This is a genomic window from Kitasatospora sp. NPDC024654 (assembly GCF_055559155.1).
Genome location: NZ_JBVHLF010000045.1, coordinates 1 through 57,671, shown reverse-complemented (window position 1 = coordinate 57,671; position 57,671 = coordinate 1). Strand labels below are relative to the sequence as shown.

Below are 57,671 nucleotides of genomic sequence, written 5' to 3'. Positions count from 1 at the left end.
GAGGTTGCGCAGGTGGCCGACGCCGGGAGTGTCGGGGTGCCGGCCGAAGTCCAGCATCCGCTGGAGCGTCCGGACCGGCAGCCGGGCGAAGACCTGGTGGTAGCGAGCCATCGACCAGTCGATGTCCCGCGTGGGGTCGGGCAGGGTGGCCAGCTCCTCGGCGAGGTCGTCGCGCACGGCGTCCGGCAGCTCGATCTCGGCGAGGGTGGGTTCCGCGGCAACCGCGGAGGCGTGGGCAGTCACGGGTGTCCTCCTGACAACGGTCGGGTGAGCAGGGGCTCGGGGTGGGCGGGAAGGTTGTCGTGGAGCTTCTGGGCGAGCCGCACCGCCGCGTCCTCGTCGGCGGCGACGTGCGCGGTGCTCCGGCCGCCGCTGACCTCGATGACGGGGATGCCGACCGCGCGGCCGGGGACCAGGCCGTGCCGGCGCTGGCACTCCGCCTGGTCCAGGTAGCCGCCGATCACCGCCACGCGCGGGCCGTCGGCCAGTCGTACGGTGTCCACGCCCTCGGAGCGGAACGCCTCGTGCGCCCGGTCCGCCACGCTCCTGCCGGGGTATTCGAGCACCGTGGAGCGGAGGTTGAGGACCACCGCGTCGGCCGGACCGCCCACCGGGCCGATGACCGTACCCGTCGTGAACGGCGCCCGGTTGTGCCGGCAGACGATCGTGACCCCGTGCTGTTGCGCGAGGGCCACCGCACGCCGGTGCAGCACCTTGGCGCCATGGCTGGACATGGCCGCCGCGGCTGCGTAGGAGACCTGCCGGAGCAGCCGGGTGCCGGTGACCTGGTTCGGGTCGGAGCTGTGGATGCCCTCGACATCGGAGTGGATCTCGCAGCGGTCGGCGCCGAGGGCGACGGCCACCGCGACCGCCGACAGGTCGGAACTGTTCTTGCCCAGCCAGGTGGGCCGGCCGCGGTCGTCGACGGCCTGTCCGCCGGGGACGACGACCACCTCGTGCCCGGCCAGCGCGTGCCGCAGCGGCGCCGGGTCGATGTGCTCCAGTCGGGCCCACATGAAGGTCCCGTCCGTGGTCAGGCCGACCTGGTGCCCGGAGAGCACGGTGACCCGCCGGCCGAGTCGGTGCAGCGCGGCCGCCAGCAGCTGGGCGCTGACCGTGTCGGCGAGCGTCAGCAGACCGGCCACCCGCTCGTCCGCGGGCTGCGGGTCGACCTCGTACAGCCGCTCCCGCAGCCGCTCGGTCTCCCCCGGCATCGCGCTGACCACGACCGCCAGCGGGCGCTCCTCGGCCTCCAGTCGGTCCGCCAGGGCCCGGGCGAGCCCTCCGTAGGCCGCGGGCGAGCCGAAGCTGGAGCCGCCGAACTTGAGCACGGCGGGGCCGGCGGGGGTCACAACACCCCCCGCTCGCCGAGGGCCTCCGCGATCTGGATGGCGTTCAGCGCGGCGCCGATCCGCAGGTTGTCCGCCACCAGCCACAGCCAGAAGCCGCGCGGGTTGTGCGGCGCGACCCGGATCCGGCCGACGTGGACGTGGTCGGGGGCACCGGCGGTGCGCGGCGTGGGGAAGCCGCCGACGACGTCCCGGTCGTGCACGGTGACCTCGGGCAACGCGGCCAGCAGCCGGACGAGTTCGTCCCGGTCGACGACGTCGTGGCACTCGATCCAGGCCGCCTCGGAATGGCTGTTCAGCACGGGGACGCGGACGCAGGTGGTGGTGACGTCGAGGTGGGGAAGCCCGAGGATCTTGCGGGACTCCTGGAGCATCTTCTGCTCCTCCAGGGTGAACCCGGTGTCGAGCAGCTCGTCGATGAAGGGGATGACGTTGAAGGCGAGGGTGGGGGTGAACTCCTCCGCCGGGGGCTGGGCCAGCGGGTCCTCCAGCGTGATCCGGCTCGCCTCCCGGAGCTCGGCGATGCCCGAGTGGCCCCGACCGGAGGCCGCCTGGTAGGTGCTCACCACGGCCTGTCGGACTCCCCACCGGTCCTGGACCGGCCGCAGCAGCCGGACCAGCGGGATGGTCGAGCAGTTGGGGTTGGCGATGACGCCGCTGGTCGGGCGCCGGTCGAGTTCGGCCGCGTTGACCTGCGGGACGACCAGGGGTGTGTCCGGGTCCATCCGGAAGGCGTTGGTGTTGTCGATGACCAGGGCGCCCGCGGCGACCGCGGCGGGGACCCACTTCCGGCTGACGGCGGTGCCGGCGGAGAAGAAGGCGAGGTCGACGGTGGAGAAGTCGAAGGTGTCGAGTGCCTGCACGCGGTACGGGCGGCCGTCCACCGCCAGTTCGCGGCCGGCCGAGCGCGCGGAGGCGACCAGGTGCAGGTCCCGGTAGCGGAAGCCGCGCTCCTCGACGAGCTGGATCATGGTGCTGCCGACCGCTCCGGTGGCGCCGACCAGGGCTGTCCGCGGGGCGGTGTCTGCCGGGGTGAGGGGCATGGTCGTTCCTTCCGATCGTTCGTGGTTCACAGCAGCCGGTCCAGCACGGCGCGCAGGGCGTCGGGCCGGTCGGCGACGGGCAGCGGGTCGACGAAGTGGACGGGTGACCCCAGGGCCGCCGCGCCGCCGTCGGCCGTGCGGTCGTCACCGACCATCGCGACGTCCGCGGGTGCCAGGCCCAGGTGTCGGCAGGCGGTGCGGAACAGGGCCGGATCGGGCTTCTGGATGCCGTGCTCGAAGGAGAGCACATAGGCGTCCACGTACTCGTCCAGGCCGTGATGGCGGAAGACCGGCCGCAGGTCCCAGCCGATGTTGCTGACCACCACCACGCCGACGCCGCGTTCGCGCAGCCGGGCGAGCACCTCCGCGGTGTCCGGGTAGGGGTGCCAGGCGGGCGCCGTCATGTGGCGTTCGTAGAGCGCGTCGACCAGCTCGGGCCAGGGCAGCCCGCTGGCGTGCAGCAGGCCGGTGTACGCCGCGCGGTGCCGCACGACGTCCAGGTCGCGCTCCTGCCACAGCCGCGTCAGCTCGGCACCGGCGTCGCGCGGAGCGGGGCCGCCGGGTACCGCGCCGAAGTCGAGCAGCCGCCGTGCCCACCGGCGTACCTCGTCCGCGCCGACCTCCCGGTCCGTGCCGGCGAGAACGGCGGACAACCAGCTCTCGGCGTCCTCCAGCCGGAAGAGCGTGCTGGAGAAGTCGAACATGCATCCTTTGACCCTCATGGGTGACCTCCTGTCGTGGCCGGCCGGTCGCCGCCGGAAAGCGACGGCAGCCGGTGCTGGAGACTGCGGGCGACCAGGTAACCGAGCACCGCCGCGAGCGCCGCCAGCGCGGCGATCGTGGTCAGGGCGCTCGGCAGACCGAACGCCTGGGCGAGGAACCCGATCGTGGGCGGACCGAGCAGGACGCCGGAGTGGCCCAGGGTCGTCGCGGTCGCGACCCCGTCGGAGCCGCCGACCGTCCCGGCCGTGCCCACCGCGATGGGGAAGACGTTGGCGAGACCCAGGCCGGTCACCGCGTACCCCAGGAACACCAACCACGGCTGGGTGGCCAGGGCCGCCGTGAACATCCCGACGGACGCGGCGAGACCTCCGGTGACCAGGACCGGGGTGCTGCCCAGCCGTTCCAGCAGCCGGGTTCCGGACATCCGGGAGACCGTCATGGTCAGCGCGAACACGGCGTAACCGGCCGCCGCCGTACCCGGCCCGGTGTGCAGGTCGGTGGAGAGGTGCAGCGAGCCCCAGTCGGCGAGTGCGCCCTCGCCGTACGCCGTGCAGAGGGTGATCAGCCCGTACGCCGTGACGAAGAGCCGTACCCGGCGGGCGGTCGCCCCGGCCCGCCGCCGTCCGGCGCCCGGCCGGTCACCGGGCGTCCCGCCGCCGTCGGCCGGCAGCGGTGTGCGCAGCATCTCCCGGCCGGCGAAGGCGGTGACGGCGAGTCCGATCACGGTCAGCAGCAGCAGGTGGCGCTGCGGGCTCAGGTGGGGGGCCAGGAGTCCGCCGAGTCCGGCGCCCACCAGCGCCCCGGCACTGTAGGCCGCGTGGAAGGTCGGGAGGATCGGGCGCCGGATCCGGGTGGCCAGGTCCACCCCCGCGGTGTTGAAGGCGACGTTGAGCCCGCCGTACCCGGATCCGAACAGCAGGAGGACGAGGCCGAGTTGGAGCGCCGAGTGGGTCAGCGGAGGCAGCGTGACGGAGAGCGACAGCACGGTGGCCGTCACCACCGTCACCCGGCTGGTGCCGAAGCGGCGGCAGAGCCGGCCGGTCACCGTCATGGTGCCGACCGAACCCACCGACACCCCCAGCAGGGCGAGCCCGAGTTCTCCGGCCGAGGCGTGCACCTGCTCCTTGATCGCGGGGATGCGGACCACCCAACCGGCGAAGACGAAGCCGTCCAGGGCGAAGAAGAGGCTGATCGCCAGGCGCAGCCGGGCCACCGGCAGGGCGGCGACCGCCGGGCCGGGTCGGCCGCCGTCGACGAGCTGGTCCATGGCGGCCTCAGCTCCGCCCGGTCGCATCGGCGGCGAGTGCCGCGCGAAGCGCCCGGTGCAGGATCCGTCCGGCGATGTCGACCTCCTCGACCGTGCAGTTCAGTGGGGGCAGCAGCCGCAGCACGCCGTCGTCCCGGCCGCCCAGCTCGATGATCAGGCCGCGCAACAGCGCCTCCCGTTGCACCCGCCGGGCGAGCGCGGAGGCGGGCCGACCGGTGCCGGGCTCGGCGAGCTCCACGCCCAGCATCAGACCCAGGCCCCGGACGTCGAAGACCTGGTCGGTCAGCTCCCGAAGGCCTTCCAGGTGACCCAGGAGCTGTTCGGACCGGGCCCGCACGTTGGCCAGCACGCCGTCGCGGCGGACGACCTTGATCGTGGCGACACCGGCGGCGAAGGCGGCCTGGTTGCCCCGGAAGGTACCGGTGTGCGCTCCGGGCTGCCAGACGTCCAGCCGCTCGTCGTAGAGGATGACGGCGGCCGGCAGGCCCAGCCCGCTCAGCGCCTTGGAGGCGACCACGACGTCGGGCTCGATCCCGTACTGCTCGAAGGCGAACCAGGTCCCGGTGCGCCCGCAGCCGGTCTGGACCTCGTCCACGACCAGCGGGATGTCCAGCGCGCGGGTCACCTCGCGCAGGCGCCGGACGAACTCGGCGTCGGCCGGGATCACCCCGCCCTCGCCCTGGACCAGCTCCAACACGACCGCCGCCGGCAGCGGGATCCCACCGTTCGGGTCGGTGAGTGAACTTTCCAGGTACCCGACGCAGTTGACGGCGCAGGACGACCGGGTCAGCCCCAGCGGGCAGTGCCGGCAGGACGAGTAAGGGAAGACGTGGACACCGGGCATCCGGCCGCGGATCGGCGCCTTCTGGTCGACCAGCCCGGTCACGGACAGCGTCGCCAGCGTGCTCCCGTGGAAGCCGCCCTGGAAGGAGATCACCTCCTCGCGTCCGGTCGCCGTCTTGCACAGCTTCAGGGCCGCCTCGACCGCGTTGGCGCCGGTCGGCCCACAGAAGTGGATCTTCGTCCGGTCGCGCATCGCCTCCGGGAGCATGCCGAGCGTCAGGTCGGTGAACTCGTCCTTGACCGGGGTGGGGAAGTCCAGGCCGTGGACCAGTTCGCCGAGTTGCTCACGCGCCGCGGCCACCGGCTCGGGCGGGTTGTGGCCCAGCGCGAGGACACCGGCGCCGCTCAGGAAGTCGAGGAAGACGTTGCCGTCGAGGTCCTCCAGGTAGCTGCCGGCGGCCCGGCGGACGGCGATCGGCAACCGCCGTGGGTAGGTGCGTGCGTTGGACTCGCGCCGGCTCTGCCGAGCCAGCAGTTCGGCGCTGCGGGGACCGGGCAAGCCGCCGCTGACGGAGGGCTCCCGGTAGCCGGGGGCCGGATCGGCGTGGCCCCGGGTTCGCGGGCCTGCCTCGGGAAGGTCGGCGATCGTGGTCACGATCCACTCCACTCGGACGGGGGGACGGGAAGGGCGGCGACGCCTGCTCGGCGGCGGGCCGGCCGAGCGATCGTCACCAGGCCGACGAGGGCCGTGGCGACCAGGCCCTGCACGGCCGCGAGCAGCCAGAAGTGCGCGGGTCCGGCGGAACCGGCGGACGAGTAGAGCCGGCCGCCGACCACTCCGCTGGCGAAGGAGCCGAGACCGAGCGCCAGGCGCTGGCTTCCGACCGCCAGCGTCGGCCGGCCCGGGACGGCCCGGATGGCTTCCAGGTCGTTCTTGAGGAAGATGACGCCCTCGCCCACGCTCATCAGCACCGTGCCGAGGAGGATGAAGGGCACCCCGGGCCGGGTGAAGGCCAGCAACCCGAGCACGAACACCGGGAAGGTGATGAGGACGGCGGTGGAGTAGCGCACCCGGCCGATCCACCGCGCCGCCGGGGGCTGCCCGACGATGACCAGCACGCTGTTGATCACCAGCGCCAGGCTGTAGACCACCGTCGAGTGCCCGGCGGTGATGTAGACGCCCAGGTAGTTCTGGAAGAACCAGAACACGTAGGCGGTCACGAAGGCCACCAGTGCGGGCGGGGTGAGGAAGGCCCTGACCCAGTCGCCGCCCCGGCTCTCCCGGGCGGGCGTGGCCGAGCGGCTGGGCGGCAGGATCGCCGCGTGCAACCCGGTCAGCGCCGCGAACATCAGGCTGACCAGCGCGAAGACCAGCAGCGGCCACCGCGCGATCAGCAGGCCGGAGATCAGGGTGCCCAGGGCCATTCCGGTGCTCAGTGCGGAGTTGTTGACCGAGAGCAGCACCGGCCGGTGCTCGTCGGAGACCTCCCGCACCAGGTACGCCTTGTTGGCCGGCGAGTAGAAGGCGTCGCCGAGAGCGGTGAGCAGCACCGCGACGACCGCCAGCCGCGGCACGGACAGGCCCACCAGGAAGAGGGCGAATCCGCAGGTGCGGACGGTCAGTCCGGTCACCATCGAGGTCTTGAGGCCGATCCGCTCGGCGATCAGTCCCCCGCCGAGGGCACCGGAGAACTGCAGGAAGGACGTCACCCCCAGCAGCAGCCCGACGGTGCCCATCGCCATACCCAGCCGCTCGTGCAGCAGGATCGCCAGGAAGGGCAGCACCATGAAGCTGCCGAGCGGCATGAAGAACGAGGTGGCGAGCAGGAACTTGAGCGTGGTGGGCAGACCGGTCAGGCCGGCCCACAGGTCAGAACGACGGATGCCAGACATCGCCGTCCTCGAACTCGACCCAGTAGGTCCGTGCGATCTCGCGCTTGGTCCGGTCCGCCGCGGCGTGGTCCGGTACCCGCAACCAGATCAGCCCGGGCCGCTTGGTGTTGGCGGCCACCGGAAGCGGCACCTCACCCGGCCGGATGCCGATCTCGAAGTCCGCCACGCCCTCGACGGCGCGCAGCAGTTCGGGGTCGGCGGTCCGGCGGACCCGCTTGCGCGGAGGGATCAGCGACACCACCATGCCGACCGCGCTGGACGGCGGCAGGTGGGGGGAGGTCACCTGCTCGCCACCGGGCAACAGGCTGCGCAGCACGGTGGCGATCTCGTCGACTCCGGTGGCGTGTTCCACCATCCGGAAGATCCGGTAGCCGCCGATCCGGGTCTGCGACTCGATGATCACCGGCCGGCCGTCGGGAGCGACCTTGACCTCGGTGTGGGTGAGACCCCAGGTGTGTCCGATGGCGTCGAGGAAGTCCAGGACCGTACGGCTGATGCGCTCGGTGTGCCGGTCGTAGGGGGCCGGCGGCGGCACCGAGACCTCGGTGATGGCGACGTTCGGGTGGCGGGCGAGGCGGCAGAGCGACATCCCGGCGACCGCGTGCCGACCGTTCAGGGTCACCGTCTCGACGCTGTAGAGCTCGTCCCCCTCGACGAGTTCCTCGGCCAGGTAGGAGCCCTGGAGCCAGAACCGGGAGTCGTCCAGCACGGCGCGAAGCTCGTCGGGGGTGGTGATCTGGCGGACGCCGACGCTGCCCGAACCCGCGACCGGCTTGACGATCAGCGGCAGCCCGTACTGGGCGTGGAACTTCTCCAGGTCGTCGGCGCTCGCGACCGGGGCCCAGCCGAGCGCGAGCTCCGGGTGTCCGGCGAGGATGTCCCGCATCCGGTCCTTGTAGCGGGTGGCCGCCACCGAGGCCAGCGGCAGGCCCCGGATGCCGAGCGCGTCGGCGATGACGGCGCAGCTCTCCAGGCCGAACTCGCCGAACGAGACGGTCGCGTCGAGCGGGTGCTCACGGTGGATCGCGCGGGCGGCCCGCAGGCAGGCCACCACCTGTTGCGCGGGTATCGGGTACACGTGCCGGCAGCGTTCCAGGACGGCCAGCTCGTTCGGTGAGAAGTCGGTGGTGTTCCCGACGAAGCTGACGTCGAAGCCCAGCTCCAGCGCGGTCTCGACCACGCCGGCCCAGCCGCTGAGCACCAGGAGGTGGGGGTTGTGTTCAGTCACGGCGGTCGTCGTCCTTCATCCGGATCCGCAGCTCACCGGCGGCGGACAGCACGTTCTGCAGGGCGAGTTCGGCGGTGGCGCCGGTGGCGAACAGCAGGGCGACGCAGCCGTCCTGGTGCGAGACCGTGCGGACCGTCGTGCCGGCGGCCAGTGCCGGGTAGAGCACGGGGTCGCCCGGGTGCCCGGTCAGAGCGTCCCGGCCCGAGATCCCCAGGAAGACCCCGGGGTGCGGGGCGTAGAGCCGGGCGTGGGCCGCGCCGTGACGCGGGGTCAGCGGCGCGTCCATCAAGGCGGGACGGCGCCGCAGCACCAGGTCGACGAAGGCGGCGTAGGGGTCGGCGTCCAGCGTCCGCGAGATCTCCTCACCGATCAGGGCGCCGCCGAGCCGCGGGTTGATCTCGACGACCTCGAACCCCCCGTCGGTCAGGATGAACTCGGTGTGGGCGAAGCCCTCGGTGTAGCCGACGGCCTTGAGCACCTGCTCGATCCACCGCTCGGCGTCCTCCGCCATCGCGGCGGGCAGCGCGACCGGGAAGCCCAGTGCCTCCTCGCGGAACACCGGTGGTGCGGAGAGGACGCGGCTGCTGACGCCGATCACCCGGGTCCGGCCCTCCCAGGTGAGGGTCTCGATGCTGTACAGCGGGCCGAGGAAGTAGGGCTCGGCCGCCAGTCGCCCGCGCAGGGTCGAGCGCCGGGCCGTGTGCAGCACGGTGGTGAGCTCGTCGAGGGTGCGGGCCAGCCAGACGTGCTTGCTCCCGGTGCCCGCGCTGTCCTTGACGACCAGCGGCAGCCCGACCCGCGCGGCCACGCCGGCGGCGTCGTCCACCGGGCCGATGGAGCAGCCGTCGGCCCGGGACAACCCGTGCTCGTACAGGCGCCGGCGCAGCTGTTCCTTGTCGCGGACCAGGCGGACGCACGCGGGATCCTGTCCGGCGAGCCCCAGCTCCTCACGGACCGCGAGGGAGACCAGGCTCCACGTGTCGGTGGTGCTGACCAGGCCCGCCACGTCGCCGATCTCGCGGACCTTGTCGACCACCTCCGCCACGTCGTGGGTGTTCACGTCGTGGACGACGAGGTGGGCGGTGTCCAGCATGGCGAGTTCGTACAGGTACTCCGACCGGTCGCAGGTCAGGAGGTGGACGGTCAGGTCCTCCGCGGCGGCCGCGGCCACCAGCCGGCCCAGGCCGAACTGCAGCCACTCCAGGGCGATGACGTTCCGACCCGAGGGCGTGTTCACAGGGCGTCCTCCTTGACGTGGGGGTGGAAGGAACGGCGGCTCCAGTCCATGACCGACCAGGGCAGGGCCAACTGGTCCAGCGAGTCGATGCACCTGGGCGCCTGCTCCGGCACGCTCGCGGTGCCCCCGGCGCTCCGGGCGTAGACGTTCCGCGCGTAGCGGTGTCCGGTGTCGGCGGCGATGAGGACACAGGGGCGCTCGGGGTCGCGGGCGGCCTCCCAGCGCGCGGCGAGGTAGTTGCAGCCCGAGGAGAGCCCGGCGTAGACGGCGTGCCGGCGGAACAGGTCGGTCGTGGCGGCCACGGCGCTGTCGAAGTCGATCCAGTGCACCCGGTCGTAGAGCTCGTAGCGCACGTTGCGCATGACGATCGGGCTTCCGATCCCGGAGATGCTGGCCACCGGGTCGGCGACCGGATCGCTGCCGAAGGTGACGCTCTCGAAGGGCTGGACGCCGACGAGTTGGACATCGTCGTTGAGTTCACGCAGGTAGCCGGTCAGGCCGCCGGTCGAGGCGCCGGTACCGACACCGCCGACCAGGGTGAACGGCTCGCCACCGAACTCCTTCTGCAGCAGTTCGGCGCACTCGCGGTAGCCGAGGTAGTGGATGCCGTCGTGGTACTGCTGCATCCAGTGCACGTCGGGCTCGGTCTCGAGGATGCGCGCGACCCGGTCCAGGCGTGCGCGTTGGTCCATCTTGTCGACCAGCGGCCCCGGCGGGATCTCCACCTGGTCGACCTCGGCCCCGAGCATCTCGAACTGCCGACGCACGTCGTCGTCGACCTTGGTCGAGCAGACGATCCGGCATTTCATTCCGTATTTGTGGCAGGCCAGCGCGAGCGAATACCCATACGTTCCGCTGGAGCTGTCCATCAACGTGTCGCCCGGTTTGACGACTCCGGTCGCCAGGAGTTTCCGGACCGCTTCGAGAGCCGAATAGAGCTTCATCATCTCGAAACGCAGGACATGGATATTGCCTTCCAGCCGGACCACATCCGGCTGCTTCATCGCGTCCGCGATGTGATCGAACACGTCCCCATCCTGTTCTGTCGTCAAGGCACGCACGGGAATGTCCCGACCCACCGTCCGTGCGCGAAGGGAAGACGCGGCCGGCGCCGGGGAACGCCGGCCGCGTCTCTTTCCGGGGCGGGGCGGTCAGACGGCCGCGGGAACCGCGGCGCCGGCGGCGATACCGAAGGTGCGGTGCGCGGTGCGGGTGATGAGGAAACGGATGTCCTCGTCGGACAGGCCGCTGGCCTTGGCGTTGGCGATGTGCCGGGCGAGCGGCTGCGAGCCCGCCGCGACCACGCCGTTCTCCTCGTACCACAGCCCGTTGTCGCCGGTGTGGTGCAGCGGGCGGCCACCCAGCCGGGCGGAGTCGCACCGGTCGGTCATGATCATCGCGTTGCGCGGGCCCATCAGCTGGACGGCGCGGGCGGCGAGGGCCAGGTCCACGTGCTCGCCGTCGAAGTTGATGCAGGCGGCGATGCGGCAGTTGACCGCCTGGCGGATGATCGCGCCGGGCACCGGTCCGGCCACCTCGCTGATGTTGTCCAGGGTCCAGTTCGGCACGTCGTACGACTCGATGACGCGGTCACGCTCCCGGCGGGCCCGCTCGGTCCGGAAGGCGTGCCGGATGTTCAGCGGCATGTCGTTGAACAGGTGGTCGGTGGTCACCCGGACGCCGGTGCCGTTCCACTCCGACTGGTACGCCGTCTCCACGATGGCGTCGACGGTGTCCGCGCTGCGTCGCGGGTCGTCGCGGGTGAAGTGGCCGAGCGCCGGACGCACACCGTGGGCCAGGAGCGTCGGCACGATCCAGGAGAAGTCGCTGGTGCGCAGGTTCGGGTCGTCCTGGAGGACGGACTCCGGGGAGAAGGCGTCGGGCGAGACGACCGTGTAGACCAGGCCGTGGTCACCCAGTCCGGCCAGCCGCTCCCACTCCTGCCGGCTCGGCGCCCAGACGGTGGACGTCGGGGTACCGCCGCGGTGCGAGAGCAGCGGGCCTTCGAGCGCCACGCCCGGCACGTGCGGGAGCAGTCCGTCCGCACGCATGCTCGCGTAGTTCCGCATGAACTCCTCGAACTCGCCCAGGCGGTCGCGGTGCAGGTACATCGTCGGCAGGGCGAGGACGCCCTCGGTCGCGCACCACTGGTCGAGCCGGGCCAGGTCCACGCGGGTGAAGTCGGAGAAGTCCACGTCCCCGAATCCGTGACAGTGCACCTCCACCGGGCGCATGCCGTCCTCGTCCGCCTGGAACGGCTCCACACCGGACGCCGCTGCGATCGAACTCATCGTCAAAGCTCCTCTTCGGTCTGGGGGGTCGTCTCGATTCTGCGGCGCCGGAAGGTTCGGTATCCAGCCCGGAACTCGGTCATGATGCTGCATTGCAGCATCATGAGGGAGTGGCGAGCGGCGACTTCAGGGATATTCTCGCTGGGCCGGCCGACGGACCTTCGGCACGACGGCCGAACGAGCCGACCGCCGGCGCTGGTACGGACATTGGCCGCGCGCTCTTGCCGGCCCCTCCCTCTCATTCCACAGGAGTGAACCTCCATGTCCTCACCTACGGTCGTATCCGACCGGGAATTCGTGACACCCCGCCGCCGCACCCTCGTCACCAGCGTTTCTTCCGATTCCCACACCTGGAATCTGGTCTATTTGCAGCTGTTGCTGGAGGAGCTGGGCCATCAAGTGCACAACGTCGGCGCCTGCGTGCCGGACGACCTCCTGATCGAGGAGTGCCGCCGACGCCGCCCCGACCTGGTCGTGGTCAGCAGTGTCAACGGGCACGGCTTCCTGGACGGGCGCCGCCTGATCACCAGGCTGCGACGGGAGCCGGACCTGGCACGGCTGCCCGTCGTGATCGGCGGCCGGCTCGGCACGGAGGGCGCCGCCGAGGGGACGTACGGACCCGAGCTGTTGGCGGCGGGATTCACCGACGTCTTCGAGGGCGACAACGCCGTCCGGGACTTCCGGGCCTACCTGATGTTGACTCAGCTCCCCTCCCTCCCAGCGCGGTTGCCGGCCATGGCGGGGGCCGCCGCGTGAGCGGTTCCGACCGGCGTCCCTTCGTGTCGACCGCACCGCCCTTCGGGGCGGCGATCGCCGCGGCCAGGGCGGCAGGCGAGCTGGTCGTCCAGCCCCGGATGGGCTTCGCCACCGTACCGGCCATGCGCCGCGGCCTGGAGGCGGTCCGGGACGTGCCGGCCCGCACCGTCGGCACCATCACCCTGGACAGCTACACCCGGGTCGGCGACCACGCCTCCGCGCGCCACGCGCTCGACCGTGGAAGCAACCTCAACGGCTACCCCCTCGTCACCCACGGGCCGGACACCACAAGGGAGTTGACCGCCGCGCTGGGCGGACGGCAGTTCGCCGTCCAGGTGCGCCACGGCTCGTCCCTGCCGCTGGACATCTTCCGGGTACTGCTCGACTCCGGGCTCGACGCCACCGAGGGCGGCCCGGTCTCGTACTGCCTGCCCTACAGCCGTACCCCACTGGTGCGTTCGGTGGACGCCTGGGCGCGCTGCTGCGAACTGTTGGCCACCCGCTCGCCGACGGCTCATCTGGAGAGCTTCGGCGGCTGCCTGCTGGGTCAACTCTGCCCGCCCAGCCTGCTGGTGGCGATGACCGTGCTGGAAGGCCTGTTCTTCGAGCAGCACGGGCTGCGCGACATCTCGCTCAGCTACGCCCAGCAGACCGACTTCGAACAGGACCGAGCGGCCGTCGCGGCGTTGCGCCGGTTGGCAGGTGAGATGCTCACCGAGGCCTCCTGGCACATCGTCCTCTACACGTACATGGGCGTCTTCCCGAGGAGCGAGGCCGGCGCGCTGGCCCTGCTGCGGCAGAGCGCGCTGCTCGCCGCCCGCACCGGTGTGGAGCGGCTGATCGTGAAGACCGCCGCGGAGGCGTACCGGATACCCACCGTCGAGGACAACGTCCGGGCGCTGCGGGAGGCAGCCCGGGCGGCGGCCGACGCGGGCCCGCCGGACACCACGGCCGACGACGGGGTGTACGAGGAGGCCAGGACCCTGGTGGAGGCGGTACTCGCCCTCCACCCGGACGTCGGTCGGGCCCTCACCACGGCCTTCGCCCGCGGCTACCTGGACGTCCCGTACTGCCTGCACGCCGACAACGCCCAGCGTTCCCGCAGCTACATCGACGGTGACGGGCGGCTGCGCTGGTTCTCCGTGGGGCTCATGCCGATCAGCGCCCAGGCCCCACGCGGCAGTTCCCGGCTCCGCGCGGACGACCTGCTCGGCATGCTCTCGCACGTCCAGTCCACGTTCGACCGGGCCGCGTAGGCCCGGGCCCGGGTCCGGGCCGGACCGGCGCCGCGCCCGCGTGACCCTCCCCGTTCCCCGACCGCTTCCGCTCCGTGTTCCCCGACCGCTTCCGGTCCACGCGGCCCGCGCCGCGATCCACCCGGCACAAGGAGAATCGCAGTGAACAGCTCCATACCACCGCTCAGTCCCTACACCATCGCCGTCGTCGGCACCGGGCCCCGGGGCATCTCCGTCCTGGAGCGCCTCGCCGTGCTGCTGCGCGAGGGCGCCGCCGAACCTCGTCCGGTCCACATCTACGCGATCGACGCCGTGGAGGTCGGGGCCGGGCGGGTCTGGCGGACCGACCAGAACGACTGGTTCACGATGAACACCGTCATCGGGCAGGTCACCATGTTCTCCGGTGAGCCGGACGGTGGCCGCGCCCGCCCCGGCGCCGGGCCCTCGCTCGGCGAGTGGCTGGCCGAGCACGCGCCGGCCGCCGGCGACCGCCCGGCCCTCGGTCCGGACGACTTCGCCTCCCGGCGGGACTACGGGCGCTACCTGAGGTTCGTCTACCGCACCATCACCGACGAACTGCCCCCGCACGTCCGGCTGATCCCGCTGCAAGCGCGGGTGACCGCCGTCCGACCGGGGCTCGGGGACGGCTACCGGCTGACCCTGGACGAGTCCCGGACGCTCGCGGCGGACAAGGTCGTGCTGGCCACCGGACACCCCAGGAACGAACCGGACGACTTCGACCGGGCCATGATCAGGTTCGCCGGAACCCGGCCCGGGATCGCCTACCTGTGCGGCGACTCGGCCGCGGAGCTGGACCTCGACACCGCGGTCCGCCCCGGAACCACCGTCGCGATCCGCGGCTTGGGGCTGTCCTTCTACGACGTCCTGCTGTCGCTGACGGTGGGCCGCGGCGGCGAGTTCGTCCGTGACCGGCACGGCAGCCTGCGCTACCGGCCCAGCGGACGCGAGCCGCACGTCGTGGCGGCCTCGCGCAGCGGGCTGCCGATCCCGGCGCGTGGACGCAACCAGAAGGCTCCCGGTTACGTCCACCCGGCGCGGTTCCTCACCCAGGAGGCCCTGGCGGCGGCCCGCGCCCGGCGTCGCGCGGCGACCGGCAGCACGCGGCTCGACTTCGACCAGGACCTGCTGCCGCTGCTGCTCAAGGAGATCGAGCACGTCTTCTACACCACCCACGTGCGGGCCGCCGCCGGCGCCGAGCAGGCGGCGGAGTTCGCCCGCCGGCACGCCGAACTGCTCGCCTTGGGCGAGGACACCTCGGTGCTGCTCAAGGAGGCGGGTCTGGAGTCCGTCCCCGCTCCGGACCTGTGGGCGCTGGCCCGCCCCTTCGCGGGCGAGTTCTTCCCGAGCCACCAGGCCTGGCAGCAACGCCTGTCCGCGGTCCTGCGCCACGACCTCGACCAGGCCGCGCTGGGCACCCTGGACGGTCCGCTGAAGGCGGCGCTGGACGCCCTGCGGGACCTCCGTGGCATCGTGCGGCAGGCCGTCGACTACGGCGGCCTGCTGCCCGAGTCCCACCGTGACGCGTTCCTCGGCCGGTACGCGCCGGTCAACGCCCTGCTCTCGGCCGGCCCGCCGATGGTCCGCACCGAGCAGTTGATCGCGCTGATGGAGCAGGGACTGGTCGAGATCGTGGGACCGGCCGCCCGGTTCGGCACGGACCAGGCGGCCGGACGGTTCGTGGTCGGCTCCCCGCAGGTGGCCGGCTCCGAGCGGACCGCCGAGGTACTGATCGACGCGCGCATCCCCACGCCGAACCTGCCCCGGGACAGCTCGCCGCTCACCCGCCAGCTGCTGAGCGCCGGCGTGGTCCGCGAGTTCGTCAACTCCGACACCGCTTCGGGCACCCGGTACGCCACCGGCGGGCTCGACGTCGTCCAGGGGTCCTTCCGGGTGCGGGACGGCGCCGGGCGGGTGCACCCGGGGCTCTACGCCCTGGGCATCCCCACCGAGCACGTGCGCTGGTTCACCCAGATCGGCAACGGCCGCCCCGGGGTGGCCACCGACTTCCTGAAGGTCGCCGACACCGTCGCCAGGGAGCTGCTCGCCCCGCTGACGGAGCGGCCCACCGAACCGGCCGTCCTGGTGGGCCACGAGACCGGCGCCCACCACTGAACCGCAGCAGTCTCCGCACGAAAGGCACTGCCGGCAATGACTCCTCACACGGCAACGACTCCTCACGACCGGGACGCCACCCGGGCGTTCCGAACGGCGCGGGACGTCCTCCTGGAACACCGGGACGATCTCGCCACTGCCCGCCGCCTGTTCCGGTGGCCGAGGCCGGACCGCTTCAACTGGGCACTCGACTGGTTCGACGCGGTGGCCCGCGACAACTCCCGGCCCGCGCTGCGGGTGTTGGGGCCCGACGGCCACACCGACCACTCCTTCGACACCATGGCCCGCCGCTCCGACCAGGTGGCGGCCTGGCTGCAGGGTCTGGGCGTGGCCCGCAAGGACCCGCTGCTGCTGCTCCTCGACAACCGGGTGGAGCTGTGGGAGGTGATGCTCGCCGCCATCAAGCTGGGCGCGGTCATCGTCCCGACCTACACCACGACCACCCCAGCCGAGCTGGCCGACCGGGTCCACCGGGCGGGCATCCGGCACGTCGTGGCCGCCGCCGACCTGGTGGACCGCTTCGCGGACGTCCCCGGCGACTGGACGCGGATCGCGGTGGGCGCCCGACGAGCCGGCTGGCTGGCGTACACCGACTCCGCCACGGCCCCGGCCGACTTCACCCGGCAGGGATGCTCGCTGGCCGACGACCCGCTGTTCTGCTACTTCACCTCGGGCACCACCTCGCGGCCGAAGATGGTCTCGCACACCCACCTCAGCTACCCCGTCGGCCACCTGTCGGGGATGTACTGGAACGGCGTGCGCCCGGGCGACTTCCACCTGAACGTCTCCGCACCGGGCTGGGCCAAGCACGCCTGGAGCTCCTTCTTCGTGCCGTGGAACGCCGAGGCCACCGTGGTCGCCCTGGCCGAGCCGCGCCCCGGCCCGGCCGCGGTCCTCGCCGCGCTCCGGCGGGGCGGGATCACCACGCTCTGCGCTCCCCCGACCGTGTGGCGCGGCATGGTCCGCGAGGGGCTGGGAGAACGGCCCGCGGGGCTTCGGGAGGCCACCGCCGTCGGGGAGTCTCTGGAGCCCGCGCTGTTCCACACCGTGCGGCAGGCGTGGGGCCTGTCGGTCCGGGACGGCTTCGGCCAGACGGAGACGACCGCCCAGATCGGCAATCCCCCGGGCCGTGAGGCCGTTCCGGGACGGATGGGCTGGGCGCTGCCGGGCTACCAGCTGGTGCTGATCGACCGGGAGACCGGCCAGGAGGTGCCCGACGGCACCCCGGGCGAACTCTGCGTCCGGCTGTCGCCACGCCCGGCCGGCATGATGACGGGCTACTCGGGCGATCCCGAGCGCACCGCCCGCGCGTTCGAGGGCGGCCTCTACCACACGGGCGATCTGGTGGTGCGCCACGACGACGGCAGCTACGGCTACGTCAGCCGGACCGACGACATGTTCAAGTCGTTCGACCACCGGATCTCGCCGCTTGAGCTCGAACGCGCCCTGCTGCGGGACCCGTTGGTCGCGGACGTCGCGGTGGTGGCGATCCCGCACCCGGTGGGGCTGTGGGAGCCGAAGGCGTTCGTGGTCCTTGCCCGCGGCCACGCCCCGGGCCCGGAGAGCGCCGACGCCGTCTTCCGCCGCGCGGTCGAGGAGCTGCCGCGCGAGAAGTGGGTCCGGGTGCTGGAGTTCGTCGACCGCCTGCCGCTGACGCCCTCCGGCAAGATCCGCCGTGCCGAGCTGCGGGACCGGCCCGAGGTGCCGGGCCTGGTCCACCGACTGTCGACCACCGAGGAAGGAGAGGCTGATGGAGGAGCACACGGAGCAGTCGAGCCCGCTGTTGTGCCTGTGCGCGCGGGTCACCGAGCGTGAGGTGATCGCCGCCCTGGAGCGCGGCGCGGACGACCTGTCGTCCGTCCGCGAGGCAACCGAGGCGAACACCGGGTGCGGCGACTGCGCCGACGACATCGAGGACCTGATCGCCGAGCACCAGGAGCGGAGCACCCTGCACAGCGCGTCGAGCTGAACCGGCAGCGCCGGTCGGATGTCACCGTGAGGCTGGGGAGCCGGGCCGACTGCCCGGCTCTCCGGCCGTTCAGCGCCGGACACGGTTGGCGAGGAAGGTGCCGGCCGTGGCGAGGACGAGCCCGCCGAGGGTGAGCGGACCGAAGTCCTGACCGAGCAGCAGCGCGCCCAGGCCGGCCGTGCTCATCGGGACCAGATAGAACAGGCTGCTGACCTGGCTCGTCCCGTGCCGTTGCAGCAGGTGGTAGAGGAGGCCGACGCCGACGATGGAGTTGATCAGCGCGGTCCATAGCAGCACGGGCCAGTACGACGCGGAGAAGTGCACGTCCCAGCCCTCCACCAGGAGCGCGGGCACCAGCACCACCAGCGAGGCGGCGAGGAGTTGCACGGCGTTGCCGCTGACCGGCTCCATCCGCCCGCAGAACCGCTTCTGGTAGACCGTGCCGAAGGAGATGCCGAGCAGTCCCAGCACGAGGAAGCCCAGGCCCAGCAGGTAGCCCCCGGACAGCTGGATCCGGTCGGCGACCGCCAGCGCCACCCCGCCGAGCCCCAGCGCCAGGCCCAGGTACTGGCCGGCCGAGACCCGCTCGCCGAGCAGCGGCACCGCGAGCAACGAGGCGGCCAACGGGTAGAGGGCGATGATCAGCGCCGCCAGTCCGGAGGGCACCCCCAGGTTCATCCCCATGTAGATGCTGGAGAACTGCACCGCCTGGACGAGTGTGCCGGCAACGGCCAGGTGCAGCAGTCGGCGCCCCCGGGGCAGCCGTTCGCGACGGACCCCGGCGATGACCAGCAGGACGACGCCCGCGATGGCGAAACGTAATGTCGCGAAGGTGTAGGGCGACGCGTACCGCAGTCCGAGCTTGCCGGAGATGAAACCGGAACTCCAGACCACCACGAGCGCCACCCGGGCCGTCAGGTCGGCCCCGCGGTTGGGCCGTGCGGCCGGTTCCGGGGCACCGCCCGGGGCTGCGGGCTGCGCGGGACTCTCGAGGGACGGGGTCGGCTTCAGCATGTCTGACACTCCCTATTGTTCGATAAAAAGCACTCTAGAGCAGAATATCGTCCGGGTCGAGGGCTTCCACGGCAATCGGCGCGGATCCCGGCCCGAACGCCGACCGCCCCACGGACAGGTGTCCGTGGGGCGGTCGGTCGGTCAGGGGAATGCGCCGGCAGAGGCTTCAGTAGAGGCTGGAGAAGAGGATCCCGATCAGCTGGGCCGATTCGTCGGAGTCGTTGCGGAAGCTGTGCGGATGGCCCGCCGACCACTGGATGGAGTCGCCGGCCCGCAGGACGTGGTCCACTCCGTTGTACCGGGCCACCAGGACGCCCCTGGTGACGGTGATGAAGTCGGAGCCCTCGTGCTGGAGGTCTTCGGCGAGGCCGCTGTGCGGCTCGAAGTCCCCCGTGACGACCTGGTATCCGAGCACCGGGGAACGCAGCACCCGGTAGACCACACCGGGCGCCCGGCTCAGCTCCTCCTGCTTCTCCCTCGGGAAGACCGAGGGAGTGGCCCGCCCACGGGAGAAACCCAGGAACGAGCCGACGTCGTGGCCGAACACCCGGGCGAGGCGGCCGAGCCGCTCCAGCGCGATGTCGGTCTCGCCCCGCTCCAGCGAGGCGAGGAAGGACACCGACAGCCCGCACTCGGCCGCCACCTGGCGCAGCGACATGCCCTGCTGCGTACGGAGGCGGTGCAGCACCTCGCCGGGCCGCGGGAATCCGAGCTCCGGATCCCGCGGCTCAGGGGCGTCGGTGGATGGGTCAGGGTCAGCCATGATCGCATCCTAGAGGCTGCCGCCCGCCCCTCCAACGCCCTGCCACCCGGCCCTACCCCTGCCGCAGCAGGCCCGACTGGGCGATCAGGACCCCCAACTGGCAACGACTGCGCGCGCCGAGCTCCTGGTAGATCTTGGCGACATGACTGCGGCAGGTCCGTACGCTCACCCCGATCCGGCGAGCGATCGCCTCGTCGGTCTCGCCCTCGGCCAGCAACTGGATGATGGACATGCGCACGCCGCTGATCAGCTCGCTCACCTCCGCCGCGCGGTTCTGGCTCTCGAACGGGCTGGCGCTCACCCAGGCACGCTCGAACACCCCGAGGAGGAAGTCCACCACGCCGGCCTGGCGGACGATCACGGCCACGTCCCGGTCGCCGTCCGCCGGGATGACGGCCACGTCCCGATCGAAGATGATCACCTGGTCGAAGGGATCGCCGAGGGTGCGCACCTCCCCGCCGACCGCGACGAGTTGCTCGACGTGCTCCCTCGTGGGCCGGTCGAAGCGTGCCGCGTGCTGGTACAGGATCCGCGATCGAACGCGACGGGCGAGCTTCACCTCGGGCGACTCCCAGGCGACCTGGAGCGCGTCCGCGATGCTGCGGCCGCCTCCGGGGCGTGCGACCAGCACCTCGGAGTCGCAGTCCTCGGCAAGGGCGGCGATCTCGGCGGCGATGGCGTCGGCCCCGGCGACCGTCTGGCACGGCTCCACCAGACGGCTCTCCCGGGTGGCCTGCTCGTGCAGCTCCTGGAAGACCGCCAACTCGGCCCGGATCGCGTCCGACTCCTGTTCCATCCGGGCGATCTGCGTGTGCAGCCGGGCCAACCTGCGAGAGGCCGCGGTGCGGGGCGCGACGGGGACCAGTGCGTCTCCGCGGTCGTCCGCCAGAGGCCGCAGCAACCCCCCTTCCCTCAGAAGTCGCACCGCCCGCGCCACCCGGGTGTCGCCCCAGTCGAGCTCCTCGTTCGCCCGGGACGGGTAGAGGACACGGACTCGAATCGCCAGCTGGTACAGCTGCTCCAGATCCTCGGCCTCGCCTAACGGGTCCGCTTGCCGGATCTTGAGATCTGTCTGCATGAATCCCCCTCATAGCAGCCAACAGCCTTGTCAGCGCAGGCAACAGCCTTCCCACACGGGCAAGGCGCTGCCGCACCGCTCAAGGGGGGAAGGGGCTGCCCGTTCCACTGCCGGGCCAAGCCACAGGCCGTTGCCTATACTGGATGATCGTGTTGAATATCGCACAAGCCGCCCGCGCCTGTCAACCGTGGCGAACGAATGCGCCGCGTTCAGTGGACAGTTGTCCACTATGGCGGATGGCCGACCTGGACCGGTCGAGCGGCGTACAGGTCGGTGGACCTGCCCGACGCCTGGGGCCGATCCGACCCGATCACCGCTGACCGTCGAGGCCACCGGCGGCCGCCGGGTTGACCGCAACCAGCGGACTCCGGCCCGGCCGTCCGCCCGCCGACCGAGCATATGCGCGGGAGCGTTGCCGGCCGGTGCCATCTGTCAACAATGGCGGACGCCACTCGCTTCGAGTAGGGTTGGTCCATGTTGACGGACCGTCAAACAGGCCAATGATCCTTCGGGAGACGACAGATGGAGCCCAGCGGGCCACTTCCCGGTCAGCCGGGCCGGTCCTCGGTGCGTCGGATCGACCAGCGGCTGAACGAGTTGCTCGACGCCCTCTATCCCGACGAGCGCACGCGCCCCGGGTACGCCGCGATCTCCCGCGAGATCCGTCAGACGACCGGCGGGAGGATCTCCGGCACCTACCTGTGGGAGCTCGCCACCGGCAAGAAGCACAACGTGACGCTCGAACAACTCGACGTGCTGGCGACCTTCTTCGGAGTGCCGCTGGAGTACTTCCTCAACGACGCCGTCGCCGAGCGGGTCAGCTCCCAGCTGGCCATGGCGTCCGCGTTGCGCGACACCCGGGTGCGCAACCTGGCCCTGCGTGCCGAAGGGCTCTCCCCGGCCAGCTTGGACGCCCTGCTCACCATGGTGGACGAGGTCCGAAAGCTGCAGAACCTGCCGCGGATCAACGACGCCGCGGACGATCCGGCGGCCGACGGCGGGCCCGCGCGGGTCGGCGAGCCCTGACCAGGACGGGACTCCGCGGCTTCGGGAACGCCGGAGGGGAGAGCTGAGCGAGGCGCCGGAACGCGCCTCGAGCCGTCGTACTGGAGCGGTTCTCGGGGGAAGGCTCTGAAGGACGCCATGTCGCATGAGTACAACCGGCTACGCCGACGCTGCGAGTCAGTGCTGAAGCAGCTCGACGTACCACATCCGTTCTCTCTCGACGCGCTCTGCGCGCGACTGTCGGCACAGCGAGGACGCCCGCTCCACCTCCATGCCCTGCCGCCGCAGGCGGCCTCGGCGGGAGCCTGCGGCCTCTGGCTGGCGACCCACACCGACGACCACATCTTCTTCGAGCGACGAACGGCCCGCGCACACCAGGAGCACATCGTGCTGCACGAGATCGCGCACATGCTGTTCGACCACCACTCCGTCGCGGATGGGGAGTTGGGCACCGTGTCGGCCCTCCTGAGTGATCTCAGTCCCCGGCTGGTCAACCGGCTGCTGGCGCGGACCGACTACACCACGTGGCAGGAGCAGGAGGCCGAGATGCTGGCGAGCCTGATCCGGACCAGTGAGCGGCAGCCGGCGGCGGCCCAGCCGAGCGGGGCGCTCCAGGAGCTGGAGGCGGCCCTGGGAGTCGAGGCATGGCATGTCCACTGACCTCGCATCGCTCAGCACGACCGTGGAGAACGTGAGCGCGGTCTGCCTGTGGGTCGCCGTGGGGGTGCGGGCGCCTTCGGCGCTCCGCTCGCCCCGACAGCACGCGCTCTGGTTCGCGGTCGCCAGCGCGGCCGCAGCCATGACGCTCAGCCTGGACCCGGTCAGCCGTGCCGTCCTCGCCGTCACCGGCCCGACCCAGCTCGTCGGACTCGGCCAGCATCTGCTGGGCGTGCTGTCAGCCGGCACCACCCTCGACTTCGCCACCGCCGCGGTCGACCGACGCCGACACCGGGCGCGCGTCTACCTCGGGACCCTCCTCGTGACGGCCGTCCTTGTCGTGCTCCAGTTGCGCGCCGGCTCCGGCCCTCCGCCGACCGCCTTCTGGCTGGTCCTCACCACGGCCCACCTGTTCGCCAACTACGCCTGCATGCGCATGTGTTGGCACTACAGCCGGCAGAGCGCACCCGGTCAGCTCAGAACGGGCCTGCAGCTGTTCGGTCTCGGTACCACGTGCGCCGGACTCTTCTGGTGCGGCAAGGGGCTCCAGCTCCTCCTCGACGGCCAGGTCTGGGCCGTCCTCCTCCCGTTGCTGATGGCGCTGCACGCGTTCTTCCGGGCGGCCGCCCTGATCGTGCCGGTGGCCGCCGCCGCGCGTCGGGCGGCGGCCGACATCGCCACCATCTGGAAGCTCTGGCCGCTGTGGCGCGACCTGACCGAGACCGTGCCGAACGTGCTGCTCGCCAGGCGTCGACCGCGCCTCGTCGAGATCCTCCGTCCGCACGGGAGTTGGAAGCTGCTCGCGTACCGCAAGGTGGTGGAGATCCGGGACGCCGTCCTCACCCTGCACTACCACAACCCGCCGGGAACGGCCGATCTCGCCCGGGACTACCTGGCAGCCTTCGACGTCTCCGGCCGGTACTCCGAGGCGATGGTGATGGCCTGCGTGGTGCGGGGCGCCCGCGACGCGAAGCTGGCGGAGCACCCGCCCGTGCGCCACCCGGAGAGCATGGCGGACTTCAGCGGTGACGACCTGGCCGCGGACGCCTCCTTCCTGACCGAGGTCGCCAGGGCGTACGGCTCCCCCGCGGTCCAGGCCTTCGGCACCGACACCGCCCGGACCCGGCGCGCCCGGACGGCGGCCTAGCACCGCAACGGCGCCTGCCGTGACGGGGCTGCGGTTCCGGGCTGTGGCCTCGTCGTCCGTGGCGGCGGTTTCGTCCGCAACCGCCCGCAGGAGTGGAAGGCCGCGTGTTCTCCTCCGGCGGGACCATTGAACACTCCGGCTCGCCCCACCGGCCGGGGCCAGCGGCTCCGCGGGCTGGCCCGCGGCCAGTCGGGCGGCTGAACGGATCCGGTTCAATGCCGCGTTGGTGAACGCGGTGACCGTCAGCCGAGCGGCGGGCTCGTCCGTGGCGCCGGTGGGATGTCGAGCACGGTCGCGCAATCCGAGTCGCCGTTGAGCTCGTGGAGGAGGACCTGTCCGGGGGGACAGCTGGTCGGCTGCGGCCGGCTGGCACTGAACGTGGGCCGGGGCGCCGGGATTTGGGCGGCCTGCTGTGGCGTGGACGGCTTCGGTGCCGCCGGCGCGGTGTACCGGCTCGGCGAGGGGGTGGACGGGTGGGACGTCGCCTCCGCCGAGGAGGCACGCACGTGGGATGTCGTCGTCTCCGGCACGGAGCTCGGGGACGCGGAGGGCACGAGCGGGAGGCTGGGGGAAGGGCTGGATGTGGGGCTGGACGAAGGGCTCGAACTGGGCTGGGAACTCGGGCTGGGGCGGGGAGAAGCACTCGGGCTGGCCGATCGCGGCCCTGGCACGGCAGCGGCCGTGGTGTGCGTGCTGAACAGGGCCAACCCGCCGGCACCGGCGAGCGCAAGGCTGACAACGCCGGCCGCCGCGCCGAAGGCGATCTTCCGTCTGGCTGTCGCGTTCATGGGGTACTGCTCATCGTCGCCGCCCTGCACTGGTGGGCTCCCTCACTCGGTCTGCCATCTGACGGCGCGGATCCTAGCGGGTGCGGTGGTCGAGCCGCCGAGGCGGTTCCGGTGGGCCGCCAGGACTCCCTTCCCTCCTGGCGGCCCGTCGGGATGGCGGGCGCTACGCCCGGACGGCGCTTCTGGCCTCGGTCGCCGCCTCGCGCGGAGCGGGCTGCGGTCGACGGGTGGGGAGGAGGAGAGAGACGGGCACGGCGGCGGCGGTGAACGCGAAGGCCCACCAGAAGGCGTCGCCGAAGGCCCCGGCGAGCGCGCCGGGCGTGTGTGCTCCGGCGGCGGTGCGCTGGAGGATCACGGCCAGGACGGCGGTGCCCATGGATCCGCCGATCTGCTGGGTGACGCGGGTGATGATGCTGGCATGGGGGATCTCCTCGCGGCCCAGGCCCACGTAGGCGGCACCGGTGAGCGGGATCACGGCGGCGCCCATGCCGGCGCCACGGAACAGCAGCGTGGCCAGCAGGACGACCTTGTCGGTGTCGGCGGTGACGAACGCGAGCGGCAGCGTGGCCGCGGTCACGATGGCGAATCCGGTGAACGCCACCCAGCGGGGACCGTAGCGGTCGGTGTACCTGCCGGCCAGCGTCCGGGACGCGAGGGTGCCGACGCCCTGGGGGATCATCAGGAGGCCGGCGCCGAGCGCGTCCTCGCCGCGGACCTGCTGGAAGTAGAGCGGCAGCAGCAGCATCGCGCCGTACAGCACCGCGCCGCTGAGGAAGCCCAGGACCGAGGCGGACGCCAGCGGGCGGTGGCGGAACAGGCGCAGGTTGACCACGGCCGCCCCGGCGCGGGGCAGTGCCCAGGCGACGAACGCGCCGATCAGCACGAGGCCGGCGAGCAGGGGGACGAGGACCCTGGCGTCGGCGAAGCCGGCCCGGCCCTCGACCTGGGAGAGGCCGTAGATGACGGCGGCGACGCCGGGTGAGAGGAGCAGCATGCCGACCACGTCGAGGCGGGCGCGGTCGCCGGGTGCGGGCCGGTCGTCGGGCAGGTTGCGGTGGGCGAGCCAGCCGCCGACGGCGCAGAAGGGAACGTTGACCAGGAAGAGCCAGCGCCAGTCACCGAAGTTGAGGATGATCCCGCCCAGGACCGGGCCGAGGATCGGGCCGAGCGCGGTGGGCAGGGTGATGGTCGCCATCACCTTGCCGAGGTTGCGACCCTTGGCGGCCTGCATGATGAGGGTCACCATCAGCGGCATCATCACGCCGCCGCCGATGCCCTGGACCGCCCGGAAGACGATCAGGCTGGTCGCGTCCCAGGAGACCGCGCAGAGCACCGAGCCGAGGAGGAACATGCCCAGGGCGGCGATCCACAGCCGCTTGCCACCGATGACGGACTGCGCCCAGCCGGCGATCGGGATCGTCACGAACATCGCCAGCAGGTATCCGGTGCTCACCCACTGGATCGTCGAGATCGTGGTGTGGAGGTCCCGGGCCAGGTCGTTGAGGGCGACGCTGACGATCGTGGTGTCGAACACGACCGCCATGGCGCCCACGATGATGGTGAAGGCCATGCGCCACACGGCAGGATCGACGCGGTTGGGATCCGCCGGTGCGGGCGGAGCGCCGGCCGTGGGAGAGGTACTCACGAACAGCCACCTAAGATGCGAGAGCGTTTCTTAACGGCCCGAGAGTAGGCTCCGGGCATTAGGATGCGCAACTGTATCTAAAGTGAGGAGTGGGCGATGGCGGAGCGGCGCCGGGGCGCGGTGCTGGAGGAGGCCCTGCTGGACGCGGCCTGGGCGGAGCTCACGGCGAACGGTTACGCGAACTTCACCCTGGACGCCGTGGTCCAGCGCGCGGGCACCAGCCGGCCGGTGCTCTACCGGCGCTGGCCCGATCGGCAGGAACTCGTCCGGGCCGCCCTCGCCCACGTGCTGAACCGCGAACACCTCGACGCCCCGGACACCGGGAGTCTGCGCGGCGACCTCCTGGGCCTCATGCGCGAGATCAACGCCACCCGCGTCCAGCTCGTCACCGTCATGAGCGTCCACCTGGCCGGCTACTACCAGGAGACCGGCACCAGCCCCGCCGACCTGCGCGAACTCCTCACCGCCGGGCGACGGAAGAGCGCAGTCGACGCCCTGTACGAGCGAGCCGTGGCACGGGGCGAGATCGATCCGGAACGCCTCACCGATCGTGTCCGGGCCATCCCCCTCGACCTGCTGCGCCACGAGTTCCTCATGACCCTGGCACCGGTCCCCGACCCCGTCCTGGAGGAGATCGTCGACACGATCTTCCTCCCTCTCGTCCTCCCCCGTCACGGGTGCCCGCCCGAGGCACCGAGGCCGTGACCCGCTCTCGGCCGGTGAGCGGGTGGACGGTGGGCCACGGCCGGCCGAGGACCGGGGCCAGGAAAAGGTCGTCGGCGACCGGCTCGGGGATGCCGAGCCAGGGGTCCGGTCCGCGGGTGACGTCGTTGCGGTTGCAGCCGGTCGGCGACACCACGAGCGGGATGCCCTGAGCGTCGACGAGGACGTGGTGCAGCCGGTCAGCGCCCGGCGGCAGCGGCAACCGATTCGATGACGCCGTGCCAGGTCCTGCGATAGCCCTCGCGAAGAGGCCCGCCGACCAGGTCGCGGATCCCCGATGTCGCGTCGATCATGGGCCCCGGGTCTCCCGACCTGCACAGGTGCAGGTGCGCTTCGAGCAGAGCGCCCCCACGTTCTGCGTCCGCCTCCAGGAGACGCCGCGGCAGCCACTTGCCGCCGCCGGTCCACGCGTCGTGGTAGTCGCAGAGCAGATCGGCCGCGGCGTTGAGAAGGTGCCCCGCCACCGCGAGGCGCTCGATGGGGTCGCCCGCATCGGCGAGAAGTCAGGGTTTCAGGAATCTCGGTCACCGGCCACCGCGTTTCCCACCCCGGCCGCTACGAACCGTGAAGGATCCGGGAAAGAGCGGCGGTGGCTGGGGCCGCCTCTCCGGGAGTCCAACGCCTGGGGTCACCCCGGGGCATACGCCGTCATGCAACCTGACGGAAACCTCGTCATCTAGCGAGCGAACGGGGACGGCCCCGGCATCGCCCTGTGGACTTCCGGAACCTACGGCAACCCCGGAGCCTCCACCATCCTTCAGGACGACGGCAACATGGTGGTCTACAGCGACACCCGCGGCGCTATCTGGAACACGGGCGCCTGGCGGACCGCCAACCAGTAGGCGCACGGCTCCTCGCGAGATCGACCGGATCGAGAACAGCACGGGGCGGCAGCTCCGGTCGCTGCCGCCCCGTCAGCTGCTCGACTTGATCAGGCGTAGGCGCAGATCACGTAGACGCTGATGCCCACGCTGTCGTAGCCGGGCTGGTGGCCGATGCCGACCCAACCGTTGCCATCGCCGGTCGGGAAGGTGCCGTTCAGCACCGAGTCGTTGCCGCGGGCCTCGGCGCCGCCACCGATGGCCTTCTTGCCGTTCGGGCAGTAGACGGTGCGGCGCTGGAAGTTGCCCACGTTGGCGTTGGGCAGCGTGACGATCTGGTAGCCGTCGACGGCCCGGGTGGCGGCCGGCTGGCTCTGCTGCGCGTCGCTGGTGTCCTCGGCGGCGGCCTGCATCGTCCACCCCACGCCGGCGGCCAGCGTCATCGCCATCGCACAGGCGCCCAGCACGAGCTTGTTGCGCGTCATCTGCGTCGTCTCCTCGGAGAGTGTGGCGAGCCTCACGATCGAGCTCTCGCTTTCACCCCGAGCATCGGCAGTCGACAGTGGACGAGTTGAGCTAAACCCCACCTTCGATGGAATGCGAAGCATCGGCGCCATAGACGGGCGCCCGCCCTGCTGAGCGGCACCACCTCGCCGGCGCCGGACCGCGCACCGCCCACGTCGGGCGGCTCGTTGCCACCCTGCAACCCGGCATGGCGATCCCGGGCGGAGACCACCCCGCCGCGGTGGCGCGCGGCGCGCCCCGGCGACGGCGGCGAAGTCCGCCGGCAGGGCATCGCTCCGTCGACGGCCGAGCGCCCGGACCCTCGCTCGCCGCCGTCTCCACTCACCGTCGTCACGGCTCACCATCGTCACGGCTCACCGTCGTTACAGCCCACCGTCGTTACAGCCCACCGGCCAGGATCCGGCGCTCCTTCTCCGGGGCGATACCGATCACCTCGCCCTGCAGGCCCTGCCTGTAGGGCCGATCGAGCGGGCCGCGTTCCCGCAGCCAGGCCCAGGTGTCGCGCACCGTCTCGGCGATCGGACGGCAGCGCAGGCCGGCCCGCGCTGCCGCGCGGGCGTCCGCCCGCCAGATGCCGGTCGGCTGCCCATGCTTGAACTCGGGGTACCAGAGCGGAAGTTCACTCCAAGGCTCGACCTCGGCGGCGAGCACCCGCTGGTCGTCCAGCCAGACCAGCTCGGCATCCGACCCGGTCGCCGCCACGCATGCCGACAGCAGCTCACCGTAGCTGCTCGACCCCGTCAGTGAGGTGGTGACGAACCGGCCGCCCACGCCACGTTCCCCCAGGTCCAGCCCGAAGACCGCGAAGTCCCGGGCGTCGATCAGCTGGATCGGCAGGTCCGGGCGGCCGGGAGCCAGCGTCCGGCCGCCGCGCGCCATCCGCTCCAGCCACCAGGGCAGCCGCCCGATGTTCTCGTGCGGGCCGATCAGCAGACCGCAGTTGAGGATGGTCGAACGCGCGGTCCCGAACTCCGCGAGCACCGCCCGCTCACAGCCCGCCTTGAGCGCGGTGCCGAACGGCAGGTCGGGCGGCGAGTCGGCGGGACACGGGTGCGGCGGCGAGTTCTCGTCGACCGGCCGGTCGGGCCAGTCAGCGAAGGCGTGGATCGACGAGACGAACACGTACCGGCCGGCGTGCTCACGCAACGCGCGGGCCGAGGCGGCGACGGTGTGCGGCTGCTGCCCGCTGGTGTCGATCACCACGTCCCAGCTGCGACCGGGGCCGGGCGCCCGCTCGACCAGCGCGGCCAGGTCCGCCGCGCTCTCGCGGTCACCGTGCACCGTGTCGGTGCCTGGCAGGTCGGGGCCCGAACGGCCGCGGTTGAAGACGGTCACCACGTGACCCCGTACCAGGGCCTCGGTGACGAAGGCGCGGCCGAGGAAGACCGACCCGCCGAGAATGAGGATTCGCATGCGCCGATCGTGCCCCGCAAGCCGGCCCGCGGCCCGAACGTTCGCCTGCGGCAGATCCGCTGACGGCCGATCCGCGGTGCGCGAGCGGCCGGCGAGCTGTCGGGCGGATGGAAGAGCCGCCCGAGGTTCCCCTCGGCCGTCACCTCGATCGATCTCGCCGGCGGACGGACCGTCGCGTCCGTCCCGGTCCACCTCGTCGGCCACCGGCTTCCCCTACAGCTCGACGACGACGGTTCCCAGGTGGCGTCCTTCGATGACCTCGCGCAACGCGTTCGGTGCGTGGTCGATGCCGGGGACGCGCACATGGGGGAAGGTGATGTCGCCGGTGCGCAGCCAGTCGCCGAACCGCTGGTCCCACTCCGCGCGCGCCTCGGGATTGTCATCGGCGCTGTAGCCGCGCAGGGTGATCTTCTTCATCAGGAGCTGGAAGGAGTCCAGCTCCACCGGGGCCGTCCTGCCGGTACCGCGTTCCGCCAGCTGCCCCGACAGGGCTCCGACCAGGACGAACCGCGCCCCCTCACGGGCGGCCGTCACCGCCGCGCGCAGTTGGTCACCGCCGACGTTGTCCAGGAGGACGTCGATGCCGCCGGGTGCGGCCTCGGCCAGCTGCGCGGCCATCGGTTCGTCGGTGCCGCGCACCACGGCCGCGTCGTAGCCGAGTTCCCGGATCAGCCGTCCGGCCTTGGTGCGCGAACCGGTGCTGCCGATCACCCGGCCGGCACCCAGCAGGCGGGCGATCTGCCCGGCCATCGAGCCGATGGCACTGCCACCCGCCGAGACGAACACCGTGTCGCCGGGCCGGATGCACACCCCCCGGGTCAGCGCCGCGTAGGCCGTCCAGCCGTGTCCCAGGTGCGCGACCGGGTCCCGCAACGTCGCCTCCAGACGCGTGCAGGCCGCCGCGGCCACGACCGCGTACTCGCGCCATCCCAGGAAGTGGGAGACCAGGTCGCCGGGTCGCAGCCCGCTGCCGGCCGGTGCCGAGACGACCTCGCCGACCGCCTCCCCGGCCAGCGTGTCGCCCGGGCGCAGCGCGGGAAACGGCACACCTTCCACGGCCTCGGCGCCCTGGCTGATCATCATGCGCAGCGAGGCCGAGACGCGGAAGTAGCGGTTGCGGAGCAGCACCTGGTCGACGCCCGGGGCCGGCACCGGGGTCTCGACGACCTCGAAGTGCTGGGGCCCGGGCAGGCCGTCGGGGCGCGCGGCGAGCCGGACTTCGCGGCAGGTCGGCGGAAGGTCGGACATGGCTTGCTCCTCACGTCGGGCCGAACATCACAGGGCCCGGAAGGCCCCGCGCCCACGATCGAGCACGCCGCCCGGGTATTCCAGGCAGCGCCAGATCCGCGCCGCTTTTCGACACGAGTAGGGTTTGGATGCGTGGATTCACTCGACCGCCAGCTCGTCCATGCCCTGCACGTGGACGGCCGAGCGCCGTTCAGCCGGATCGCCGACGTGCTCGGCGTCTCCGACCAGACGATCGCCCGCCGCTACCGCCGGCTGCACCAGGCCGGCGCGCTGGGCGTGCTCGGCCGTCTCGACGCCCGCCGCCTCGGACACGTGGAGTGGGTGGTCCGCCTGCAGTGCGCACCGGGCTCCTCCGGCGCCGTCGCCGAGGCCCTCGCCAAGCGCGACGACACGTACTGGGTCCGCCTGGCCTCGGGTGGGGCCGAGGTCGTCTGCACCGTCCAAGCCGACAGCGAGCGGAACCGCGACGCGCTCTTCCTGAAGAAGCTCCCCGCCACTCGCCCGGTGACCGCGATCAGCGCGCACTGCATCATGCACACGTTCCGGGGCGGCCCGACCGGTTGGCGAGGAGCCGCCTCAGCTCTCGCCGAACAGCAGGCCGCCCAACTCGCCCTGCCACCCGTCGCCCCCGGCGGGTGCCCGGAGCCGATCGAGCTGGACGAGGGCGACCGCGCGCTGCTGGGCGAGCTGGCACGCGACGGCCGCGCCACCCATGCGGCGCTGGCAGCGGCCACCGGCTGGCACGAGGCGACCGTCCGGCGCAGGATCGCGGCCCTGCGCGCGAGCGGGGCACTGTACTTCGACATCGACGTCGACGACCGGCTCCTCGGCTACGCCAGCCCAGCGCTGCTGTGGATCTCCGTCGAGCCCTCTCGCCTGGCCGCCGTCGGAGAGGCGCTCGCCCAGCACCCCGAGGTCCCCTTCGCCGCCGCCACCACCGGCCCCACCAACCTGCTCGCCTCGGTCCTCTGTCCGGACGTCTACGCCCTCTACGACTACATCACGAACCGCGTGGGTCCCATTCCCGGCATCCGCGCCATCGAGAGCGCACCGATCATCCGGACCGTCAAACGCGCCGGATCGATCGACAAGCCCCGCCTCACGTGACCTTGCCCTGGTGTGCGACCCGATCGACGTCAGGTGGGACGGAGTCGGGGTCGCACCGGAGAGGACACCGACGAGCCGGCCGCGACCGAGCCCGGCACGGCACGGCACGGCACCAGCCGACCCCGCGCCTCGACGCGGGGTCCGGCGAGCCACCGCGGCACGGCTCCGTGAGCTGTCTGCCGTCACATGACCGGAGCCGGCCCGCCGCCGGCCCGGCCGGTCGGCATCTCCGGCCGGGCCGGGCGACGTCCCGGGAGTCGCGCCCTCAGCGCGAGCGCGACGTCGCCGGTGCGTCGGTCCCGTGCTGCCAGCGCGTCACGGGGTTGCCCAGCCAGCGGGTCCCGCTCGGGATCGACTCCCCGCGCATCACCAGCGAGGAGGGGCCGACGACCGCGCCCTCGCCCAGGGTCGTGCCCAGCAGCACGATGGAGTGCGGTCCCACGGTCGCGCCGCGGCCCAGCTCGATGGCGTCCATCCGCATGAGCCGGTCGTGGAACAGGTGGGTCTGCACCACCACTCCGCGATTGACCGAGGCGCCCTCGCCCAGGCGGACCAGGTCGGTCTCCGGCAGCCAGTGGGTCTCGCACCACACGCCCCGGCCGATCCTGGCGCCCAGGCTGCGCAGCCAGACGTTGAGGAAGGGCGTTCCGACCAGCGACTGCCCCAGCCAGGGCATGGCCAGTTCCTCGACGAAGGTGTCGAAGAGCTCGTTGCGCCACACGAAGGAACTCCACAGCGGCTGTTGCCCCTGCCGGAAACGCCGCAGGAGCAGCCACTTGGCCACCGTCGTCAGCAGGCAGGCCACCAGTCCGCAGGCGAGCAGCAGGGCACCGGCCGTCAGCGCGCAGGTGCCGAGCCCGTCCCGGTCGAGCACCGCCTGGAGTCCGGCCACGGCCAGGTCGCCGATCAGCACCGACAGGAGGACCGGCAGGACTCGGCAGAGCTCCACGGCCGCGCGCGCCCGGACCAGCCGGCGTGGTGGGTCGTAGGTGCGGGCCAGATCGCCGTTCTCCGCGACGCGCTGGACGGGGACGCCGGGACGGCCCAGCCAGGACGACCCGGGGGCCTCCTGCGGTGGGGCGTCGGAGAGCACGCCCACCAGTGAGTCGTCGGCCAGGCCCCGGCCGGGGCCGACGATGCCCGAGTTGCCGACGAAGGATCGCTTCCCGACGGCTGAGGTACCCAGCCGCAGCCAGCCGCCGCGCACCTCGAAGGGCGCCAGGAGCGTGTCGTCGGCGAGGAAGGCGTGGTCGTCGACCCGGATCAGCCCGGGGAGGGCCAGCACGGTGGACGCCTCGACCCGCCGCCCGATCTTCGCGCCGAGCAGGCGCAGCCACACCGGGGTGAACAGGCTGGCGTAGAGCGGGAAAAGGGCGGCTCGGGCGGTGCCCATCAGCCGGTGGACCACCCAGACGCACCAGGCCACCCGGCCGTGCGCCGGATGCAGTCCCGGCCTGACGGCTCGGGAGAGCAGTCGCACGAGACCGGCGAGCAGCAGCGCGTAGCCGGCCAGGGTGACCAGTGCCAGCGGCGCCGAGAGGGCCAGGACCTGCTCGATGGCGGCGGTGTAGGAGCGGTCGTGGTCCAGCAGTGCGAGCAGTGTGAGCAACGCGGGGACCGCGGCCAGGAGCGGGATCCCCTGCAGCAGTGGCAGGGAGAGCGCGAAGGCCAGGTCCCACCGGCGGGAGCGCCGGTGGCTCGGGGCGGGCCAGACGTCGGGCTGGGGCGTGTCGTCCGGTCGGGCGGGGGTGCCGTGCCAGCGCTGGTGGGCGGGGACGCGGCCCATCACACAGCTTCCGGGGGCTATCTCGGCGTCGACGCCGATCTCCGTCCCGGGCATCAGCATGCTGCGGGTGCCGACCCGGGCCCCGGGGCCGATCCGGATGCTGCCCAGGTGCAGCACGTCGCCGTCCAGCCACCAGCCGGCGGCGTCCACCTCGGGCTCTAGCGAGCAGCCGTCGCCGAACACGGCCATGCCGGTGACCGGCGGCATGGTGTGCAGTTCCACGTCCTCGCCGACCCGGCACCCCAGCAGGCGGGCGTAGCGGCGCGCCAACGGGGTGCCGATCACCGAGGCGATGTTGAAGGACGCGACGAGCTGCTCCGCGGTCCACAGCCGCAGGTGCGCGAAGCCGCCGCGTGGGTAGGAGCCCGGGCGCAGCCCGGCCGTGAGCAGGCGCGCGCCCAGCGCGCCGATGACGGCACGGCTGAGGGCGCTGGAGAGCACCAGCCACCCTCCGGCGATCAGCCACCAGGAGGTGTGCGGTGCCCAGGGCAGTGGCCCGAGCAGGTCGTCCACGGCCGCGAGGCCGAGCACCCAGCGCAGGCCGGTGACGAGGTAGAGGACGGCGAGGACGAGGGCCTGGTAGACGCCGACGCGTCGCGGAGTCGGGCGGACGTCGCGGTGCTCCTCGGTGTGGTCCGTGCCGAGGTCCAGGTGCGCGGCGAGGTCCAGCAGCCGGGGATGGTGGTAGAGGTCGGCGACGGAGACCTCGGGGTGACGTTCGCGCAGCGCCGAGACGAGGCGGGCGGCGGTGAGGCTGCTGCCGCCGAGGGCGAAGAAGTCACTGTCCGGGCCGACGGGGACGCCCAGCAGGTCCTGCCACTGACCGGCGAGCCAGCCGGCGGTTCCCCCCAGGTTCGCCGCTCCGCCCGCGGGCGCGTCGAGGCCGGGCAGCGGCCAGGGCAGCGCCTTGCGGTCGACCTTGCCCGAGGTGCGGGTGGGCAGGTCGGGGACGACGGCGAGGACCGGCACCAGGGCCGGGGGCAGGCGCTCCAGCAGCAGGGTCCGCGCGGCGGCCTGGTCGAACGGACTGTCCGCACGGTCCAGCACCAGGTAACCCACGAGCACCTGGCCGCCCGCCACGGTGTCCTTCACCGCCGCGGCCGCTCCACGGACGCCGGGCAGGGCCTGGAGGGCGGCATCCACCTCGCCGAGTTCGATCCGCCGTCCGCCGAGCTTGATCTGCTCGTCGGCGCGGCCGACGAAGACCAGGCCCTCGGGATCCGCCCGGACCAGGTCACCGCTGCGGTACACCCGGCGGCCGGGCAGGGCGGGGTGTGGCTGGAACTTCTCGGCGTCCTTGACCGGGTCGAGGTAGCGGGCCACGCCCACGCCGCCGATCAGCAGTTCGCCGGTCTCGCCCCAGGCGACCGGTTTGCCCTCGTCGGTGACGACGGCCAGCTCCCAACCGTCCAGCGGCGTGCCGATGCGTACGGGCTGCCCGGCGCGCATGAGCGAGGCGCAGGCGACCACCGTGGTCTCGGTGGGGCCGTAGGTGTTCCAGAACTCGCGCCCGGGGACGTCCAGGCGCTCGACGAGTTCGGCGGGGCAGGCCTCACCGCCGACGATCAGCAGCCGGACCCGCTCCAGGGCCTCGACCGGCCACAGCGCGACCAGCGTGGGGACGGTGGAGACGACGGTGATGCCGCGCTCCACCAGCCAGGGCCCCAGGTCGGTGCCGGCCTTGACCAGCGAGCGGGGCGCGGGCACCAGGCAGGCGCCGTGTCGCCAGGCCAGCCACATCTCCTCACAGGAGGCGTCGAAGGCCACCGAAAGCCCGGCCAGCACCCGGTCTCCGGGCCTGAGCGGGGCGTCCGGCAGGAAGAGCCGGGCCTCGGCGTCGACGAAGGCCGCCGCCGAGCGGTGGCTGACCGCGACGCCCTTGGGGCGTCCGGTGGTCCCGGAGGTGAAGATGATCCAGGCGTCGTCCGCGACGGTGGGGGGCCCGGGCCGGCCGCCGGCCGAGCCGGGTCCGCCGACGATGGAGCACCCCTCGCCGATGATGGCGCAGACCCCGGCGTCCTCCCAGATCATCGAGGCGCGCTCGTCCGGGTCGTCGACGTCGACCGGCACGTACGCGGCACCGGCACACAGGATGCCGAGGATCGCGACATAGAGGTCCGCCGTACCGGAGGGCACCCGGACTCCCACCCGGTCGCCCGGACCGATCCCGTGGTCGGCCAGCCTCGCGGCCACCCCGCCGGCCGCGGCACGCAGGCTCCGGTAGTCCAGGGCCGTCCCGCCGGCCTCCAGCGCGGGAGCCTGCGGGCAGTGCCGGGTGGTGGCGTCCAGGATGTCGAGCAGGGTTCGGGCCGGGGCGGCCTCTTCCACCGGCCAGATCGCGCCGGCCGACCAGCCGGGCGGATCATGCCAGACCGGCGGTGTGTTCGTGGGATCGTGCTGAATTGCCATGTACAAGTTCCATTTGATTGTCCGGTACCTGCGACGCTCAGGCGGTACCTGCGTACCACCGAGGCTGACGGGCATCATTCGGAAGCTAGCAAGAACAGATGAGTCGAGCCTGGGAATGCGGCTCCGCCGTTCACCAGAAATTCCCTGTCCGAGCGCTGACCAGGACTCATGCCCACCCGGGAGCAGGGTTCGGTGTGCGGGGAGAGCAACAGCCCGGCGCGCCGTCCGACTTCGCCGAGAATTGCCGCCGGACGGGGAGGGCGTGCGTGGTGGGGCTGCGGAGCGCGCCGGCGGCGCGGGCAGCCGTCATCCGTCCCGGCCGCATCGTGGGCCGGCTGAACCGGCCTGACAGCAAGGAGTCTTGAGGGCCGATCAGACAGCGGCTGGCGCTTCTGGGAACGCCGCCCCCGGGCCTTGCGGAGGTCGCCACGCCCGCCCCGCCGCGCCGCACGGCCCGGACCGCACGAGGTGATCGGCCGCATTCGAGCAAGAACCGACACAGCTCCCCCACGAAAATACCGCCCCCGCTGCACTTCGGACTCCCCCGGCGCTTCTGCGAATCGACCTGTGGTCGCCGCGACGATAGGAGCCCTTCTTGTGGAAAGCTTGTGAGTCCGGCCAGTTTCACCTGAATGAATGTGCGACGGCTTCGAGGAGTACGCGACAGGAGCTGACCCAGGCCGGTTCAAAGCCCCTGTGAAGCACTGATGTCGGTCAGGACGGCCGGAGAAGACCGGGTGGCGATGTGAAGAGCCGATGGGAGAATCCGCGAGGGACGACGGCGATGCCGGTGTGCCCGGCCGCACGGAGGAGGCCGGCCCGCACAGGTCCGTCGAGGACCGTCCTCGCAGCGGTCACCCCACCGTGCGACGGGCCGGTCGAGCCGTCCGGTTTCGGCTCGCTCTCCACGGCCGGCACGAGCCGTGGGCCGTCGAAGGGCGGCGGGACACGCAGGCACCGGAGCGAGCAGCGGCCCGGCACCCCGATGACGGGGTGCCGGGCCGCTGCTCGCCAGACTACGGCTGGTGACCCCGGCCGCGCGTGCGCGGCCGTGACGGCCGGGTGTCACGGCCGGGTGTTACAGGCTGTTCCAGGTGACGGAGAACGATCCACCGGACACTCCGGAGATGGTCGCCTCCGGCGTGCCCGAGTCGGAGACCATGTTGATGCCGACCGGGTTGCTGGAGGCCAGCGAGGAGCCGTTGACCGTCGAGTTGCTGAAGTTGACGGTACCGAAGTCGTCGAGCGGCAGGACGCTGCCGTCCCAGGGCGCCTCGGCGATCACCTCGGCGGAGGACCGCGCCAGGCCGCTCTCCTTCTTGGTGGTGGTCTTGGTCCAGCCCTCGGTGCGGTCACTGAGGGTCAGCTTGTACGAGTTGGACGCGTAGCTGACCGTCTCGGTGATCACGTCACCGGGCTGGACGACGTTGTCGTAGGTGACCGGGTCCGCCGGGTACATCTCGTACCAGGCGGAGTACTCGGCCTGGCCGCCGGAGCAGTCGGCCTCGGTGCCGGTCTGCTCGACCGACTGCGAGCTGTAGCCGTCCAGGCCCACCCAGAAGCTGGAGTAGCCGTCACCCTGGGAGCAGTCGACGGCGGGCTGCACGAAGGTCGTCGACACGTTGGTGTAGGTCGAGCCGGTGGCCGCGTAGCCGGACCAGTTGTCGCTGGTGGTCGTGGTGTGCGACGGACCGCCGTGGCTGATGAAGAACGGCGTGGAGCCACCGGCCTGGCCGGAGAGGTGGTGCATCGGGGCCTGCACGAGCGGCGCGGCGGCCGCCGCCGGCGTGGCGGAGACTGCGGCCATGGGGGCGAAGCCGAGCGCGGCCGCGATCGCGACGGCGGATATGGAGCGGCGGGACGGGGACATCAGCGTCTCCTCTGGGCCTACCGTTGTGGGGGTGTGGGGGCATGACCGAGCGACAATCCCGGTCTGGCTGGCCGGAGTTGATGCGCGAAGTCATGGCCGATCAGTAGCTACCTGATCGGGAAGGTAGGGTCACCGGCGCGCTTCGACAAGAGGTTCGACACGTACACGGCAACGAAAGCCGAGTGACGCATCACACACCGAACGGAGGATTAGCCCGGCGTCGGCCGCATCACGGCGAACCGCACCGAGCCACACCTCGACAGATGAAATGACGGACGGCCACATTCCGTCTCCTCCAGGGGCGCTCCGGACGCCGGACCTCATGAGCGCGATCGGCGCGGACGAGCCCGCTTGGCAGGTGCGAAGCCCGGCTCAGGACCACGAGCCCTCGTCGCTCTCACGACAGCACCGCGCCGGGACCTGTCCGACGGTGACGACGGTCACGCCGGAATCGGCGCCTGGCCGGCTGTGCAGGATTGATGGTGACGGTTCGCTGTACCTACACTGGCACCGTCACGACCTCGGGTCGTGACGGTGTAGTCGCAGCGAAGCCGGTGTGATTCCGGCGCTGTCCCGCAACGGTGGTCCCCCTCGGGGGCAAGCCCGGTCGCCTGCCGCTACGTCGACGGAACGGCCCTCGGAGGAAGGGCGGTTCGGGGAATCCCGCTGTCCTGCCGTCCCCCCGCGTCCTCCCGCACACGTAGAAGGAGGATGTTCGGTGCACCCGGACGATCGCATACCGCCGGCCCGGGTTCCGCTGGGCGTCGCCCCGGCGGATGACGCGCCTGCCGCCGCGACGGGCCGCCCACCCACGCTGCCGGTTGCCTCGACCGGTCGGGGTCGCCGTCTCCCGCTCCCCCGTGTACTGGCCGCGTGCACGGTCCTGCTGGTCACGGTGGTGACCCTGGCGGTGGGCGTCGGGTCGGTGTCGTTGAGCCCGGGAGCGGTGTGGCAGGTGGTCGTTGACCACCTGTCGGGCCGTCCGGCCGCCTCCGTCGCCGACGCCATCGTCTGGCAGATCCGGCTGCCCCGGGTGCTGCTGGCCGCGGTGGTCGGCGCGGCGCTGACGACCGCTGGCACGGTGGTGCAGGTCCAGGTGCGCAACGCCCTGGCCGACCCCTTCCTGCTCGGTGTCTCCTCGGGGGCCAGCGTCGGGGCGACCACGGTGCTGCTGTTCGGTGCCTTCGCCTCGCTCGGCGCGTGGGCGATCTCGTTCGGAAGTGTGCTCGGCTCACTGGCGGCCATGCTGGCCGTGCTGCTCCTGGCGCGGCAGGGGCGGCAGTTGGCCCCCACGCAGCTGATCCTCTGCGGCGTGGTGCTCTCCGCCCTGTTCGAGTCGGTGACCAGCTTCCTGATCTTCCGCGGGAACCCGCAGGCCACCCAGTCCGTACTGTTCTGGCTGATGGGCTCCTTCGGCCTGGCCACCTGGTCACAGCTCTCCGTCCCGACCGTTGCCCTGGCCGCCGCGATGATCTTCCTGCTGGCCCGGTCCCGGTCCCTCAACGCCCTGGCCATGGGCGCCGAGGCGGCTTCCTCACTCGGCGTCGACGTACGGCGGCTGCGGCGGAACCTGTTCCTGGTCACCTCGTTGATGGCGGGGGTGTCGGTGGCGGTCAGCGGGGTGATCGGGTTCGTGGGGCTGGTGGTCCCGCACATCGTCCGGCTCCTGGTGGGATCCGACCATCGGCGCTCGCTCCCCGTGGGAGTGCTGTTCGGAGCCTCGTTCACGGTCCTGGGCGACCTGCTGGCCCGCACCGTCGTCGCTCCCCAGGAGATGCCCATCGGCGTCATCACCGCCTTCATCGGCGCACCGGTGCTGATCGTGCTGATCCGGCGCCACCCCTACCCGTACGGAGCCGACCAGTGAGCCTGGAACTGGTCGGGCTGTGTGTGGACGTCGCGGGCCGGCGCGTCGTCACCGACGTGGACCTCACCGTTCCCGACGGGCACCTGGTCGGCCTGCTCGGCCCCAACGGCAGCGGGAAGTCGACCCTGCTCAAGACGCTCTACCGGGTCAACCGGCCCGCGGCGGGAAGGGCACTGCTCGACGGCACGGACCTGCTGGCGCTGCCGCCCAGGCAGGCCGCCCGGCGCGTCGCCGTGATCGCCCAGGAGACCAGCGTCGAATTCGACCTCACCGTCCTGGAGATGGTGATGATCGGCCGCACGCCCCACAAGCGTGCCTTCGACCGCGACGACCGGGCCGACCTGACAGCGGTGGAACACGCCATCGAGCGGGTCGGCTGCGCGCACCTGGCCGGCCGCAGCTTCAACACCCTGTCCGGCGGCGAGAAGCAGCGGGTCCTGATCGCCCGTGCCATCGCCCAGAACGCGGACCACCTGATCCTGGACGAGCCGACCAACCATCTCGACATCCGCTACCAGGTGGAGGTTTTGGAGCTGGTCGCCGGACTCGGCGTCACGGTCCTGGCCGCGCTGCACGACCTGAGCCTGGCCGCGCTGTTCTGCGACAGCGTCCACCTCCTGGCCCGGGGACGGGTCATCGCCGGCGGCCCGCCCGCGCAGGTGATCACCACGGACCTGGTGCGGCTCGCCTACGGCGCGGACGTCCTGATCGTCGAACACCCCGAGACCGGGACCCCACACCTCATCCCGCGCCGCTCCCACCGGCCGGTCCGCATCCCCTCGGCCATCGAGCCCCCGCTCAACTCCAAGCCCGGGCAAACCCCCTGACCGAAAGGCACGCCATGGTCCAGCCCCGTGCTCCCCGACCCCGTCGCTCCCTCGTCCGAACGCACCTCCTGCGAGCGGGCGCTCTCGCCGCGACGGCCGTGGTGCTCAGCGCTGTCCTCACCGGCTGCGGCGGTCCCGCCACCACGGGGGACGCCGCGCGATCCACAACACCCGCCGCCCCGGGTGACGGTGGGTACCCCGTCACGGTGACCAACTGCGGCACCCGGATCACCTTCACCAAGGCACCCACCCGTGCCGTGTCCAACGACATCAACACCACCGAGGACATGCTCGCCCTGGGCCTCGAGTCGCACATGGTCGGCGACTTCGGCGTCAACGGCGACGGCCCGGACGGCAAGCCCGTTCCGCAGCAGTACCAGGCGGCCTTCCGCACGGTCCCCAGCATCTCCCCGTCCTACTTCACCCTGGAACCGCTGGTCGGCCTCCACCCGGACTTCCTGTTCGCCGGCTGGAACTACGGCCTGCACACCGGGACCGACCTCACCCCCGACGGCCTGGCCAAATTCGGCATCAAGACCCTCGTCCTCACCGAGTCCTGCGCCCACGTCCAGAGCGCAACCAGCTCCGTGAGCATCGACGACACCTACCGCGACCTCACCAACCTCGGCCAGATCTTCGGCGCGCAGACCAGAGCCCGGCAGCTGGTCGACTCCATGAAGGCCGAGGTGACCGTGGCGCAGGCCAAGACGACCGGACTGGCCCCGGTCCGGGTCTTCGACTACGACAGCGGCCAGTCCGCACCCTTCACCGCGGGCGGGCTCGCCATGCCCGACGCCCTGATCCGACTGGGTGGCGGCACCAACGTCTTCGCCGGCCTCGGGCAGAGCTGGACCTCGGTCTCCTGGGAGCAGGTCGCGGCCGCCGACCCGCAGTGCATCGTCATCAACGACTACGGCACCCCCACCGCCGAGCAGAAGCAGCAGTTCCTGGAGAGCAGCCCGATCACCCGGAACCTGACCGCGGTCAGGAACCACTGCTTCCTGACCCTGAGCTACGACCAGGTCACCCCCGGCCCCCGCAACGCGGAGGCCGTCACCGCCATCGCCCGCTGGCTCCACCCGGACGCCTTCGGCCTGCCCACCGACGGCGCATGAGCACCAGCACCCCGGACCCCCGCACCCCGCCGACCGTGGACATCGTGCTGTGCCGGGGGTGCTGCTGCGGAAACGCCGCCAAGCGCCCCGACGTCGACCACGAAGCCCAACTGGCCGCACTCACCGCGACAGCCGACAGCCTCGCCCACGTCAGACTGCGCACCACGGACTGCCTGGGACCGTGCGAGCAGGCCAACGTCGTCGTGGTCCGCAGCCACGCGCGGCAACCCGACGGCCGGCGGAGCCGGCCCCTGTGGCTCGGCGGGCTGACCTCCGCGGACGACACCGCCGCCCTGTGCGAGTGGCTCCGACAGCCCGCCGCCGAGGCGGACCCGGCCACGCCACAAGCGCTCCCCCCACGGTTCCAGGCGCTACGGATCCCGGCCCGCGGTCCCGACATCGCGGCTCGCGGCTTGTCGCGTGGGGGTGGCGAGTGACGTCGGACGGTGCCTCGGCTGAGGGGCGGCGGAGTCTCCGCGCCCGCTGCCGTGCCTGGCCCCCAGCAGGCTGCCAAAGCCCTTACGCGGGAGCGGTGCTGACACCTCGCCACCGCAGTGCCCGTGACGATCGGTGCCACCTCCGGCACCGGCGGGGGTCCCGCCCGGTGACGGCCCCACTCGTAGAGTTTGTCCGGCTCTTGACCTGCGCGACCTTGAAGATGAACGACCCGCCTCACTAGGCTGGCCAGGTTGCAGCCGCCTGCTGTGACAGCGTGCCAGCAGCGAAGTCCGGTGTGAATCCGGCACTGTCCCGCAACGGTGATGCCCCTCACGGGGACAAGCCCGGTCGCCTGCCGTCGCGCTACGGATTCCCGCCTCGACGGAAGGACGGACCGCCCGGCCCCCGTGGGCCGACTCGGGTGCCGCCCTGCCCGACGAGCATCCCGAGGAGGATGCCCATGAACACCCCGGCAACCCGGTTCAGATCGATCCGCGACGCGCTCCACCCCTCCGAGTGGGGACGTCTGGGCATGATGGCCCTGGTCATCCTCGCCCTCAACGGCTTCGGCTGGGGAATCTTCGTCCTCACCGTGCTGCCCCACCACTTCCACTACGACGGCCTCGGCGTCGGCATCGGCGTCGCCTTCACCGCGTGGACCCTGGGCGCGCGCCACGCCTTCGACGCCGACCACATCTCCGCCATCGACAACGTCACCCGCAAGCTGATGGCCGACAAGAAACGACCGCTCGGCACCGGCTTCTTCTTCGCCATCGGCCACTCCACCATCATCTGTGTGGTCGGCATCGGCATCACCATCGCGGCCAAGGCCGTCTTCGGCGCGATGGTCGACCCCAACTCGACCTACGAGACCGTCGGCGGCGTGATCGGCACGGTCACCTCCGCCAGCTTCCTCTACCTCATCGCGCTGCTCAACCTCATCGTGCTGGCCGGCATCGCCAAGGTCTTCCGCTCGATGCGCCAGGGCACCTTCGACGAGGAGGAGCTCGAACGGCAGCTCCAGGCCCGCGGGTTGATGTGGCGCTTCTTCGGCCGCTTCATGCGCTCGATCAACCACACCTGGCAGATGTTCTTCGTCGGCCTGATCTTCGGCATCGGCTTCGACACCGCCACCGAGGTCGTGCTGCTCGCCGCCACCGCCTACGCCGCCACCGCCGGCCTGCCCTTCTACGCCGTCCTCGCGCTGCCCCTGCTCTTCGCCGGCGGCATGACGCTCTTCGACACCCTGGACGGCTGCTTCATGAACTTCGCCTACGGCTGGGCCTTCGCCAACCCGGTCCGCAAGGTGTACTACAACCTCGTCATCACCGGCCTGTCCATCGCCGCCGCCTTCCTGATCGGCACCATCGAGCTGCTCGGCGTCCTCACCTCCGAGCTCCACCTCAGCGGCCCGTTCTGGGACTTCATGGCGAACTTCGACATCAACAAGGCCGGCTTCGCCATCGCCGGACTCTTCGCCCTGACCTGGGTCGTCGCCCTGCTCTACTGGCGCTTCGGCAAGGTCGAGGCCCGCTGGACCACCCCGGCCGCCGCCTCGGCCGTGGAGGCCAGGGAACCGGCGTAGCAGGACGTCCGTACGGGCCCGGCACGGGTTCCACCGGCACACCGGACCGCCGGCCCGCCCGGCCACGGACCACGGGCCGGCCGAGCCCCGGCGGGTGGGACCAGGCAGAATCCAGGTCATGCAGCACATCCTCATCATCGGCATCGGTGCGGGCGACCCCGACCACCTGACCCTGCAGGCGGTCAAGGCCATCGCCCGCACCGACGTCTTCTTCGTCCTCGACAAGAACGAGCAGCGCCAGGACCTCATCCGGCTGCGCCGGCAACTGCTCGACGAACACGCCCGGCCCGGCCACCAGGTGGTCGAGACCCCGGACGCCGAACGGGACCGCAGCGCGCCGGCCTACGCGGCCGCGGTGGACGACTGGCGCCACCGTCGCGCCGACCTGGTCGACCGGCTGATCGCCGAACACCTGGGTCCCGACCAGACGGGCGCGTTCCTGGTGTGGGGCGACCCGAGCCTGTACGACAGCGTGATCGCGGTGGTGGAGGAGGTCCTGGCCCGCAGGGACGCCCCGGACCTCTTCGAGTACGAGGTGATCCCGGGGATCAGCAGCATCTCGGTCCTGGCCGCCCGGCACCGCACCACCCTCACCCGGGTCGGCCGCCCGTTCCAGGTCACCACCGGCCGACGGCTCGCCGAGGGCTTCCCGGAGGGCGTGGACGACGTGGTGGTCATGCTGGACGGGCAGGCCGCCTTCGCCGAGATCGACCCCGCCGGACTCGACATCCACTACGGCGCCTATCTCGGCACGCCCGACGAGGTGTTGCTCTCCGGTCCGCTCGCCGAGACCGCGCCGCGCGTCCTCGAGGCGCGCAAGGCGGCCCGCGACCGCAAGGGCTGGCTGATGGACACCTACCTGCTGCGCCGCTCGGAGCGCTGACGCACCTCGGCCCGCCGTCCGGACCGGGCGGCGGGCCCCATCCGGCCTCGAACTTCACCACTTCGGCCGGATCCCCGGAACCATGGTGTCCCGGTGTGCTCGCCGGATCGTTCCCGGGGTGCCCGCCGCCGCGAGCCCTGCCCGGACAGTCGTCCCGATCACGGGCCTGGACCCGGGAGCGTCGCGACCCGCTGTTCCAGGCCGAGCTGGCCCTCGAGGGTGTCGTCGACGTACTCGATGGCCTGACGGACCGCCTTGAGTTGGGGGCGCGCCTGGCCGAGTGGTGCCCGTGGGTGACCGCTCACCTGACGCCTCCGCACGTCTACGGAGATCACGAACGGAACCGCGACCAGCGCCGGAGTCAAGCGGTCAGCGCGGATTCGAGAAGCACCACCAAGTCTTCCAGCTGTCGCGGAAATTTCGTCAACGTCCTATGCCGTCAAGGCCATTGACCGTCTCATGACAGTCGGCGATCCTGTACTGCCACCCCGCACAGCCACCCCCACGGCTTGGGCTGGCGTATGAGCTTCCTGATCGTCCCCCACATAGGAGCCAGCATGCGCGGATTCCTGATACGCGTCGCCACCCTCGCGGCAGCAGCAACCACCCTCGCCGCCCCCGCCGCGCCGACCACCGCGGCGGCCGCACAGGGACTGTCGTTCCGCCCCCTGCACTACAACACCAACGGCTACAACTGGGGCGGCTACGCCGCCACGGGCAGCGGCTTCACCTCGGTCTCGGCGACCTGGACCGAGGCGAACGCGACCTGCGACTCCACCAACGACCTCTACGCCCCCTGGGTCGGCATCGACGGGTACGGCACGTCCACCGTGGAGCAGACCGGGGTGGCGACCGACTGCTCCAGCGGCAGCCCCGTGGACCAGGCCTGGTACGAGATGTACCCGGCGAACCCGGTCTACCTGAGCCTCGGCTCGTACCCGGTATCAGCCGGCGACGCCGTCAGCGCCTCGGTGACCTACGCCGGGAGCAGCAAGTACACCCTGAAACTGACCGACTCCTCGCGAGGCTGGACCTACAGCACCACCAAGTCCCTCTCCGCGCAACGGGCCAGCGGCGAAGTCATCATCGAGTCGCCGACCGGGTCCTACCCCAACTTCGGCACCCTGAAGTTCAGCTCGGCCACCGTCAACGGCACGTCCCTCGGGTCCTTCAACCCGGTCGCGCTCGACCCCAGCTCGAACGGCACCTACGAGGCCCGCACCAGCGCACTCGGCTCCAGCGGCACCAGCTTCACCGAAACGTTCCTGCACGAGTAACCGCACCGGCGCTGGGGCCCGCACCCGCCCCAGCGCACGGAACTCCCGCGGGCCGGGATCCACGCCGCGGGCCTGGCCTGCTCCAGGACGACTGGCAGAAGCGGCATTCGGGTGATCGGCCCGCCCGTCCACGACGTGCTGTGTCCTGAGTGCCGTGGACGGCGCACACGGTGAGAGCGCTGCTACGGGGCCGGTCCCGCTGGCCGGTCCGGTCGCACAGCTGATCGCTGGATGATCTTCCGGCTCCGTACCGGACCCCTCCCGGGCGGTCGAACGTCCGGATCTCGGTCCGGGGTGGTCAAGGTCGTGGACCGCGACGTGGAATGTGGACGGGGTTGACGCCCGCGCCGCGGGCGGGGTGCCGGGCTCGGGGTGTCTGCGCGCACGGGGTGGCCGGCTGCGCGCAGCCGGCTCCCGGCCTTCCTGGCGGAGGTGGGCGGTAGCGATGGCGGCCGCCGGGGCGGTGCACTGAATCTCGACTTCGGAGTTCCAACGCACGGGCTCCCCCGCCGCGACGGTCGGCCAGAGCCACTGGCCGATCGTGGTGCACTCACTCGACGGGTGGCCTGCGGCGTTCGCCCCGCTGTACACGGCGGTCGTCACGTTGTTGAGCGCGACGGCCTGGGAGCAGAAGGCCCAACCGGTGGCGTAGAAGTCCTGCGTGGACCCGGGAGCGGCCTGCTGGGGGGAGTGACCGCCTGCGCGGACGCCGGGGTGAGTCCGGCCAGGAGGAGCGCGCCGGCAGCGAGCGTTGTACCAAGGACACGGTTGATCATCAGCATGGGTGGATCCCTTCCAGATGACGGTCCGCGCGGCAGGTGCACTGGCAGCCGAGGTGCCGGTTTGTCGTCAGCGGCTACCCGCCGAGCGGCTCTTTGGCGTGATCCAACTCCACTTTGGCGCACGCCCGTTGCAGCCGGCGTCGACAGGACCACATCGGCCGGGACGTCCGCCGGCACGGCTGTCGTGACGGGCGGGAGGGCTTTTGGGCACAACCTGCGGCGCGGGCCACCGTGTCCCGCTCCGAGTGGCGAACGGCGCAGGCGCGGCCGCCTCGGCCCGAGCCCAACTCACCGGAGCGGCAGCGTTCTTGACCTGGCGCGCCGAACGCGGCCGGACCGTCGACGACCGCACCCAGGCCGATCTGGACGCCTGGTATGCCGAGAACGCCATCAGGCGCCGTCGCGTCCAACCGTTCCTGCGCTGGTCCATGGACCACCCACGCGATGCCCCGCCTGAAAGTGCCCACGGTCCGCACCGAGAACCCGGCCCCGATCAGCCAGCACCGGCGCATCGCCCTGATCCGCAAGGTCGTGATCAGCGACGAGCTACCGCCCGTGGAGCAGGTCGCCGCCGCTCTGATCCTGCTCTATGCCCAGCCCGTCCGGCGACTGGTCCGGCTCACCATCCACGACGTACAGCACGAAGCTGATCAGGTCGCACTCCGGCTCGGTGATCCACCCACCTCAGTCCCCGAGCCCTTCGCCGGCATGCTCCTCAACTACATCCACACCGCACGGCCGAACCGGCCGCACGGCACCGCTCCGGCCAGTGACTGGCCTTCCCCGGGCGCCGAGCCGGGCAGCCGATGGACCCCGCGGGCCTCGGCAGGCGGCTCGCCGTCGTGGGCATCCCCCCTCTCCACGGCTGGACCGCGACCCTGCAACAGCTCGTCCTTCAAGCCCCGCCCTCGATTGTCGCCGGGATGCTCGGCTACCACTCCGTCCACACCGAGGCCGTTGCCGGTAAGCGCCCTGACGGCGGGGCTGATTGTGCTGGGGGCCGTGGCACTGCCGGTGGCGGCGGCCGTCCCGGCCAACGCTGCGACGTCGGGGACCTTCGTGTACGTCGCCAACTTCACCACGAACAACGTGTCGGTGATCAACGCGGCGACCAACACCGTCACCGCCACCATCCCCGTCGGAACCCGCCCCTTCGGGATGGCCACAGCCAGGGTCCCGGTCGTGGCCACGGCCAGCTGCCCGACCGGCCACGCGATCACCGGCGGCGGATACCAGCAGAGCGGCGGCGCCGTCCCACCCACCGAGGTCACCAGCCGACCCGTCGGCAACACCTGGCAAATCCTCGCCGACAACCAGAGCACCAACTCCACCAACGTCACCTCCTACGCCGTCCGCGGACCCTGACACGCGTGCCTCCACAACCGGCGCCGCCGTGGCGGCTGCGGGGACACGGCCGGTGGGTCGGACTCGTTCATCTGGGTATGGAGCCGCCGGACATTGGTGACACATGGAGCTCCAACTACGACGGAGTCCTGCCATCCCCCCTTCGCTGCAACAGCAGCAGGACCGCCAGGCCCAGCGCCGCCTCGCGGTCCTGCGACACGCCGAGGAAGTCACCGGGCACGTCTCGCTGACCTGCCGGTACTACGGGATCAGCCGGAACTGCTTAAAGCCGCCAGCTACATCACCGGCGACAACCTCATCGTCTCTGGAGGCATCGGTGTTCACAGCCGCCCCCGACGAGCGGTTCCGCACTCGGTTCGGGTCGGGAGCATCCGTGACGCCACTCATGGGTCTCGGCCTGGCGCGCGAGTTCGCCCGGCAGGTCGAGGTCGCCGTCGGCGCGCGGGGCACGCACCGGTGTGCCCCGCGCGGATTCAGGAAGCGTGCCCGCCATCCACTGCGAACTCCGCGCCCGTCACGTACGCCGTATCCCCGCCTGCCAGGTACGCCACCACGGAAGCCACCTCCTCGGCCGTCCCGAAGCGGCCCAGAGCGGTCAACGCCACCTGGCCGGACGCGGCGGGGCCGTCCGCGGGATTCATGTCGGTGTCGATCGGGCCCGGGTGGACGATGTTCGCCGTGATCCCACGCGGGCCCAGCTCCCGGGCGAGGGCGCGCGTCAGACCGACCAGGGCCGACTTGCTCATCGTGTACAGGGTGGCGCCGGGGCCGGGCACGCGCTGGGTCACGCAACTGCCGACGGTGATGATCCGGCCGCCACGCCCCATGCGTGCGGCGGCCGCTTGGGCGGTCACGAACACCCCGCGCACGTTCACGGCGAGGACTCGGTCGACGTCGGCCAGGGACACGCTCTCCAAGGGCGCGATCAGCCCGACGGCCGCGTTGTTCACCAGGACGTCCAGGCCCCCGAGCGCCTCCGCCGCACGGCGCACCGCGTCCGCCGCCTCCTGCGCGTCCGCGCAGTCCGCGCGCAGGGCCACGGCCCGGCGCCCCAGCGCCGTAGCGGCCCGTACGACGTCCTGCGCCGCCTCCTCGCCGCGCACGTAGGTTGACGGCCACGTCCGCTCCTTCCCGGGCCAGTCGCAGTGCCGTCGCCGCACCGATGCCACGGCTGCCGCCGGTGACCAGAGCCGTCCTGCCGTTCAGAGTTGCTTGTGAAGTCATGGGCCCATCCCACCGGTCGGGCGCGAGAAGTACCGGCGGTGAACGGACATCGAGCTCGGCTGTGCGGAGTCCCTCCGTCCGGGGAGCCTGTGAACGTGCCGGGCCGCAGCCGGTCGGCGAAGGTCATTTCGTACTTCGGCCCGGCCCCGGTCCCCCGGCGACGACGGCCGCCCCACCGGTCGCGACGCCCGGACTCACACCGCGCCTCCCGGCGCGCGGCGCGCTCCGCGGCGACCTCACCCAGGCGCTCCTTCGACAGACCACAGGAAGCGTCATGGGGGCATGGCCGCGCGGGCCTGACCAAGGTTCACACCCCGACGACACAGTGGTCCACCCGCAGGTCACCGCCTGCGTGAGGATACGGTCAGGCGGGCTGCCACAGCTCGATCCGGTTCCCCTCGGGATCGGTGACCCAACCGAATCGACCGACACCCTCCATGTCCTGGATTTCCTCGGACACGTCCGCTCCCTCGGCACGAAGCTGCGCGAGCATCGCATCCAGGTCGCGGACCCGGAAGTTGAGCATGGTCTGCTGGGAGCGGGATCCGAAGTAGTCGGTCCCGGACTCGAGTCGGTCCCGGACTCGAAAGTCGCGAACACCGTCGGCCCGGCTGCCTGACGCCACAAGCCGTGCTCATCGGCGTCCAGACCCAGGCAGTCGCGGTACCAGGCGTTCAGGGCCTCCGGGTCGGCGGCCCGCATGAAGTACCCACCGACTCCAAGCACACGCTCCATGCCGCCATCCTGCCAGGACGACAATCGCACGGGCAGGCACCACACCACCGCGTGCTCCGCCCGTCTCGATCGCGGGGCAGTGGGCATGGACACCCGCGGACGCCGCGCGGGGGTCGGTTCGGGTGCCGGGCGTAGCCGGACCCGGGCCAGGGCGCGACGGGCTCGGCCGCCGGTTCCCAAGCGACCCGGGCCGGCGACCGGCCGTCGGTCACGGCCGCCCGTCCGCCGGCCCGGTGGCGGGAGACGCCCTTACCCGAACCGGAGCAGCTTGTCGCTGACGCCCGGTGCGCCCATGTCGTTCTCCAGGGCGACCGGGATGCGCGGACTGCCGGGCCAGGATCCGAGACCGAGCGTCCCCACCGTGGTGCCCGACTTCGCGCTGTGCGGGACACCCGTGGCGCCCGTGGAGAGCACCAGCGGCGCCGTCGTCCCGGGCCAGCCGACCACGGTCAGGTCCGCGGCCGCGACCACCGGGGACCTTCCTCCGAGCCCGTCCTCGACATAGCCCATGACCTCGCCCTTCCTGATGACGGTGGTCGAGGTCAGGGCCTTCTGCACCTGCGTCATCAGCTGCTGGCTGACCGCCAGCGCCTTGTTGAGGCTGTTGTCGAGCGTGGTGCCGCTCTGCTGACCCATCACGACGCCCAGGATCAGCTGCTCCTTGCCACCGACGGTCTGCCGGGCGGCCCACATCAGGTTGCCGCCCGCCGCCGAGCTCGACCCCGTCTTGATCCCGATGACGCCCGGGTTGACCAGGTCGTTGTTGTTGTTGAAGATCCGGTCCGGGATGCCGTCGATCGTCGTGTCGGGCATCGCGACCACCGAACGGAACGTGGCGTCCTCCATCGCGGCCCTCGCGAGCTTCAGCTGGTCCGGTGCGGTGCTGACGGTGCCGGCGTCCAGGCCGCTGGGGTCGGTGTACGTCGTGGCGTCCATGCCCAGTTGGCGGGCGGCGGCGTTCATCTTCGCCACGAACGCGTCATCGGTCCCGGCGTCCCACCGGCCGAGCAGTCGTGCGATGTTGTTGCCCGAGGGGATCAGGAGCAGTTCCAGCATCTGACGCTCGGTGAACCGCTGGCCCTCGGTGACCGGGGCCGTCGACTCGTCCGGGGCGTGGGACTCCTGCTCCGCCTGCGCGTCGACGCCGATCCCCGGGCCGCTCCCGTCCCCCGTGAGCGGGTGATCGTGGAGCACCACGTAGGCGGTCATCACCTTGGCCATGCTGGCCGTCGGCACCGGCCTCTGCTCACCATGGGTTCCCAGACTGCCCAGGCCCTCGACCTCCACGGCCGCCTCGCCCTCGCTCGGCCACGCGAGGGCCGGCGGGGCGCCGGCGAACGTGTACGACGACGCGCCGGTCAGGGCCAGCACGGGGGTGGGCAACGGGCGCAGCACCTGCACGGCGCAGCAGACCACCGTCAGCAGCACGAGCAGCGGAGTCCAGATCCTCACCCGGCGCAGGACGGTGCGCCAGAGTGTCGGCGGCGGTGCGGGCGTGTTCGTCAGCGCGGCGAGAGCCCTCATCGGCTCGTCCGACGGAACCGGCTGTTCCCTGGTCCGCTCCCGCTCGGCGGGCTCCAGGGCTCGCACGGCCGTGTCGGACGTGGCCGGCCGGCCGGCGGCGGAGGCCTCCGCGGGCAGCTCGGCCTTCGCCGGGCTCCCGGCCCGGGCCGGGGCCGGCGCGTCGTTGCCCTCGGCCTTCACCGCGGGTTCGGCGGGCGGGGCGCCATCGGCGGCGTCGGACTCACCGGCGGCTGCGTCCGGCGCCTCGGCGGTGTCAGAACCGCCGGATACGTCCGGTTCGTCGGGCAGGTCCACCGCGGCCCGCCCGGTCGGTTCCGCGGCCCCCGCCACGCGGACGGTCGTGGCCCGGTCCGGCGCGGTCGCGGGCTCGGTGGCGTCACCCGGCCGAGTGGCACCGGGCTCGCCGTCCTCCTGGTCACGCCCCCGGGAGGTGTCGTCCGGCTCGTCGAGCGGCGCGCCGGGGGCGCCGTCCTCGACGGACGGGCCGTCACCGTCCGCCGCGGAGCTGCCGGGCTCCGGGCCGACCTCGGCGGCCCCGGCCGCCGCCGGTCCGGGAGCGCCGTCCGGCGTGGGATCGACCCGTGACGGCTCGGCGTCCGCGACGGTGGCCGCAGTCCCGGCTCCCGGCACCGCCTCGCGGCACACCGCACCCCGCGGGTCGGCTGTCCTCCCGGTGGCCTCCCCCAACAACTCCCGCCCCACCCCGCCCGGGGTTTCGCCCGCCACTCGTACCTCCCGTTTCCATGTGACCGGGCGCGCCGAACGGCACCCCGTCATCTCATCCTCGGATCGGCGGCCAAGGCCGCCCCGTTCCTTGCTGTCGCACCCCTCGGCGGGAACTCCGCCGCGGCTGGGACCCGCGGCCGCGCGTGCCGCACCTGCCGGTGGTGGAGGTGCGCGGACCGCTTCGGGGTCCATACCGACGCGCGGGCGGCACGTGATCGGACGCGCGTGCCGACCAGACCGGTTCCGCGCGCCGGTCACAGGCCCGCGGCCACCTGCTGCCAGAGCGGATCGAGGGCGAGGTCGGACAGCTGCGTCCCGCTGAGCAGCGGCCCGTTGGGGTAGGGGGTCGCCCTGCCGGAGTCCGGGCCCGGGATGTTGCCCGCGCTGACCATCACCGTGGTTCCGTCGGGCCGGTTCAGGGTGGCACTCCACAACTGTTGCCCGCCGGCCGCCCGGGGTGGCAGTTGGACCGTCAACTCGCCACCGTCGGGCTGCACGGTGGCGACGCAGCCCGGGATGGCGGGCTTGCCGCAGTAGTCCGAACTCGCCGTCGGGATCGCTCGCGGTGCCGCGTGGCTGATGGTGATCTCGACGCCGCCGGTGCCGTTACCGTCCGTGGCGGTGTAGGCGGCCACCGGGCCCGAGGTCTGGTCCAGCGTGAAGGGGCTGCTGAGCCGCAGGTCGGCGGGCAGCTTCGACTTGAACAGAGCCAACAACCGGGCAGCGCTGACCGGCGCCGAAGGGGTGGCACCGGCCGTGCCCGGCGGGCTGGCCGGGACCGATGTGACGGGCGCCGGGTGCGGGGCCGCACCGACCTCGGCGGCGGCCGGTGCGGCCCCCGAGCGCAGCTGAAGGGTCAGCGCGCCCACGCAGGCCAGCGCGGCCACGGTCCCGGCGGCGCCGACCATCGCACGCCGTTGCCTGCGGCGCCGGCCGCGCCGGACGGCACCGGCCACCAGTAGGTCCAGTGGGGCGGGGGGTACGGCCTCGGCGGCCTCCCGCAGGGCATGACTGAAGTCGTCCTCGAAGGACATAGCAGAAGCCTGCTTTCGAATCCGGTGGGAAGAGACGAGAGGTGACGGGGCGGCGGCGCGCGCTCAGCGCGGTTCGGCCGCCACGCGCTCGGTGAGACTGTCGCCGAGCAGGGCGCGCATCCGGTTCAGCGCCCGGTGACTGCGTGAACGGACGGCGGTGGCGCTCAGGCGCAGCGCGGTCGCGGTCTCCTCGACGCTGCGGTCCTCCCAGAACCGCAGCACCAGGACCGCGCGGTCCTGCGGGGAGACCTCCTGCAGCGCGCGCAGCAGGGTCACGCGCAGCGCGGGGTCGGTGTCGGTGACGGCTATCTCGGGGAACTCGAAGGTCACCCGCTCGCCGCTGCTGCGCCGGCGGCGCAGCGACAGGAAGGTGTTGACCAGCACGGCCTGCGCGTAGCCGGCCGGGTTATCCAGCCGGGAGATCCGCCGCCAACGGACGAACATCCGGCTCAGCGCCTCCTGCACCAGGTCCTCGGCGAGGTGTCGGTCACCGCCGGTGAGCAGGTACGCCGTCCTGTGCAGCTGCCCGCCACAGGCCGTGGCGAACTCCATGAAGTCAAGCGGCTCTGGCGGCGCCTGAGCGGTCGTCGGTGAGTGATCCATGCCTGGCTAACGCCGTGAGTCGGCGACGACGTTGCAGGGGCCGGCGAATCCCGCCACTGGCGAGCCCGCCCATGGCGTCGAGGTGGTCGGCTCGCACGGCACTGGACCAACGATCACGCACTCCGCCCGGCGGCAGCCACGCCCTCGCCCGGCGGTGGCGCACCGGCCCCGGCGCCGGGCGAGGCCACGCACGACCCGGTCGAGCAAGCCCACCTTCGCGAGGTCAGGCTCACCGAGCGGTCTGTTCGCGATGTGAACGCGGCGTGGCGGTGCTGTCGGGAGTCGTCTCGGTTCTGGCGTGGAGGACTTCGCGCCCCTGCTCCGCGGCGCGGATGAGCCCTTCGCTGACGAAGTCGAGGAAGCGGGCGGCGTTCTCGAGGCGGGTGGCGGCCGGAGTGCCGCGGCCGAGGATGCCGATGCCCTGCCGTGCGGTCTCGATGAACTGGTCGTTGGCGCGGGCGCTGCGGAGCATCGCCTGGTACCAGAGGTCGTCGTCGACGACGTAGCGCTCGCGGCGGCGTTCGTCGCGTTCCCGACGGACGAGGTCCAGGCCCTCGAGGAACGTGATCGCTTTGGAGATGGATGCCGGGCTGACCCGGAGGCGCTCGGCGAGTTCGGAGGCGGTGAGGCTGCCGGTGTCGGTGGTGTAGAGGCAGCCCAGCACCCGGGCCATCATCTTGGGCAGACCCGAGGTCATGAAGACGGTGGTGAGGGTCTCCTGGTACTCGCCCACGGCTTCGGCGTCGCGTCCGTAGGGCTGCGGGAGCACCTGCGACCCCTGGGCCGTGGCCTGCGTGCGCCGGTGGGTGCGCTGTTGGGCGGCGCGGTGGGCCAGGTCGGCGCGGTAGCCGGTGGGGCCGCCGTTCCGCATCACCTCACGCGTGACCGTGGAGGTCGGACGCTCCAGACGGCGGGCGATCTCGGCGTAGGCCAGGCCGTCGGCCAGCCCCACCGCGATCTGCTGGCGCTCCTGCTGGGTGAGCCTGCCTCCCGGCATCACGACCCCTTTCCTGCCCCACGGATGCTCCATGGCGCCACTCGGCTCGACGCCTCCACCATAGCATTCATCTTCAACTTATTGCAACGATCGACCGTGCCATCGTTGCATTAAGCGGGAAGGTGTTGCAACGATTATTCCGCCTCTACCTGCATAGATGCCCATCATACGCAAGGATCTCGTTGCGTTTCTTTGGAAAGCAACGTAGCGTTTCCAGTATTCGGAAACAACGATCCGCAAGCACGAGGAGAAGCACGATGCAGAAGTTCGACACCCCCGCCCCGATCTCCGCCGTCCTGGACATCCCCGCGGGACGCGTCCAGTTCATCGCCGCGGACCGGGCCGACACCACGGTCGAGGTCCTGCCCGCGAACGCTTCGAAGGGCCGCGACGTGAAGGCGGCGGAGCAGACCACGGTCGCGTACGCCGACGGAGTCCTGCGCATCGAGAACTCGGCGAAGAACCAGTACCTCGGCACCTCCGGATGCATCGAGGTGACGGTCCAGCTGCCCGCCGGTTCCCGCGTCGAGGCCAGGGCGGCCAGCGCCGAACTCCGGACCGTCGGCCGCCTCGGCGACGTCGCGTTCGAAGGCGCGTACCGCCAGATCAAGCTGGACGAGGCCGCGAGCGTCCGTCTCACCGCGGTCGAGGGCGACGTCGAGGTCGGCCGGCTGGGCGGGGCCGCGGAGATCAGCACCGCAAGGGGCGACATCCGTATCGCCGAGGCCATGGGCGGCACGGTCGTGCTCAGCACCCAGTCAGGCGACATCACCATCGGCGCCGCCCGCGGAGTCTCCGCCTCCCTGGACGCCGGCACCACCTACGGCCGCATCAGCAACGCCCCCAAGAACGACGGCACCGCCGATCTCGACATCCGCGCCACCACCTCCCGCGGCGACATCACCGCCCGCAGCCTCTGACCCGCCCCGTCCGAAGGAGCACCCCTCAACACCAACCCGGCGATCGGGGCGAACGCGAACTCGCGAATGCCATCGACGCCGCGCCGGGGAGGCGTCCCGCACGGCGAACGCGGCACGGCCACCGCCCTGGATGCGCGAGCCACCGCCGGGGACCCGCACGGCGACAGCCTCACCTCACCTCACCGCGTCACCCATCCCACAAGGAGCACACGGTCATGTCCCTCAACCTCACCGGCCAGCCCAGCGGCTTCTCCGACACAGGGCTGCGCAGACTCCATGACGTGCTGGCACGGCATGTGGAGTCGGGAAGGATCCCCGGACTCGTCGCCCTGGTCAGCCGGGGCGGTCAGACGCACGTCGAAGCGCTCGGGACGATGCGCCATGACGGTGGCGCGCCGATGCGCCGGGACACGATCTTCCGGATGGCCTCGACGTCCAAGCCGGTCACGATGGCGGCGGCGATGGTCCTGCTCGACCAGTGCAGGCTGCGGCTCGACGACCCGGTGGAGCCGTGGCTGCCCGAACTCGCCGACCGCCGGGTACTCAAGCGGATAGACGGCCCGCTCGACGACACCGTGCCGGCTCGGCGGCCGATCACCGTACGGGACCTGCTGACCTCCACCTTCGGGCTCGGCATGGATCTGACGATGCTGGGCGCCCCCATCATGGACGCGGTCTTCGAGCGGGGCATATTCAGCCAGAGCGCGACAGCGCCGGCCGCGCCCGACGAGTGGATGCGTCGCCTGGGCACGCTCCCGCTGACGCACCAGCCCGGAGAGCGTTGGCAGTACCAGATCAGCAACGACGTGCTCGGTGTGCTCGCCGCCCGGGTCGCCGGGCAGTCGTTCGAGTCGCTCCTGCGCGAACGGGTGTTCGGTCCACTGGGCATGAAGGACACCGGTTTCCACGTGCCCGCGGGCAAGATCGACCGGCTGCCGCCCTGCTACACACCGAACCCGCGGACGGGGGAGTTCACCGTGTGGGACGAGGCGGTGGGCGGGCAGTACAGCGCGCCTCCGGCGTTCCAGTCAGGCGGCGGCGGTCTCGTCTCCACCGTCGACGACTACCACGCCTACTTCCGGATGCTGCTGAACCACGGCAGGCACGACGGCGCACGCATCCTGTCCCGGCCGGCCGTGGAGCTGATGACCACCAACTGCCTCACCCCCGAGCAACAGGCCGCCCGCAGCGACCTGGCCCGCAACAACGTCCACATCTCCTTCGGCCAGGGACAGCAAGGCGGCTGGGGCTACGGCATGGCGGTACGCACCTACCGCGGCGACTACGCCCCCATCGGCCAGTTCGGCTGGGACGGCGGCACCGGCACCACCGCCTACGCCGACCCGCACAACGGGCTCGTCGGCATCCTGCTCACCCAGGTCGGGTTGTCCCTCCCCGCCCCGGCACAGCTCATCCACGACTTCTGGACCGCGCTGTACCAGGCGATCGACGACTGACACCGAGCCCGCGCCCCGTGCGCCCACCCTTGACCCACGAGATCCGACAGCCAGGCCCCTGACGCCGAGCCATCGACATGCCCACAAGGCTTGGCCGTGGCCCCGTCCGTCAGAGCCGGGTCGCCCGAGGGGCGGATCCCCTCGGGCGACCGAGGAGCAACCGCCATGGAGGCTGCCGTCCGTCAGTTCCTCCGACCACTGGTCCTGGAGCCGGCCGGCGCCCCCGTGCGACATCACCGACAGCACCCGGCGCGGTGCCGTGCACGGCCGCCCGGTGCGGCGCCCTGCCTCGGGCGCCGCACCGGGCGGTCGGTCAGGCGTTCTTGGCTGCCGCGAAGCGGGTGGCGACGTCCTGCCAGTTGACGACGTCCCACAGGCGGGTGACGTAGTCGGGGCGGACGTTCTT

General features: G+C 71.9%; 47 protein-coding genes, 2 pseudogenes and 2 riboswitches (1 of these 51 running past the window's edge). Of the genes and pseudogenes, 20 read left to right on the top strand and 29 right to left on the bottom strand.

Annotated features, from left to right (window positions below; translation table 11 throughout):
- The 11 genes from ACZ38L_RS24640 to ACZ38L_RS24590 form a co-directional block, all read right to left on the bottom strand.
- Nucleotides 1–243 carry the beginning of a TauD/TfdA family dioxygenase gene (locus ACZ38L_RS24640; RefSeq protein ID WP_465697145.1) on the bottom strand. The gene continues 777 nt to the left of window position 1, outside the view, so the window shows 243 of its 1,020 coding nt (coding positions 1–243); it begins with the start codon at nt 241–243; its stop codon lies off the left edge, out of view.
- Nucleotides 240–1,352 (bottom strand): amino acid kinase family protein, encoded by a 1,113-nt coding sequence (locus tag ACZ38L_RS24635; RefSeq protein ID WP_465697143.1) that lies wholly within the window; start codon nt 1,350–1,352, stop codon nt 240–242. Before ACZ38L_RS24635 ends, ACZ38L_RS24640 begins: the two co-directional genes overlap by 4 nt.
- Nucleotides 1,349–2,392 (bottom strand): aspartate-semialdehyde dehydrogenase, encoded by a 1,044-nt coding sequence (locus ACZ38L_RS24630; RefSeq protein ID WP_465697141.1) that lies wholly within the window; start codon nt 2,390–2,392, stop codon nt 1,349–1,351. Before ACZ38L_RS24630 ends, ACZ38L_RS24635 begins: the two co-directional genes overlap by 4 nt.
- A 26-nt stretch (nt 2,393–2,418) precedes the next feature.
- Complete coding sequence (locus tag ACZ38L_RS24625; protein ID WP_465697139.1) at nt 2,419–3,114, bottom strand: HAD family hydrolase; 696 nt, start codon at nt 3,112–3,114, stop codon at nt 2,419–2,421.
- A complete protein-coding gene (locus ACZ38L_RS24620; RefSeq protein WP_465697137.1) occupies nt 3,111–4,382 on the bottom strand; it encodes an MFS transporter in 1,272 nt (423 codons plus the stop codon). Before ACZ38L_RS24620 ends, ACZ38L_RS24625 begins: the two co-directional genes overlap by 4 nt.
- A 7-nt stretch (nt 4,383–4,389) precedes the next feature.
- Nucleotides 4,390–5,820, bottom strand: a complete 1,431-nt coding sequence (locus tag ACZ38L_RS24615; RefSeq protein ID WP_465697135.1) for a diaminobutyrate--2-oxoglutarate transaminase family protein — start codon at nt 5,818–5,820, stop codon at nt 4,390–4,392.
- Complete coding sequence (locus ACZ38L_RS24610; RefSeq protein ID WP_465697133.1) at nt 5,817–7,058, bottom strand: MFS transporter; 1,242 nt, start codon at nt 7,056–7,058, stop codon at nt 5,817–5,819. The genes ACZ38L_RS24615 and ACZ38L_RS24610 overlap by 4 nt, the downstream gene beginning before the upstream one ends.
- On the bottom strand, nt 7,036–8,286 hold the full coding sequence (locus tag ACZ38L_RS24605) for an ATP-grasp domain-containing protein (RefSeq protein WP_465697131.1): 1,251 nt from the start codon (nt 8,284–8,286) through the stop codon (nt 7,036–7,038). The genes ACZ38L_RS24610 and ACZ38L_RS24605 overlap by 23 nt, the downstream gene beginning before the upstream one ends.
- Nucleotides 8,279–9,523 carry an ATP-grasp domain-containing protein gene (locus ACZ38L_RS24600; protein ID WP_465697129.1) on the bottom strand — a complete coding sequence of 415 codons (1,245 nt, stop codon included), beginning with the start codon at nt 9,521–9,523 and terminating at the stop codon, nt 8,279–8,281. The genes ACZ38L_RS24605 and ACZ38L_RS24600 overlap by 8 nt, the downstream gene beginning before the upstream one ends.
- Nucleotides 9,520–10,551: a pyridoxal-phosphate dependent enzyme gene (locus ACZ38L_RS24595; RefSeq protein ID WP_465697127.1), complete on the bottom strand. Its 1,032-nt coding sequence runs from the start codon at nt 10,549–10,551 to the stop codon at nt 9,520–9,522. Before ACZ38L_RS24595 ends, ACZ38L_RS24600 begins: the two co-directional genes overlap by 4 nt.
- A 123-nt stretch (nt 10,552–10,674) precedes the next feature.
- A complete protein-coding gene (locus ACZ38L_RS24590) occupies nt 10,675–11,814 on the bottom strand; it encodes a hypothetical protein (protein WP_396567556.1) in 1,140 nt (379 codons plus the stop codon).
- 261 nt (nt 11,815–12,075) lie between these two features.
- Between ACZ38L_RS24590 and ACZ38L_RS24585 the strand changes: the two genes are divergently transcribed.
- The 5 genes from ACZ38L_RS24585 (at nt 12,076) to ACZ38L_RS24565 (ending at nt 17,907) form a co-directional block, all read left to right on the top strand.
- Nucleotides 12,076–12,570, top strand: a complete 495-nt coding sequence (locus ACZ38L_RS24585; protein ID WP_465697125.1) for a cobalamin B12-binding domain-containing protein — start codon at nt 12,076–12,078, stop codon at nt 12,568–12,570.
- Nucleotides 12,567–13,826 (top strand): methylaspartate mutase, encoded by a 1,260-nt coding sequence (locus ACZ38L_RS24580; RefSeq protein WP_465697123.1) that lies wholly within the window; start codon nt 12,567–12,569, stop codon nt 13,824–13,826. The genes ACZ38L_RS24585 and ACZ38L_RS24580 overlap by 4 nt, the downstream gene beginning before the upstream one ends.
- A 141-nt stretch (nt 13,827–13,967) precedes the next feature.
- The gene (locus ACZ38L_RS24575) at nt 13,968–15,938 is read left to right on the top strand and encodes an FAD/NAD(P)-binding protein (RefSeq protein WP_465697121.1); all 1,971 of its coding nucleotides are present in this window, start codon (nt 13,968–13,970) and stop codon (nt 15,936–15,938) included.
- A 36-nt stretch (nt 15,939–15,974) separates the two neighbouring features.
- Nucleotides 15,975–17,753: an AMP-binding protein gene (locus ACZ38L_RS24570; protein WP_465697119.1), complete on the top strand. Its 1,779-nt coding sequence runs from the start codon at nt 15,975–15,977 to the stop codon at nt 17,751–17,753.
- Nucleotides 17,689–17,907, top strand: coding sequence for a (2Fe-2S)-binding protein (locus tag ACZ38L_RS24565; RefSeq protein WP_465697117.1), 219 nt, complete (start codon nt 17,689–17,691; stop codon nt 17,905–17,907). Before ACZ38L_RS24570 ends, ACZ38L_RS24565 begins: the two co-directional genes overlap by 65 nt.
- Before the next feature lie 69 nt (nt 17,908–17,976).
- Here ACZ38L_RS24565 and ACZ38L_RS24560 read toward each other — a convergent pair whose 3' ends face one another.
- The 3 genes from ACZ38L_RS24560 to ACZ38L_RS24550 form a co-directional block, all read right to left on the bottom strand.
- A complete protein-coding gene (locus tag ACZ38L_RS24560) occupies nt 17,977–18,921 on the bottom strand; it encodes a DMT family transporter (RefSeq protein ID WP_465697115.1) in 945 nt (314 codons plus the stop codon).
- Nucleotides 18,922–19,087: 166 nt separating this feature from the next.
- On the bottom strand, nt 19,088–19,684 hold the full coding sequence (locus ACZ38L_RS24555; protein ID WP_465697113.1) for a cupin domain-containing protein: 597 nt from the start codon (nt 19,682–19,684) through the stop codon (nt 19,088–19,090).
- Nucleotides 19,685–19,736: 52 nt separating this feature from the next.
- Nucleotides 19,737–20,762, bottom strand: coding sequence for a helix-turn-helix transcriptional regulator (locus ACZ38L_RS24550; protein WP_465697111.1), 1,026 nt, complete (start codon nt 20,760–20,762; stop codon nt 19,737–19,739).
- 522 nt (nt 20,763–21,284) lie between these two features.
- On the opposite strand from ACZ38L_RS24550, the gene ACZ38L_RS24545 reads away from it, so the two are divergent.
- The 3 genes from ACZ38L_RS24545 to ACZ38L_RS24535 all read left to right on the top strand — a co-directional run bounded on the left by ACZ38L_RS24545 (nt 21,285) and on the right by ACZ38L_RS24535 (nt 23,571).
- Complete coding sequence (locus ACZ38L_RS24545; protein WP_465697109.1) at nt 21,285–21,788, top strand: hypothetical protein; 504 nt, start codon at nt 21,285–21,287, stop codon at nt 21,786–21,788.
- A gap of 117 nt (nt 21,789–21,905) precedes the next feature.
- Nucleotides 21,906–22,427, top strand: coding sequence for a hypothetical protein (locus ACZ38L_RS24540; protein ID WP_465697107.1), 522 nt, complete (start codon nt 21,906–21,908; stop codon nt 22,425–22,427).
- Entirely contained in the window at nt 22,417–23,571 is a 1,155-nt protein-coding gene (locus ACZ38L_RS24535) for an MAB_1171c family putative transporter (RefSeq protein WP_465697105.1), read from the top strand. Before ACZ38L_RS24540 ends, ACZ38L_RS24535 begins: the two co-directional genes overlap by 11 nt.
- A 951-nt stretch (nt 23,572–24,522) precedes the next feature.
- On the opposite strand, the gene ACZ38L_RS24530 is transcribed toward ACZ38L_RS24535, so the two are convergent.
- On the bottom strand, nt 24,523–25,929 hold the full coding sequence (locus ACZ38L_RS24530) for an MDR family MFS transporter (protein ID WP_465697103.1): 1,407 nt from the start codon (nt 25,927–25,929) through the stop codon (nt 24,523–24,525).
- Between the two features lie 171 nt (nt 25,930–26,100).
- On the opposite strand from ACZ38L_RS24530, the gene ACZ38L_RS24525 reads away from it, so the two are divergent.
- On the top strand, nt 26,101–26,709 hold the full coding sequence (locus ACZ38L_RS24525) for a TetR/AcrR family transcriptional regulator (protein WP_465697101.1): 609 nt from the start codon (nt 26,101–26,103) through the stop codon (nt 26,707–26,709).
- Nucleotides 26,710–26,906: 197 nt separating this feature from the next.
- Here the strand turns inward: ACZ38L_RS24525 and ACZ38L_RS24520 are convergent, their stop codons facing one another.
- From ACZ38L_RS24520 to ACZ38L_RS24505, 4 genes are all read right to left on the bottom strand, one after another.
- Complete coding sequence (locus tag ACZ38L_RS24520; protein ID WP_465697099.1) at nt 26,907–27,191, bottom strand: hypothetical protein; 285 nt, start codon at nt 27,189–27,191, stop codon at nt 26,907–26,909.
- Nucleotides 27,192–27,658: 467 nt separating this feature from the next.
- The gene (locus ACZ38L_RS24515) at nt 27,659–28,033 is read right to left on the bottom strand and encodes a hypothetical protein (protein WP_465697097.1); all 375 of its coding nucleotides are present in this window, start codon (nt 28,031–28,033) and stop codon (nt 27,659–27,661) included.
- Nucleotides 28,034–28,451: 418 nt separating this feature from the next.
- Nucleotides 28,452–29,486, bottom strand: coding sequence for an NAD-dependent epimerase/dehydratase family protein (locus ACZ38L_RS24510; RefSeq protein ID WP_465697095.1), 1,035 nt, complete (start codon nt 29,484–29,486; stop codon nt 28,452–28,454).
- Nucleotides 29,487–29,699: 213 nt separating this feature from the next.
- On the bottom strand, nt 29,700–30,734 hold the full coding sequence (locus tag ACZ38L_RS24505) for an MDR family NADP-dependent oxidoreductase (protein ID WP_465697093.1): 1,035 nt from the start codon (nt 30,732–30,734) through the stop codon (nt 29,700–29,702).
- Between the two features lie 132 nt (nt 30,735–30,866).
- Between ACZ38L_RS24505 and ACZ38L_RS24500 the strand changes: the two genes are divergently transcribed.
- Nucleotides 30,867–31,841 (top strand): Lrp/AsnC family transcriptional regulator, encoded by a 975-nt coding sequence (locus ACZ38L_RS24500; RefSeq protein WP_465697091.1) that lies wholly within the window; start codon nt 30,867–30,869, stop codon nt 31,839–31,841.
- A 265-nt stretch (nt 31,842–32,106) separates the two neighbouring features.
- Here ACZ38L_RS24500 and ACZ38L_RS24495 read toward each other — a convergent pair whose 3' ends face one another.
- Complete coding sequence (locus tag ACZ38L_RS24495) at nt 32,107–36,036, bottom strand: Pls/PosA family non-ribosomal peptide synthetase (protein WP_465697089.1); 3,930 nt, start codon at nt 36,034–36,036, stop codon at nt 32,107–32,109.
- Between the two features lie 1,078 nt (nt 36,037–37,114).
- On the bottom strand, nt 37,115–37,906 hold the full coding sequence (locus ACZ38L_RS24490; RefSeq protein WP_465697087.1) for a G1 family glutamic endopeptidase: 792 nt from the start codon (nt 37,904–37,906) through the stop codon (nt 37,115–37,117).
- Between the two features lie 515 nt (nt 37,907–38,421).
- Nucleotides 38,422–38,539: riboswitch (cobalamin riboswitch) on the top strand.
- A gap of 85 nt (nt 38,540–38,624) precedes the next feature.
- Here ACZ38L_RS24490 and ACZ38L_RS24485 point away from each other — a divergent pair.
- From ACZ38L_RS24485 to cobF, 6 genes are all read left to right on the top strand, one after another.
- On the top strand, nt 38,625–39,773 hold the full coding sequence (locus ACZ38L_RS24485) for a FecCD family ABC transporter permease (protein ID WP_465697085.1): 1,149 nt from the start codon (nt 38,625–38,627) through the stop codon (nt 39,771–39,773).
- Entirely contained in the window at nt 39,770–40,600 is an 831-nt protein-coding gene (locus tag ACZ38L_RS24480; RefSeq protein ID WP_465697083.1) for an ABC transporter ATP-binding protein, read from the top strand. Before ACZ38L_RS24485 ends, ACZ38L_RS24480 begins: the two co-directional genes overlap by 4 nt.
- A gap of 206 nt (nt 40,601–40,806) precedes the next feature.
- Nucleotides 40,807–41,715 carry an ABC transporter substrate-binding protein gene (locus ACZ38L_RS24475; protein ID WP_465697082.1) on the top strand — a complete coding sequence of 303 codons (909 nt, stop codon included), beginning with the start codon at nt 40,807–40,809 and terminating at the stop codon, nt 41,713–41,715.
- Nucleotides 41,712–42,152 carry a (2Fe-2S) ferredoxin domain-containing protein gene (locus ACZ38L_RS24470; RefSeq protein WP_465697080.1) on the top strand — a complete coding sequence of 147 codons (441 nt, stop codon included), beginning with the start codon at nt 41,712–41,714 and terminating at the stop codon, nt 42,150–42,152. Before ACZ38L_RS24475 ends, ACZ38L_RS24470 begins: the two co-directional genes overlap by 4 nt.
- 259 nt (nt 42,153–42,411) lie before the next feature.
- A riboswitch (adenosylcobalamin (AdoCbl) riboswitch) is annotated at nt 42,412–42,550 on the top strand.
- A gap of 63 nt (nt 42,551–42,613) precedes the next feature.
- The gene (gene nicT / locus ACZ38L_RS24465) at nt 42,614–43,738 is read left to right on the top strand and encodes a Nickel transporter NicT (protein ID WP_465697078.1); all 1,125 of its coding nucleotides are present in this window, start codon (nt 42,614–42,616) and stop codon (nt 43,736–43,738) included.
- Nucleotides 43,739–43,856: 118 nt separating this feature from the next.
- Nucleotides 43,857–44,621: a precorrin-6A synthase (deacetylating) gene (cobF, locus tag ACZ38L_RS24460; protein ID WP_465697076.1), complete on the top strand. Its 765-nt coding sequence runs from the start codon at nt 43,857–43,859 to the stop codon at nt 44,619–44,621.
- Between the two features lie 158 nt (nt 44,622–44,779).
- Here cobF and ACZ38L_RS24455 read toward each other — a convergent pair whose 3' ends face one another.
- Nucleotides 44,780–44,926, bottom strand: a complete 147-nt coding sequence (locus ACZ38L_RS24455) for a hypothetical protein (RefSeq protein WP_465697074.1) — start codon at nt 44,924–44,926, stop codon at nt 44,780–44,782.
- Between the two features lie 252 nt (nt 44,927–45,178).
- Between ACZ38L_RS24455 and ACZ38L_RS24450 the strand changes: the two genes are divergently transcribed.
- Nucleotides 45,179–45,898: a G1 family glutamic endopeptidase gene (locus tag ACZ38L_RS24450; RefSeq protein ID WP_465697072.1), complete on the top strand. Its 720-nt coding sequence runs from the start codon at nt 45,179–45,181 to the stop codon at nt 45,896–45,898.
- 1,226 nt (nt 45,899–47,124) lie between these two features.
- Nucleotides 47,125–48,045, top strand: a complete 921-nt coding sequence (locus tag ACZ38L_RS24445; RefSeq protein WP_465697070.1) for a hypothetical protein — start codon at nt 47,125–47,127, stop codon at nt 48,043–48,045.
- 473 nt (nt 48,046–48,518) lie between these two features.
- Here the strand turns inward: ACZ38L_RS24445 and ACZ38L_RS24440 are convergent.
- From ACZ38L_RS24440 to ACZ38L_RS24415, 6 genes and pseudogenes are all read right to left on the bottom strand, one after another.
- Nucleotides 48,519–49,269: pseudogene (locus tag ACZ38L_RS24440) on the bottom strand (SDR family oxidoreductase).
- Between the two features lie 364 nt (nt 49,270–49,633).
- Nucleotides 49,634–50,004: pseudogene (locus ACZ38L_RS24435) on the bottom strand (VOC family protein).
- Nucleotides 50,005–50,253: 249 nt separating this feature from the next.
- Nucleotides 50,254–52,254, bottom strand: coding sequence for a D-alanyl-D-alanine carboxypeptidase family protein (locus tag ACZ38L_RS24430; RefSeq protein WP_465697068.1), 2,001 nt, complete (start codon nt 52,252–52,254; stop codon nt 50,254–50,256).
- 254 nt (nt 52,255–52,508) lie between these two features.
- Nucleotides 52,509–53,288 carry a hypothetical protein gene (locus ACZ38L_RS24425; protein ID WP_465697066.1) on the bottom strand — a complete coding sequence of 260 codons (780 nt, stop codon included), beginning with the start codon at nt 53,286–53,288 and terminating at the stop codon, nt 52,509–52,511.
- 63 nt (nt 53,289–53,351) lie between these two features.
- A complete protein-coding gene (locus ACZ38L_RS24420; protein ID WP_465697064.1) occupies nt 53,352–53,840 on the bottom strand; it encodes a SigE family RNA polymerase sigma factor in 489 nt (162 codons plus the stop codon).
- A gap of 280 nt (nt 53,841–54,120) precedes the next feature.
- Nucleotides 54,121–54,888 carry a GbsR/MarR family transcriptional regulator gene (locus ACZ38L_RS24415; RefSeq protein WP_465697062.1) on the bottom strand — a complete coding sequence of 256 codons (768 nt, stop codon included), beginning with the start codon at nt 54,886–54,888 and terminating at the stop codon, nt 54,121–54,123.
- Nucleotides 54,889–55,145: 257 nt separating this feature from the next.
- On the opposite strand from ACZ38L_RS24415, the gene ACZ38L_RS24410 reads away from it, so the two are divergent.
- The gene (locus ACZ38L_RS24410) at nt 55,146–55,808 is read left to right on the top strand and encodes a DUF4097 family beta strand repeat-containing protein (RefSeq protein WP_465697060.1); all 663 of its coding nucleotides are present in this window, start codon (nt 55,146–55,148) and stop codon (nt 55,806–55,808) included.
- A 215-nt stretch (nt 55,809–56,023) separates the two neighbouring features.
- Nucleotides 56,024–57,265 (top strand): serine hydrolase domain-containing protein, encoded by a 1,242-nt coding sequence (locus tag ACZ38L_RS24405; RefSeq protein ID WP_465697058.1) that lies wholly within the window; start codon nt 56,024–56,026, stop codon nt 57,263–57,265.
- A gap of 313 nt (nt 57,266–57,578) precedes the next feature.
- On the opposite strand, the gene ACZ38L_RS24400 is transcribed toward ACZ38L_RS24405, so the two are convergent.
- The coding region (locus tag ACZ38L_RS24400; RefSeq protein ID WP_465697164.1) for a Fe-Mn family superoxide dismutase at nt 57,579–57,671 on the bottom strand (93 nt) is incomplete at its 5' end.

Bases quoted from the DNA above. Each gene is read 5' to 3' on its own strand.
- ACZ38L_RS24630 (WP_465697141.1), bottom strand. From the start codon at position 2,392: ATGCCCCTCACCCCGGCAGACACCGCCCCGCGGACAGCCCTGGTCGGC.
- ACZ38L_RS24625 (WP_465697139.1), bottom strand. From the start codon at position 3,114: ATGAGGGTCAAAGGATGCATGTTCGACTTCTCCAGCACGCTCTTCCGG.
- ACZ38L_RS24620 (WP_465697137.1), bottom strand. From the start codon at position 4,382: ATGGACCAGCTCGTCGACGGCGGCCGACCCGGCCCGGCGGTCGCCGCC.
- ACZ38L_RS24610 (WP_465697133.1), bottom strand. From the start codon at position 7,058: ATGTCTGGCATCCGTCGTTCTGACCTGTGGGCCGGCCTGACCGGTCTG.
- ACZ38L_RS24590 (WP_396567556.1), bottom strand. From the start codon at position 11,814: ATGAGTTCGATCGCAGCGGCGTCCGGTGTGGAGCCGTTCCAGGCGGAC.
- ACZ38L_RS24585 (WP_465697125.1), top strand. From the start codon at position 12,076: ATGTCCTCACCTACGGTCGTATCCGACCGGGAATTCGTGACACCCCGC.
- ACZ38L_RS24570 (WP_465697119.1), top strand. From the start codon at position 15,975: ATGACTCCTCACACGGCAACGACTCCTCACGACCGGGACGCCACCCGG.
- ACZ38L_RS24565 (WP_465697117.1), top strand. From the start codon at position 17,689: ATGGAGGAGCACACGGAGCAGTCGAGCCCGCTGTTGTGCCTGTGCGCG.
- ACZ38L_RS24560 (WP_465697115.1), bottom strand. From the start codon at position 18,921: ATGCTGAAGCCGACCCCGTCCCTCGAGAGTCCCGCGCAGCCCGCAGCC.
- ACZ38L_RS24555 (WP_465697113.1), bottom strand. From the start codon at position 19,684: ATGGCTGACCCTGACCCATCCACCGACGCCCCTGAGCCGCGGGATCCG.
- ACZ38L_RS24550 (WP_465697111.1), bottom strand. From the start codon at position 20,762: ATGCAGACAGATCTCAAGATCCGGCAAGCGGACCCGTTAGGCGAGGCC.
- ACZ38L_RS24545 (WP_465697109.1), top strand. From the start codon at position 21,285: ATGGAGCCCAGCGGGCCACTTCCCGGTCAGCCGGGCCGGTCCTCGGTG.
- ACZ38L_RS24540 (WP_465697107.1), top strand. From the start codon at position 21,906: ATGTCGCATGAGTACAACCGGCTACGCCGACGCTGCGAGTCAGTGCTG.
- ACZ38L_RS24535 (WP_465697105.1), top strand. From the start codon at position 22,417: ATGTCCACTGACCTCGCATCGCTCAGCACGACCGTGGAGAACGTGAGC.
- ACZ38L_RS24530 (WP_465697103.1), bottom strand. From the start codon at position 25,929: ATGGCCTTCACCATCATCGTGGGCGCCATGGCGGTCGTGTTCGACACC.
- ACZ38L_RS24525 (WP_465697101.1), top strand. From the start codon at position 26,101: ATGGCGGAGCGGCGCCGGGGCGCGGTGCTGGAGGAGGCCCTGCTGGAC.
- ACZ38L_RS24515 (WP_465697097.1), bottom strand. From the start codon at position 28,033: ATGACGCGCAACAAGCTCGTGCTGGGCGCCTGTGCGATGGCGATGACG.
- ACZ38L_RS24510 (WP_465697095.1), bottom strand. From the start codon at position 29,486: ATGCGAATCCTCATTCTCGGCGGGTCGGTCTTCCTCGGCCGCGCCTTC.
- ACZ38L_RS24505 (WP_465697093.1), bottom strand. From the start codon at position 30,734: ATGTCCGACCTTCCGCCGACCTGCCGCGAAGTCCGGCTCGCCGCGCGC.
- ACZ38L_RS24495 (WP_465697089.1), bottom strand. From the start codon at position 36,036: ATGGCAATTCAGCACGATCCCACGAACACACCGCCGGTCTGGCATGAT.
- ACZ38L_RS24490 (WP_465697087.1), bottom strand. From the start codon at position 37,906: ATGTCCCCGTCCCGCCGCTCCATATCCGCCGTCGCGATCGCGGCCGCG.
- ACZ38L_RS24470 (WP_465697080.1), top strand. From the start codon at position 41,712: ATGAGCACCAGCACCCCGGACCCCCGCACCCCGCCGACCGTGGACATC.
- nicT (WP_465697078.1), top strand. From the start codon at position 42,614: ATGAACACCCCGGCAACCCGGTTCAGATCGATCCGCGACGCGCTCCAC.
- cobF (WP_465697076.1), top strand. From the start codon at position 43,857: ATGCAGCACATCCTCATCATCGGCATCGGTGCGGGCGACCCCGACCAC.
- ACZ38L_RS24450 (WP_465697072.1), top strand. From the start codon at position 45,179: ATGCGCGGATTCCTGATACGCGTCGCCACCCTCGCGGCAGCAGCAACC.
- ACZ38L_RS24445 (WP_465697070.1), top strand. From the start codon at position 47,125: ATGCCCCGCCTGAAAGTGCCCACGGTCCGCACCGAGAACCCGGCCCCG.
- ACZ38L_RS24425 (WP_465697066.1), bottom strand. From the start codon at position 53,288: ATGTCCTTCGAGGACGACTTCAGTCATGCCCTGCGGGAGGCCGCCGAG.
- ACZ38L_RS24420 (WP_465697064.1), bottom strand. From the start codon at position 53,840: ATGGAGTTCGCCACGGCCTGTGGCGGGCAGCTGCACAGGACGGCGTAC.
- ACZ38L_RS24415 (WP_465697062.1), bottom strand. From the start codon at position 54,888: ATGCCGGGAGGCAGGCTCACCCAGCAGGAGCGCCAGCAGATCGCGGTG.
- ACZ38L_RS24410 (WP_465697060.1), top strand. From the start codon at position 55,146: ATGCAGAAGTTCGACACCCCCGCCCCGATCTCCGCCGTCCTGGACATC.
- ACZ38L_RS24405 (WP_465697058.1), top strand. From the start codon at position 56,024: ATGTCCCTCAACCTCACCGGCCAGCCCAGCGGCTTCTCCGACACAGGG.